This window comes from Rhodococcus triatomae (assembly GCF_014217785.1).
Taxonomy (GTDB): domain Bacteria; phylum Actinomycetota; class Actinomycetes; order Mycobacteriales; family Mycobacteriaceae; genus Rhodococcus_F; species Rhodococcus_F triatomae.
In genome coordinates this window covers 748,214-805,254 of the sequence record NZ_CP048814.1, presented here as the reverse complement: position 1 = coordinate 805,254, position 57,041 = coordinate 748,214, and the positions used below count along the sequence as shown (strand labels likewise).

Genomic DNA, 57,041 nt, shown 5'->3' with positions numbered 1-57,041 from the left:
CACCAGTAGACCGGCAGCGACTCCGGCGAACCCGGTGGGCATGAACCCGCCGTCACCGAAGAGGTTGGTCGTGCCCACCGGCTCGGTGTCGGGCAGCAGTCCGAACACGAGCAGGACGCCGAGGACGAGGAAGCCGACGATGACCGCGACCTTGACTGCGGCGAACCAGAATTCGAACTCGCCGAAGTTGCTCACCTTGGCCAGGTTGACGGCCGCGAAGAAGACCACGAACACCAGCGCGACCACCCACTGCGGCACGTCCGGCAGCCAACGGCTGACGATGGCCGCCGAGCCGGTGATCTCGGCGCCGAGCACCATCACGAGCATGAACCAATAGAGCCAGCCCAGGACGAACCCGGCCCACTCGCCGATCCCGACCCGCGCGTAGTGCGCGAACGAGCCGCTGGTGGGCATCGCCGCGCCCATCTCGCCGAGCATCCGCATCACGAACACGACGACGATGCCGGCGAGCAGGTACGAGATCAGCACCGCCGGCCCCGCGGTCGCGATACCGACGCCCGTTCCGAGGAACAGGCCGGCACCGATCGCGGAGCCGAGGCCCATCATCGTCAGGTGACGGACCTTCAGCCCGTGACCCAGGTCGTCGGATTCGCCCGTGGGTACCGCGGGGTCGGTCGAGTTGCTCACGGGTCGATCAGTCGCAGTCGGGTCAGTCGTTCGCGTGCAGAGCGGCGTTCAGTTCGACACCGGTGCCCTTCCACGGCACGACCTCGACCGCGCCGGACACCGAATTGCGGCGCAGCAGCATGTTCGACCGGCCGTTGAGGTCCTTCGCCTTGACGACGGTGCCGTCCGGTCCGGTGACCTTGGTGCCCGCCGTGACGTACACGCCGGCTTCCACGACACAGTCGTCGCCGAGCGAGATCCCGATACCCGAGTTCGCGCCGAGCAGGCAGCGCTCGCCGATGGAGATGGTTTCCTTGCCGCCGCCGGAGAGCGTGCCCATGATCGAGGCACCGCCGCCGACGTCCGAGCCGTCACCGACCACGACACCTGCGGAGATGCGGCCCTCGACCATCGAGTTGCCGAGCGTGCCGGCATTGAAGTTCACGAATCCCTCGTGCATCACGGTGGTGCCGTTCGCGAGATGGGCGCCCAGGCGAACCCGGTCCGCGTCGGCGATCCGGACGCCGGACGGGACGACGTAGTCCACCATGCGCGGGAACTTGTCCACGCCGAAGACGGTGACCGTGCCCTTTACTCGCAGGCGCGAGCGCACCTTCTCGAAACCCTCGACCGCACACGGGCCGTAGTTCGTCCACACCACGTTGGCGAGCAGGCCGAACTGGCCGTCGAGGTTGACCTGATGGGGCTGCACCAGACGATGGGAGAGGAGGTGCAGGCGCAGGTAGACGTCGTGGGTGTCGACGGGGGGTGCGGTCAGGTCGGCGATCGAGGTGCGCACCACCACGAGATCGACGTCGCGGGCCTCGTCCGGCCCGGCGAGCAGGGCCAGCTCGGTGGGGACGTCTCCTCCTTCGAGGACCGTCGTTCCGGTGTCCTCGGGTGTGCCCAGCGCAGGCGCCGGGTACCAGGTGTCCAGGACGGTACCGCTCACGGTGACGTTGGCGAGGCCGACTGCAGTTGCTCCCTGTGTACTCACGGGTATCCAGCCTACCGGTGCGGTGCCCGGCAGATGTGCCCGGCGCCTACCCTGGACGTCGTGACCGCACTCGACCTGCATGCCGATCCGATCGATCTCACCGCCGCGCTCGTGGACGTTCCGAGTGTCTCGCGGGAGGAGCAGCGCCTGGCGGACCTGGTCGAATCGGCGCTGCGCACCCAGACCGACGGCTTCGAGGTGGTCCGCAACGGGAATGCCGTGCTGGCCAGGACCGACCGGGGCCTGCCGAGCCGAGTCGTCCTGGCAGGGCACCTGGACACCGTGCCGATTGCCGACAACGTGCCGTCCCGGCGCGAGGGCGACCTGATGTACGGCTGCGGAACGGTCGACATGAAGTCCGGCGATGCGGTCTTCCTGCATCTGGCGGCCACGATCGCCGAGCCCGCGCACGACCTGACCCTCGTGTTCTACGACTGCGAGGAGATCGCGGCCGTGCACAACGGCCTCGGCCGCATCGAGCGGGAACTTCCGGAGTGGCTGCGCGGCGACGTCGCGATTCTCGGGGAGCCGACGGGCGGGCTGATCGAGGCCGGCTGTCAGGGCACGCTGCGGGTGCGTCTCGCCACCTCCGGTACCCGAGCACACTCTGCGCGATCATGGTTGGGAGACAACGCGATCCACAAGTTCGGTCCCGTACTGGACCGGCTGTCCGGATATCGTGCGCGTTCGGTGGACATCGACGGCTGCGTGTATCGGGAGGGGCTGTCCGCGGTGCGGATGTCGGGCGGAGTCGCGGGCAATGTGGTGCCGGACGAGGCCGAGATCGACGTCAACTTCCGGTTCGCGCCGGATCGCAGCACCGAACAGGCCGTCGATCACGTGCGGGAGGTCTTCGACGGCCTCGACCTGGGGTTCGAGGTCACCGATCTGTCGCCGGGAGCGCTGCCCGGTCTCGCGCATCCCGCGGCGGCCGCACTCGTCGACGCCGCGGGTGGGCAGTTCCGCGCCAAGTACGGATGGACGGACGTCTCGCGCTTCTCGGCACTGGGAATCCCGGCCGTCAACTACGGGCCGGGCGACCCGAACCTGGCGCACAAGCGCGACGAGCACGTGCCCGTCGCGCAGATCACCGCCGTCGCCGACGTCCTGCGGAGTTTTCTCACGGCCTGAGTGCGAGGCCGGCGGATAGCCTGGTGTCATGGCACCCGAGAAGAACAGACCCGTGGGCGGCCGGAAGGCGGGCGCCGTGCGGCACCGCGGGCCGGTCCAGCTACGAGGATCGCGGCGAGACGGCTCCACCACCGACGAGCGGTTGCTCGACGAACGCGGGTCGAGCGACTGGGTGCACACCGACCCGTGGCGGGTACTGCGGATCCAGAGCGAGTTCGTCGAGGGGTTCGGTGCCCTGGCCGAGGTGCCGCGTGCGGTGAGTGTGTTCGGCTCGGCCCGGACGCCGGAGGGACATGCCGAGTACGACACCGCCCGGGCGCTCGGCAGTGCACTGGCCCGCGCCGGATTCGCCGTCATCACCGGGGGCGGCCCGGGGGTCATGGAGGCCGCCAACCGCGGTGCGTGCGAGGCGCAGGGCTACTCCATCGGCCTCGGTATCGAGTTGCCCTTCGAACAGGGACTCAACGAGTGGGTGGATCTCGGGATCAACTTCCGGTACTTCTTCGCCAGGAAGACGATGTTCGTCAAGTACTCCCAGGCATTCATCTGCCTGCCGGGTGGGTTCGGCACTCTCGACGAGTTGTTCGAGGCACTGACCCTCGTCCAGACCCGGAAGGTCACCCGATTTCCCATCGTCCTCCTCGGGACCGAGTACTGGTCGGGCCTGGTCGAGTGGCTGCGGAATTCGCTTCTCGGCAGCGGCAAGATTTCGGCGGGGGACATCGAACTCATCCATGTCACCGACGATGTCGACGAGGCCGTGCGCATCGTCGTCGAATCGCAGCGCGGCGTCGACGAGGCCGCGCTCACCGGAACGGAGGACGCCTGGTGACCTCGGTGTGTGTGTACTGCGCGTCCGGGCCCGTCGGGTCCGACTACCTGCGTCTCGCGGCCGATCTGGGCACCGAGATCGGTGCGCGCGGGTGGCAACTCGTCTCCGGCGGCGGCAACGTCTCGATGATGGGTGCGGTGGCGACCGCCACTCGTGGTGCCGGCGGGAACACGGTGGGGGTGATCCCGAAAGCGTTGGTGCACAGAGAGATGGCAGATGTCGACGCCGACGAGTTGATCGTCACCGACACGATGCGCGAGCGCAAGAAGGTGATGGAGGACCGGGCCGATGCATTCGTCACCCTGCCCGGTGGCATCGGCACCCTCGAGGAGATGTTCGAGGCGTGGACGGCCGGATACCTGGGGATGCACGCGAAGCCGGTGGTGCTGCTCGATCCGGTGGGGCACTACTACGGATTGCTCGAGTGGCTGGACGGACTGCGTGCCGGCGGATTCGTCGCGAACGGGGCCCTCGACCGGTTGATCGTGGTGACCACTGTGCAGGAGGCGCTGGACGCCTGTGTGACTCCACTCGAGGTCCCACCGGCCTCGTGACGGGCGTTGCTACCGTGCAGTAAGGTGACGGCACTCATACTGCCGTTCGCGCGATCCGAGCATTTCCAGGGGAGAAGACACATGGGTTCTGATGCACGTTCCACTGTCGGCGTGGCCGATGTCGTCCGCGGTCTGCCGAGCATGGCACGGGATCTGCCCAGCCTCGGGCGGGGAGTCCTGGGCCTGCTGCGCAAGCCGACCGCGCAGGAGTCGATCGGGCACATCTTCCAGCGGGTGGCGGCGCAGCAACCGACCCGCGCATTCCTGCGTTTCGAAGGCGAGTCACTGAGCTACGCCGACGCCAACGCGAAGGTCAACCGGTATGCGCACGTCCTCGAGGGCGCCGGGGTCCGTCGCGGTGGCGTGGTCGGCATCCTCGGCAAGAACGCCCCGGAGACGTTGCTGCTCGCCCTGGCCGCGGTCAAGCTCGGTGCCGCAGCGGGCATGCTCAACCACAACCAGCGTGGGTCGGTCCTCGGGCACAGCATCGGCCTGCTCGACGCCGCCGTGCTCGTGGTGGCCGAGGACTGCTCCGAGGCGCTCGACTCACTCGACGAGCCGCCGACGGGGACCACCGTCCTGCCCCTGGGTGATCTGGAGAAGCTGGCTCTCGACGCGAGTGACGCGGACCCGCAGGTGACCGCGCAGATCCAGGCGAAGGAGAACGCCTTCTACATCTTCACCTCCGGAACCACCGGGCTTCCGAAGGCGAGCCTGATGAGCCACTTCCGCTGGCTCAAGTCGATGTCCGGACTCGGCGCGCTCGGCGTGCGCCTCCGCCGCGACGACGTCCTGTACGTCTGCCTGCCGCTGTACCACAACAACGCACTCACGGTCTCCCTGTCCTCGGTGCTGTCCTCGGGCGCGACGTTCGCGCTGGGCCGCCAGTTCTCCGCATCCAAGTTCTGGGACGACGCGGCCCGCAACCAGGCCACCGCGTTCACCTACATCGGCGAGTTGTGCCGCTACCTGCTCAACCAGCCCGAACGGCCCACCGACGCGGACAACTCGATCCGCCTCATGGTCGGCAACGGCCTGCGGCCGGAGCTGTGGACGGAGTTCACCGAGCGGTTCGGGATCGATCGGGTCGCGGAGTTCTACGGCGCCAGCGAGTGCAACATCGCCTTCATCAACGCCCTCGACGTGGAGAAGACGGCGGGTATCTGTCCGCTGCCGCACGCCGTCGTCGAGTACGACGAGGACACGGGAGCCCCGAAGCGTCGCGCGGACGGCCGGTTGCGCAAGGTCGGAAAGGGCGACGTCGGCCTGCTGCTGTCGAAGATCACCGACCGGGCCCCGTTCGACGGGTACACCGACGAGAAGGCCACCGACAAGAAGCTGGTACGCGACGCGTTCGCCGACGGCGACTGCTGGTTCGACACCGGTGACCTGGTGCGCAAGCAGGGGTTCATGCACGTCGCCTTCGTGGACCGGCTCGGTGACACCTTCCGGTGGAAGGGCGAGAACGTCGCGACGACCGAGGTGGAAGGGGCCCTGGGTGCGCACCCGGCGGTCGAGAACGTCGTCGTCTACGGCGTATCGGTTCCGGGCACGGACGGGCGCGCCGGGATGGCGGCGGTGAAGCTGCGCGAGGGTCACGACTTCGACGGCGCCGGCGTCGCCGAGTTCCTCTACGGGCGGCTCCCGTCCTACGCGGTCCCGCTGTTCGTCCGGATCGTCGATTCGCTCGAGCAGACGTCGACATTCAAGAGCCGCAAGGTCGAACTGCGCAACGAGGGCTTCGACGTCTCCGAGCCGGGCCGGCTGCACGTCCTCGCCGGCCGTGAGGGCGGGTACCGGGAGTCGTACGACGGATACGTCGACGAGGTCGCCGGGGGAGCGGTGCCGCGCGGCTGAACCGTTGCCCGGCCGACACTGTCGCACGGCCGCGAGGGCATAGCCGGGCGGTCATCGGTACGGACCATCCGCGCACGCCTTCCGGATCCGCTCGGCGAGTCGGGCCCGATTCGCCGAGCGGATCCGGAAATGCCGAGCAGCTCTCCCGGTCGGTTCCGCCGGAGCTGGTCCGGAGGGGTTTTCCGCGTGCGTGCCACTATGGGTCCCATGGCTACCCCCGGTGAAGGCCCGTCGGCGACGCTCTGCGGGCGTCCGGTCGCGGTCGACCGTGCCCTCGTCATGGCGATCGTCAACCGCACCCCGGATTCGTTCTACGACCGGGGCGCCACGTTCTCCGACGACGCGGCGATGGAAGCCGTCGACCGTGCCGTGCGCGAAGGTGCCGATCTGGTCGACATCGGCGGGGTCAAGGCCGGGCCGGGCGCCGAGGTCGACGCGGCGGAGGAGATCCGCCGGGTGGTGCCGTTCGTGGCCGCCATCCGGGCGCGCTATCCCGATCTGCTGATCAGTGTGGACACCTGGCGCGGTGAGGTCGCCGGCAAGGCGTGTGCGGAGGGCGCGGATCTCGTGAACGACACGTGGGCCGGAGCGGACCCCGAACTCGTGTCGGTGGCGGCCGAGGCCGGAGCCGGCATCGTCTGTTCCCACACCGGAGGAGCCGTTCCGCGGACGCGGCCGTTTCGGGTGCGCTACACCGACGTGGTGGCCGACGTCGTCGGCGAGGTCGTCTCGGCGGCCGAGAATGCCGTGCGGGCAGGTGTGGCGGCCGACTCGATTCTGGTCGATCCGACCCACGATTTCGGCAAGAACACCTTCCACGGGCTCGAGTTGTTGCGGCGAGTGGACGATCTTGTAAACACCGGATGGCCAGTCCTGATGGCACTGAGCAACAAGGATTTTATCGGGGAAACTCTGGGTGTGGGTCTCGACGAGCGCTTGGAGGGAACATTGGCAGCGACAGCATTGGCCGCAGCTCGGGGCGCCCGAGTCTTCCGCGTCCACGAAGTGGCATCGACGCGTCGGGTGGTCGACATGGTGGCCGCCATCGAAGGAACGCGCGCGCCCACCCGAACGGTGAGGGGTTTGGCATGACCATCGCAGGAAGCCCCGCAGTGGGTACCCGGAACGTCCCGTCCGGAGCGGCGACCACGTCGTCGTGGGCGGAGGCGAACAGCTGGGATCAGCCGTCGTGGAGTATCGACGAACTCGAGCGGGCCAAGAACGGCCGGACGGTCTCGGTCGTCCTGCCCGCCCTCGACGAGGAGGACACGGTGGGAGCGGTGGTCGACACCATCCGCCCCCTGCTCGGTGGTCTCGTCGACGAACTGATCGTGCTCGACTCCGGCTCGACGGATCGCACCGCCGAGCGGGCCCGGGCAGCCGGCGCGACGGTGGTCAGCCGGGAGCAGGCGGTGCCCTCGATCTCGCCGGTGGCGGGCAAGGGGGAGGTGCTGTGGCGCGCGGTGGCCGCCAGCACCGGGGACCTCATCGCCTTCGTGGACTCGGACCTGGTGGAACCGGATCCGGCGTTCGTGCCCAAGTTGCTGGGCCCGCTGCTCCTGGCCGACGGGATCCACCTCGTGAAGGGCTACTATCGCCGTCCGCTGCGGCTCAGCGGTGCCGAGGAGGCGCACGGTGGCGGCCGGGTCACCGAACTCGTCGCCCGGCCTCTGCTCGCGGCGCTCCGGCCCGAACTGACCAACGTCGTCCAGCCGCTGGGCGGCGAGTACGCCGGAACCCGTGAACTGTTGTCGGCGGTCCCGTTCGCGCCCGGCTACGGAGTGGAGATCGGTCTGCTCCTCGACACCTACGACCGTCTCGGTCTCGGTGCCATCGGCCAGGTGAATCTGGGTGTGCGCAAGCATCGGAACCGCCCGTTGTCCGAGCTCGGGGTGATGAGCCGGCAGATCATCGGCACCATGCTGCGCCGTTGCGGAATCCCCGACACCGGCGACGGGCTGACCCAGTTCGTCGTCGACGGAGAATCGTTCCGCCCGGTCAGTAGCGAGGTCGAACTCACCGACCGTCCCCCGATGAACACCGTCCGCGCCTGAACGGCCACCCCTAACCCACCCCATCCCCACCCGCCCCCTGCCCCTACCCGGGTGAAGGTGGCCTTCGCCTCGTCAGACCGGCCGAAGGCCACCTTCACCCCGTCGGGAGGGCGTGACAGGATCGGGTCATGTTCACTGCCCTGATCTATCTCGTCGTCATGGTCCTGGTGGGTGCGATGCTGTTCTTCGCCGCCAGCGCGGTGTTCGGCAGGTCGGAGGAGTTGGCGCCGTTGCCGCCGGGCACCACTCCCACCCAGTTGCCGGTGCGTGAGGTGACGGGGGCGGACGTGCAGGCGCTGCGATTCCAGCAGACGCTGCGGGGCTACAAGCAGAGCGAGGTGGACTGGGCACTCGAACGCCTCGGTGCCGAGATCGACTCGCTGCGCGAGCAGTTGGAACGTGAGCGCTCACGCAGTGACGCCGGTGGTGAGCGATGACGGCGGTCGCCGAGCCCGTGCGCTGTGCGTGGGCCGTGGACACCGCCGGATCGACGATCTACCGCGACTATCACGACAACGAGTGGGGCCGGCCGGTGCACGGGACGGCCGCCCTGTACGAGCGGCTCGTACTCGAAGCATTCCAGTCCGGACTGGCGTGGATCACGATCCTGCGCAAGCGGGAGGCGTTCCGGAAGGCGTTCGCCGGGTTCGTCCCCGAGACGGTGGCCGAGTTCGGTTCCGCCGACGTCGAGCGGCTCCTCCAGGACGCGTCCATCGTCCGCAACCGGGCGAAGATCGAGGCCGCGGTGTCCAACGCGCGGGCAGTGCTCGACCTGTCCGACACCGACCTGGACTCACTGCTGTGGTCGTTCGCGCCACCGGCGCGCCCGGCCCGCCCGGCCCTGATGGACGACGTCCCCGCAGTGACCCCGGAGTCCACCGCGATGGCGAAGGAGCTCAAGCGTCGTGGCTTCAGATTCGTCGGCCCCACCACGGCATATGCGCTCATGCAGGCCACCGGGATGGTGGACGATCACCTCGCCGGATGCTGGGTGCCCCGAGCACGCTGAGGGGCCACCCGAAACCACGCCGAGCAGCGGCGAAGCCGAGTCAGGTTCCCGGTTTCGGCTCCGATAGGGAAGAATGGAGCGGTGAGCCTCGCCGACCCTCGGTGAGGATACCGATTGTCGAGGCGCGAGCACGCAGCGCAGATTTGGAGGGAGCAGAGGATGGCGGCCATGAAGCCCCGGACCGGAGACGGTCCCCTCGAAGCAACCAAAGAGGGGCGAGGAATCGTCATGCGGGTACCGCTCGAGGGTGGTGGACGGCTGGTCGTCGAACTCACCCCCGACGAAGCCGCTGCGCTGGGAGAGGAACTGAAGGCCGTCACCAGCTCGTGATGCCCGAACAGATCTCGTCGACCCGGGCCCCGCTCGCCGTCACCGGCGCGGGGCCCGGGTCGTCTCCTGTCGGGGGAGTCCGGTTCCGGGACTCCCGTGCGGGGGTGCCGTGCTCGCCGAGGTGATCGATCTGCTGGCCTGCCCGCAGTGCGCGGCCCCGGTCGACCTCGAGGACGGCACGGTCGTGTGCGAGCGCGGGCACACCTTCGACGTCGCGCGGCAGGGGTACGTCACACTCCTCACCGGCGCCGCGACCAAGTTCGAGGGAGACAGCGCCGAGATGATCTCGTGCCGTGCGAATTTCCTGTCGGCAGGACATTTCGACGGCATCGTCGCGGAACTGTCGGAAGCCGTGGGCGGCATGGACGATCCCGCACCCCGCCTCCTCGAGATCGGCGCGGGGACCGGCCACTACCTGGCCGGTGTCCTGGACGCGACGACGTCCGCCCGCGGCATCGGGCTCGACGTGTCGAAGTTCGCCGCCCGACGGCTCGCGAAGTCGCATCCGCGTGCCGGGGCCGTCGTCGCCGACGCCTGGCGCGCCCTCCCGGTGCGGGACGGTGCGCTCAGCCACGTGCTGTGTGTGTTCGCCCCCCGCAACGCGGCCGAGACCCACCGGGTTCTGGATCCGGGCGGCGAGCTGATCGTGGTCGGCCCCACCGAACGGCACCTCGCGGAACTGGTGGGCGCGCTCGCGATGGTGCAGGTGGACGATCGGAAGGTCGAGCGCCTCGATGCGACGACGGCCGGGCGGTTCACCGCCGTCGACCGCAGGACCGTCGAGTACACCATGCGGCTCGGCCACGACGACATCGTGAACCTGGTGGGCATGGGTCCCTCCGCACGGCATCTCACCCCGGCCGGACTCGCCGAATCCGTTGCGCGGCTCCCCGAACCGTTGCCGGTCACCGCGTCGGTGACGATCTCGCGCTACCGACGTGTCGCCGCCGGCGGATAGGTCACGCCCTCCCGTCGGACATTTTTTTCGGGCTCCGAAACCGGACGACTTCGCCGTGGACCATTTACCGGTACCGGCGTTCCCGCTAAATTGGCATCGAGGACGAACCTACTCAGCGAGGAGTCAGCGATGTCAGTGCCCGCATCATCGGTGCCAGCACCGTCACGTTCCACGATCATCACGCAGGACTATCGCGACATCCTGCAGACGCTGTCGGAAGGATCGGTGCACCGCAGCTTCGATCCCTATGTCGACATCGAATGGGATTCGCCCGCGATGGCGCTCGACCCACAGGATCCGCGGTGGGTGCTGTCGCCCGAGGTCGATCCCCTGGGCGCGACCCGGTGGTATCAGGATCTGCCGCTGGAGCGCCGCATCGAGATCGGCAGGCGACGCACGCTCAACTCGATCAAGGTCGGCGCCGCGTTCGAGAGCATCCTGATCCGGGGAATGATGCAGTACGTCATGAAGCTGCCCAACGGGTCGCCCGAGTTCCGGTACTGCCTGCACGAGATGACCGAAGAGTGCAACCACATCCAGATGTTCCAGGAGCTGGTGAATCGGTCCGGCGAGGACGTGCCGGGGATGCGGCCGTTCTTCCGGGCGGCCTCGCCCCTGATCGGGGTGCTGGGCGGCTACGCCCACGCCGTTCTGTTCATCGGCATACTCGGCGGCGAGGAACCGATCGATCACTTCCAGAAGGCGCTGATCCGCGAGGGCGCGAACATCCCGCCCGCCGTGTTCCAGGTCATGGTGATCCACATCGCCGAGGAAGCGCGTCACATCTCCTTCGCGCACGAGTACCTGAAGGCGCATGTCGGGGCGATGGGCAAGTTCTCCCGCGGAGTGTGTGCAGTGGCATTCCCGCTGGCCATGCGGTGGCTGGCCGGCGAGATCATGGCCCCGTCCCGAGCCTTTGCGGCCGACATGGGGATTCCGCGGGAGGTGATGCGGGAAGCGTTCTGGCGCAGCCCGCATTCGCGCGCGATCCTCGCCGAGTACTTCACCGAGATGCGGGCGCTGGCGGACGAACTCGGGTTGATGAACCGAGCCACCCGGCGACTGTGGAAAATGCTGCACATCGACGGGCGCCACGCCCGCTACCGCGGCGAGCCGCAACGCACCGCACGCGTGGCCGCCTGACGGCGGGAGCCGAGTTACTACTCGGACGACTTCGCCACGCTCTGCAACACCGCGGTGAACTCCTCGTCGGGATCGGCCACCACGCCCACCGAGCGAGCCGCGCCGTCCAGGATGTACACCGTCAGGTCGGTGAGATCCGAGACGATACGGCTGCGCGGCCGCTCGGGGGCGTCCTGCCTGATCCAGGTCGACATGGTGGCCTCGACCATGGTGACCACGGCGTACGGGACGGGTTCGAACGCTTGGGGATCGACGTCGAGGGCGTCCGCGATCGACGCGAGGATGGCCTCGGACCTGCGCGCCATCCGTAGTTTCAGTTCACTCACCGCATCCAGCGACTCGTCGCCGTCGAAAGTCGGTCCGCCGCGGAGGAACTCGTCCCACCGAGGATGTTCGATCATCCAGTCCGCGAGTACCTGCACGGTGCGCGAGATGATGCTGCGGACGGATCCGGTGCTCAGGTCCAGCTTCGAGGTCAGCAAGGCGCCCAGCTCGTCGACGATGTGTGACCGCATGCGGCGCTCGAGCTCGTCCTTGCCGCCGAACTGCCGGTACAGGACGGACTTCGCCACCCCGGCTCGCTCGGCGACGGCGCGCACCGACAGTTCGGTTCCCGCGGGGCTCTCCTCGAGCAACTCGACGGCTGCCTGCACGATCGCGGTCCGTCGTTCGACGTTGTGTGTCGCCCATCGGGCCGCGTAACCGGTCACACTTCCCGACTTCCCGACGCACACGACATGGCGGCGAGTTTACCGGGCAGCAGTGTGGCGCCAGGCCGTCACAGCCCGACCGGCCGGGAACGAGCCCTCACGTGTAGCGGGCCAGCGCATCGGTGTATACGGACAACGTCTGGCGGGCGATCTGTGCCCACGAGAACTCCGCGACCGCGCGGATCCGCCCGGCCCGGCCCATCCCGTCGGCCGTCGCCGTATCGGCAGCCAGTTCGTTCACCGCGTCCGCCAGTGCGTGCTCGAAGGCCTCGGACCGATAGGAGTCGTAGTGCACCAGCCGGCCGGTGACGCCGTCGTCGACGACCTCGGGGATGCCGCCCACGTCGGAGGCCACGACCGCGGTCTCGCACGCCATGGCTTCGAGATTCACGATCCCCAACGGCTCGTACACCGACGGGCAGACGAAGATCGTCGCTGCCGAGAGAATTTCGCGGACCTGTTCGGCCGGAAGCATGTCCCGCACCCAGTGGACACCCGTGCGCTCCCGCGACAGCTCGGCGACGGCCCGTTCGGTCTCGGTGGCGATCTCCGGAGTGTCGGGGGCTCCGGCGCACAGCACCAGTTGGATCCCGGGATCGAAGCGGTGGGCGGCGGCGAGGAGATGCCCGACGCCCTTCTGGCGGGTGATCCTCCCGACGAACGCCACGATCGGCCGGTCCGGGTCGACGCCCAGCTCCCGGAGCACGGACCCGGCATCGTCCGCAGGTGGGCCCGGGTGCCACGTCGTGGTGTCTATTCCGTTGCGTACGACGTGCACCCGCGCCGGATCGACGCCGGGGTAGGCGTCCAGCACGTCCAGCCGCATTCCGGCACTGACCGCGATGACGGCGTCGGCGTGCTCGATCGCATTACGTTCGGACCAGGACGAGATGCGGTACCCGCCGCCCAGTTGTTCGGCTTTCCACGGCCGTCGGGGCTCGAGCGAGTGCGCCGTGAGGATGTGTGGCACGTCGTACAGCGCGGCCGAGAGATGGCCGGCGAGGCCGGTGTACCAGGTGTGCGAATGCACCACGTCGGCTGCCGAGGCCGCATCCGTCATGCGGAGCTCGGCGGACAGGGTGGACAAGGCCGGATTCGCTCCCGCGAGGGCGGGATCGGGCTGGTGCACGATCGCCCCGGGACGGGGTGCGCCCATGCAGTGCACGTCGACCTCGCACAGGCGGGTGAGCTGGGCGACGAGCTCGGTGACGTGTACGCCGGCACCGCCGTACACCTCGGGCGGGTACTCCCGGGTCATCATCGCCACGCGCACGCGCTCAACATAACCGCCACCACGGAACGGGGCCACCGATCGGGGGAGTTCGGGTCGTCGGTACAGACGGCGAGACTCGCCCGGTAGCGCCGATCGAGGGCTTCTGTGGCGGGGGTGCGGGCCGCCGGATAGGTTTACACGTGTGAGGAGCCAGCCCCATGTGCTTGGAATCGTGCTCGCCGGCGGCGAGGGCAAACGTCTGTATCCGCTGACGGCGGATCGGGCCAAGCCGGCAGTACCGTTCGGAGGGGCCTACCGACTGATCGACTTCGTCCTGAGCAACCTGGTCAACGCCGGCTATCTCCGGATCTGTGTACTCACCCAGTACAAGTCGCACTCGCTCGACCGGCACATCTCCCAGACGTGGCGTCTGTCCGGATTCGCGGGCGAGTACATCACGCCGGTCCCGGCGCAGCAGCGGCTCGGCCCGCGCTGGTACACCGGAAGCGCGGACGCGATCCTGCAGTCGCTCAACCTGGTCTACGACGAGGACCCCGAGTACATCGTCGTGTTCGGCGCCGATCACGTGTACCGGATGGACCCCGAGCAGATGGTGCAGAGCCACATCGAGTCCGGAGCGGGCGTCACCGTCGCCGGGATCCGGGTGCCGAGGAGCGAGGCGTTCGCGTTCGGTTGCATCGACAGTGACGAGTCCGGTCGCATCACCCAGTTCCTCGAGAAGCCGGCCCACCCTCCCGGCACCCCGGACGATCCCAACGCCACGTTCGCGTCCATGGGCAACTACGTGTTCACCACCAAGGTGCTCGTCGACGCCATCCGCGCCGACTCGGAGAACTCCGACTCCGACCACGACATGGGCGGCGACATCATCCCGATGCTCGTCGAGGCCGGTGACGCGCACGTCTACGACTTCAAGGACAACGTCGTCCCCGGCGCCACCGACCGCGACCGCGGCTACTGGCGGGACGTGGGAACGATCGACGCCTTCTACGACGCCCACATGGATCTGGTGTCGGTGCATCCGGTGTTCAACCTCTACAACCGCCGCTGGCCCATCCGTGGCGAGACCGAGAACCTGCCGCCCGCCAAGTTCGTCAAGGGTGGGCTGGCGCAGGAATCGGTGGTCGGTGCCGGCTCGATCCTCTCCGCCGCCACCGTGCGCAACTCGGTGCTCAGTTCGAACGTCATGGTCGAGGACGGGGCGACCGTCGAGGGCAGCGTCCTGATGCCCGGAGTGCGTATCGGCAAGGGCGCCGTCGTGCGACGGGCGATCCTCGACAAGAACGTGGTCGTCGGGGACGGCGAGATCATCGGAGTGGACGTCGAACGGGACCGCCAGCGGTTCGCCGTGAGCAACGGTGGCGTCGTCGCCATCGGGAAGGGCGTCTGGATCTGACCGACCCGGGACGCGCCTCAGCTGCCCCGACGGTCCGGAGTTCGGCAGCGCCTCAGAGTTTGGCAGCGCACAGCAAGCCCTCTCCGAGCGGGACGAAAACCCGGATCAGCTCGGTGTCGTCGGACAGCGCCTTGGCGGCCTCGCGTACGGCGAGGGACGCGGCGTCGCGCTGGCTGGTATCGGCGGCCAGGCCGCCGTTGAGGGCGTTGTGCAGGACGATGGTGCCGCCCGGCCGCAGCAGCCGGACCCCTTCGCGTACGTATTCGGGGTGATCCACCGGCGAGCTGTCGACGAAGACCAGGTCGTAGGACTCCTCGGCGAGCCGGGGGAGCACGTCCTGCGCCCAGCCGTTGATCAGCCGGGTGCGGGCGGGGGCGACCTCGGCGTGGCGGAACGACTGCTTCGCCGCCCGCTGGTGCTCGGGCTCGCTGTCGATGGTGGTGAGTACGCCGTCCTCACGCATGCCACGCAGGAGCCACAGGCTGCTGACCCCGGCGCCGGTACCGATCTCGACGACGGTTCGGGCGTCGGACATCCGGGCGAACATCGCGAGCAACGCGCCGACGGCGGGGGAGACGGGAGAGGCGCCCAGGTCGAGAGCTTTTTCGCGCGCGGCACCGATGGCCTCGTCCTCCCGGACGGCGCCCTCGGCGTGAGTGAGGATCCGCTCGGCGTTTGTGTGCACGATGACGAGGCTATCGTCGTGGGCCGTTCGCCGCTGACAGGCGCGGCCGGAATTCTCAGGTTGGGCTCAGGTAACTCATATCGGCACCACACCGCAGTGCGGGAGAGTGAACCCTGTCAGACGATCCCACGACCGCCCGGCGGCCACCCCGACGGACAGGCGAGGACGACGACTTCGACCTTCTCGGCGCACACGGGAACAAAAGCTCGGTCCCGGGAGTTGAGAACGAAGACGTCTTCCGGGCCACCGCGGTCCCGAGTAGGAGGATCCACTTATTTCGATGGTCGACGATACGCGCACACTCACGCCGGAGACGGGTGACGCCGATCCCGCAGGTCTGACCGGAACCGCCAGGTTCGATGCCACCGGGGACAAAGCGGTGATGCCGTCCTGGGAAGAGTTGGTGCGCGAACACGGTGACCGCGTCTACCGCCTGGCCTACCGGCTGTCCGGCGACGCGCAGGACGCCGAGGACCTCACCCAGGAGACGTTCATCCGGGTGTTCCGCTCGCTGTCCGACTACCAGCCGGGCACGTTCGAGGGCTGGTTGCACCGCATCACGACCAACCTGTTCCTGGACATGGTGCGTCGGCGCAACCGCATCCGGATGGAAGCACTGCCCGAGGACTACGACCGGGTGCCGTCCGACGGACCCAATCCGGAGGAGATCTACCACGATGCCCGGCTCGACGCCGATCTTCAGGCGGCGTTGGACTCGCTCGCTCCCGAATTCCGTGCCGCGGTCGTACTGTGTGACATCGAGGGCCTGTCCTACGAGGAGATCGGTGCCACACTGGGTGTGAAGCTCGGAACGGTGCGGAGCCGGATCCACCGGGGCCGACAGGCTCTGCGCGAGCAGCTGGCGGCACGAGGAAAGGTCGATTCCGATCAGGTCGGGATCGGATAGGTTCTGACAGGAGGACGTATGACGCAGGGGCACGCACCTCGCGAGTTCGGCTCCACGGAGCACCTGGCGAGCGAGGCGATAGCCGCTTACGTCGACGGCGAACTCCGGATGAGCGCCTATCTGCGCGCGGCCAGTCATCTCGCGGCCTGCCCGGAGTGCGCCGCGGAGGTGGACGCCCAGCAGCAGGCTCGCCGGGCACTGCGGTGCAGTGGCGAGATGTCGATGCCGTCCGCACTGCTCGGGCTCCTGTCCCAGATCCCGTCCTGCCAGGTCGACGAGTCCCCCGCCCGGAGCGCAGCCGTCACGCCGCTCGCGCCGGAGTCGCGGCGCTGGCCGCGGCTGCGACGCCGGTGAACACCGGACGAACGGCGGCGCCGCGGTATCGGTGATACTGGGCGCGTGAGCGACGGACATGAGGGGGACACACCAGACGTGACGGCCGAAACGAAGGGTGACGCCCCGTCCACATGGGCGGGCGGCGCCGACGACGCCGGAAAGACGGCGATCACGCGTCCCGAGGACGCGCCCAGGCTCGAGCCCCGCCCCGTGTACCGCCCGCCGGTGGACGACGCCGCGGCGCGCGTGTTCGGCAGGCCCGACGACGTCGCCGGATCGTTCGCGCCCGAGGCGGCCCGCCGCAGTACTCCCGAGGTGCGGACCGCCGCTCCCGACGCCGTGCTCGCCGAGGCGTACGGCAGACCGCCCGGAGCCGTCGACACCCTGCAGCGCGATCCCGATGCCTCCTCCGACGCGGAATCCGAGGAACCACAGGCACCCGCGGATCCGTGGCGCGACCCGGAAGCGGGAGTCGTGCTCGGCGCACCGGCCGCCACCGCCGCGATCCCGGAGCAGGCTCCGGCACCGCAGCTCTCCGCCCGCGAAGTCCTCTTCGGCGGCAAGGTCGCGCCGCGAGCCCTCGCCGTTCTCGGTGGCGTCGCCCTCCTCATCGGGGTCCTCGGGGGCCTGGTCGCCGCGGCGATCACCGCCGACCGTAGTTCCCTGACGAGCCAGCGGGTCACCCTCGCGCAGACCGGCGACGATCAGATGGGCTCGTCCAACGTCGCCCAGGTCGCCGACGCCGTGCTCCCGGCCGTGGTGTCCATCCAGGTGGCCTCGGGGGATCAGGGCAGTACCGGATCGGGCGTCGTCGTCGACGGGGACGGCTACATCGTCACCAACAACCACGTGATCTCGTCGGCGGCCACCGCTCCGGACGGCGCCACCATCTCGGTGATCTTCTCGGACGGCACCAAGACCCAGGCCGAGATCGTCGGCAGGGACACGAAGATGGACCTCGCAGTGCTCAAGGTGGCGGCCGACAATCTCACCGTCGCCGAGTTGGGCCGTTCGGGCGACGTGCGGGTGGGCGACGACGTGGTCGCCGTCGGCTCGCCGTTGGGGCTGAGCAAGACCGTCACGGCGGGCATCGTCAGTGCCCTCAATCGGCCGATGCGGCTGTCCGGCCAGGGCACCGACACCAACGCCGTGATCGACGCCGTGCAGACCGATGCGTCGATCAACCACGGCAACTCCGGAGGCGCGCTGGTCGACTCGGAGGGCCGGGTGATCGGTATCAACACGGCGATGCTCAGCGAGACCGGCGGGTCCGTGGGCCTGGGCTTCGCGATCCCGATCGACGACGTCGCGGCGATCAGCCAGGCACTCATCCGGGACGGGGTGATGCACCACCCGGACATCGGAGTCAATGCCCGCACCGTCGTCAACGACGCCACCAGTGGCGCCGAGGTGGCGAACGTCCGGGAGGGCAGCCCGGCCGCGAACGCGGGGATCGTCGAACGGGACGTGATCGTGCGCGTGGGCGACCGGCAGGTCACCAGCGCCGACGAGCTGGCCGTCGCGATCAACCTCCAGCAGATCGGTGAGCCGACCACGGTGCAGCTGGTGCGCGAGGGACGCAACGTCGAGGTTCAGGTCACCCCGGTCTCGGACTGAGCATGCACGTTCCTGCGAGCAGGCTGTGAAACGGTCGTTCCGCCTGGGCACGCACGGCGTCGGCACAGTAGTCTGACCGAGTGTTCGGCAACGTCGGTTGGGGCGAGTTCATGGTGCTCCTCATCGCAGCTCTGGTCATTCTGGGACCGGAGCGGCTTCCTGGGGCCATCAGTTGGGTGTCGAAGTCGCTGCGTCAGGTGCGTGATTACGCCACCGGCGCGACGCAGCAGCTCAAGGACGAACTGGGTCCCGAGTTCGACGATCTGCGCAAGCCCCTGTCCGAGCTCAATCAGCTCCGGGGGATGAGTCCACGGGCCGCGATCACCAAGCATCTGCTCGACGGTGACGATTCGATCTTCACGGGCAACTTCGACAAGACCGCGCCGTCGAACGGCGCGGCGTCCCAGGACACCAACGGCACCCCGCCCGCGTCCGCGGCGCCGGACGTGCCCGCGGCGAACGCCCGGCCGCCGATCGATCCCGACGCCACCTGAGCCGCACTCGCCCGAGTACGGCTCGGGCGCCCGCTACAGGTGCCGGGTGGTGTCGATACCGAGGGACATTCCGGCCAGGCCGCGCTTGCGCACCGCGAGCTTCTCGGCCACTTCGCGTAGGGCGACGGCGGCCGGGGACTCGGGCTGACCGAGCACGATCGGGAGTCCGGAGTCGCCTCCCTCTCGCACCGCCTGCTCGAGGGGGATCTGACCGAGGAGCGGAACCTGGGCACCGACGGCGCGGGTGAGCCGCTCCGCGACGGCCTGCCCGCCACCGGAACCGAACACGTCCATCCGGCTGCCGTCCGGCATCTCCATCCAGGACATGTTCTCGACCACGCCGACGATCCGCTGACGCGTCTGCAGTGCGATGGCTCCCGCGCGCTCGGCCACCTCGGCCGCCGCCTGCTGGGGCGTGGTGACGACGAGGATCTCCGCGTTGGGGATCAACTGGGCCACCGAGATGGCCACGTCGCCGGTGCCGGGCGGCAGATCGAGCAGCAGGACGTCGAGATCGCCCCAGAAGACGTCGGCGAGGAACTGCTGCAACGCGCGGTGCAGCATCGGTCCGCGCCAGACGACCGGGGTGTTTCCCTGGGTGAACTGTGCGATCGAGATCATCTTCACGTCGTGGGCGATCGGCGGCATGATCATTCGCTCGACCTGTGTCGGCTTGGCATCGGTGCCGAGCATCCGCGGCACCGAGTGGCCGTAGATGTCGGCGTCGAGGACACCGACGGACAACCCGCGGGCCGCGAGGGCCGCGGCGAGATTCACCGTCACGGACGACTTGCCGACCCCGCCCTTGCCGGAGGCGACGGCGTAGACGCGCGTGAGCGAACCGGGCTGGGCGAACGGGATGACGGGCTCGGCGGAGTCGCCGCGGAGCGAGCGACGCAGTTCGGTGCGCTGCTCGTCGTTCATGACATCCAGTTCGACGCGGATGGCGCCGACACCCGAGACGTCCGCGACGGCCTTGGTGACCCGCTCGGTGATCTCGGTGCGCATCGGGCATCCGGCAGTCGTGAGGTAGATGCCGATGTCGACGCTGCCGTCGTCGGAGATGTCGACGTTCCGCACCATCCCGAGATCGGTGATGGGTTTCCGGATCTCCGGGTCCTCCACGCGTGCCAGGGCGCCGCGGACATCGGACTCGCTCAGTACTGCCATGACACCATCGTAGGGACGCGCGCGCAGGGCCGGTGACTCCGGGGGAGCCGCTCAGTGAATCCGGGGGAGTTCGGCGGAGGTCGGGACGATGCCGGTGGAATAGCCGGTGGACCAGGCGAGGACGTTCGCGACGTATGCCGCCGAGTTGTTGTAGCGGTGGACGGCCTTCGCGACGTGGATCGGATCGTGCATGTTCAGCCCGCCGTCGCAGAGGTACTTGCCGGTGGTCAGCGCCGAGTCGTACACGTTCTGGGGGTCGGCCACACCGTCACCGTTGCCGTCACCGGCGTAACGATTCCAGGTCTCCGGGAGGAACTGGGTGGGCCCCACCGCGCGATCGAACACCGGATCGCCGTCCAGGGCGCCGCCGTCGGTGTCGCGGATGGTGGCGTTGCCCGCGAGGCTGCCGTCGAGCCGGGGCCCGAGGACGGGCTCGAGCATCGTGCCCCGCTCGTCGACCTTGCCGTCGTAGGCGTGGGTGGATTCGACCCGGCCCACTCCCGCGATGAGCGTCCAGTACATGTTGCAGCCGGGCTGTTCCACCCGAAGGATCCGCTCGGCGTTCTGGTACGCGTCGACGAGGACGCCGGGGATGCCGAGTGCCCCCTCGGCGATGCTGGCGGGCAGCGGCGGCGTCGGCTGCACGGGCGTCGGCTCCGGCGTCGGCTCGGGCATCGCCTGCGCGGCGGCGTCGATGTTCGCGGTCACGTCCGCGGCGGCCAGTGCGGCGGCGGGACGGATGGCGCCGGGGCCGGCGGCCTCGGGTGCCGCGGCGGCATCTGGTTCGGCCTGGAAGAACGGGAGGTCGGTGTCGGCCCCGGCATTGCTCGCGGCGGTGACCAGCCCGGCGGGCACCAGGCCCGCCAGTGCGATCACCGAATTGCGGCGCAGACGTGATTCCGATTTCTTACTGTGCCGACCCACTCGAATCCTCCTGCGGCCCCACTGGCGGGACGAGTTGCGGCCTCGACACCGGGGCAGGCGAACTCGAGTTGCGGAGTTCGGATGCGGTTCCGAGGCGCTTTCGTGACATTGCCTCGGTGACGCTACATGATTCGAGATGGTTCCGTTACATATCCGTGACCTGTTTGGTCGGGAAAGTCCTGTTTTCGTGACTTCTCGGAATCAGCCCTCGGGTGGTGCCGGGGCGGGCTGCGGCGGTGCCGACGCGCGCTCCGTCGGCGGGCAGAACAGGCACGACAGATCCGGCAGCGGTGGTAACCCGGGGAATGCCGGCGCGGGTTCCGTCAGTGTGGGGTCGATCACATCCGGGACGGGCGTGGCGTCCGGGAGCACCTCGTCGGGATCGGGTGGCGCGGCCGGGGCCGCGGGTGTGGCGGCGAGATCCGCCGCGGGGCTGGGAGTGGGGCTCGGCGCCGTGCCCCCAGGGGTGTCGCTCCCGTTCGGCGTGGTGCCGCGCGCGTAGGCCTCGGACCAGGTGAGGACATTGGCCGCGTACACCGACGAGTTGTTGTAGCGGAGCACCGCGCGTTGCAGCTGGCTCGCGTCCCGCAGGTCGAGATCGCCCGAGCAGAGGTACCGGCCCGCCGCCAGCGCGGCATCGAACACATTGTGCGGGTCGGCGACGCCGTCCGCGTTGCCGTCCGACGCGTACCGCGCCCACGTGGACGGGATGAACTGCATCGGTCCGACGGCTCGGTCGTGGAGCGGATCGCCGTCGACGAGACCGCCGTCGGTGTCGCGGATGATCTCGTTGCCGGCGAGATGGCCGTCGAGCGTCGGACCCAGGATCGGAGTGAGCGTGGTGCCGACGGCGTCGGTGCGACCGCCGCCCGCGTGGCCGGACTCGATGCGGCCGATCCCGGCGAGCAGGTGCCACGGTAGGCCGCATCCCGGCTTCTCGATCATCATCTCGAGCTCGGCCGCCCGGTAGGCGTTGAGGATGATCTCCGGGATGCCCAGTGCGCTGAGGACGATGGGAGCCGCGATCAACCCGGACATCGCCGGAACCTCCGGGCTCTGCATGGCGGGTGCAGGCGGCGGGGGCACGGTGCGCTGGGACCGGGGGACGCGCGGCGTCGGAGGGACGAATCCGGCCGGTGGCTGTGCTCCCAGCTCCGTGTCCGGGCCCGACAGAGGTGGCTCGGCGACGACAGCGAGCGGCTCGGCGCCCGTCGTCGCGACGACGCCCGTCGACGACACTGCTGTCGCGGAGGCGCCGGCGATCAGCACCGCGGCGGTCAGCAACCCTCGAATCCGCACTCGTTCACCCCCAGCGGCGCTGTTCGTCGTACACACCGCGTACATCCACTCGGTCGTGACACACGTTACATATGTGTGACGAACGGGGATGCGTATTCGCTCAGACGACGGCGGAACCGTCGTTCACTTCGGCCGTGATCCGGTATCGGTGGGACCGGAGTCCTCCTCGCGGGGATCGGCGGCCTGCATCTCGGCGAGCATCGTCTTGATCTCGTCGAGTTCGCGTCGCACGTAGTCGCGGGTGGCGACCTCGCCGACCGCGATACGCAGCGCGGCGAGCTCCCGGGCCAGGAACTCGGTATCGGCCTTCGTCTGCTCGGCGCGCGAGCGGTCCTCCTCGAGCGAGACCCGGTCGCGGTTCTCCTGCCGATTCTGGGCGAGCAGGATCAGCGGCGCCGCGTACGCCGCCTGGGTCGAGAACGCGAGGTTGAGCAGGATGAACGGGTAGGGGTCCCACTGGAGCCTGATCGCGAACAGGTTGAGCGCTATCCAGACGATCACGATTCCCGTCTGGATGGCCAGATATCGTCCGGTGCCGAGGAAGCGGGCGATGCTCTCGCTGACCCGCCCGACCGCCTCGACGTCGTAGTTGAACCGGAACCCGCGTGATCCCCGGGGTGTCTCGAGGCGCTGCCGGTCGGACAGGTTGCGGGTGCTCTTGTCACTCATCGGCAGGGTCCTCCTCGCGCCAGTCCTCGGGCAGCAGGTGGTCGAGGACGTCGTCGACGGTCACCGCTCCGAGAAGATGGTTCTCGTCGTCCACCACCGGGCCACACACCAGGTTGTAGGTGGCGAAGTAGCGGGTGACCGCGGTCAGGGAATCGTCCGGCGCCAGGGTGGGCAGGTCTGTGTCGAGGATGCCACCGACGAGGCTCGCGGGCGGCTCCCGCAGCAACTTCTGTAGGTGGACACAGCCGAGATACCGTCCGGTCGGAGTGGCGGTCGGTGGCCGGACGACACACACGATGCTCGCCAGGGCCGGCGTGAGATCGGGATTGCGCACGCGGGCGAGCGCCTCGGCGACGGTGGCACCGGCGGTGAGCACGACCGGCTCGGGGGTCATCAGGCCACCGGCGGTGTCCGGGAGATGTTCGAGCAGCCTGCGCACGGGTTCGGAGTCCTCGGGATCCATCAGCCGGAGCAGGGACTCCGCCTCGGTCTCGGGGAGCACGCCGAGAACGTCGGCGGCGTCGTCCGGGTCCATCGCTTCGAGGACGTCGGCCGCGCGCTCCACCTCGAGGTGCATGAGGAGATCGGTCTGGTCGTCTGCGGGGAGTTCCTGGACGACGTCCGCGAGCCGTTCGTCGTCGAGGGCGAGGGCCAGCTCGTGCCGCCGTTTCTCGGGCAGATCCCGCATCGCGTTCGCCACGTCCGCGGGCCGCATCCCCTCGTACTGACTCAGGAGGGCGGACACGCCCTGCCCGGGCAGCGACAGATCGGTGTGGGTGAGCCCCTGTACGTGCTGCCAGTCGACCACACGGATCGCGGCGCGGCGTCCGAGTCGTCCCCGCGCGGCGCGCACCGCGACCTTGGACACCACCCAGTCCCGCGTACGGGTCTGCTCGATACCGAGATCCACGACCACGACGTCGATGCCGTGCAACTCCTCGTGTTCGGGGTCGTCCACGCGCACACGGGAGTCCAACACCTGCCCGAGCGCGAGCACCTCGGCGGGGCGCTGATGGAAACGACGCAGACTGACGTTGCCGGTGGTGAGCGTGACCGAACCCGGTTCGATCGTGGTCACCCGCAGGATCGGGACGAAGATCCGCTTCCGCGTGAACATCTCGACGACGAGCCCCAGCACGCGCGGCTGTTGCCTCCCCACTCTGGCGGTGATGACCATGTCCCGGACCCGGCCGATCGATTCGCCGTCCGGGCCGAGTACCACCAGGCCCGCCAGCCTGGCGGCGAAGACCTTGCTCGCTGCTGCCATGATGAGAAGGCTAGAGCCTCGGCGCGGCCGGAACCGCACCGAACCCGACGGTGTCCGGGTCGTCCACGGCCCGCCGGCGTGCCGGGCAGGACGAGAGGGATGAGGTCGGTCGTGCAGAATGCTCCAGCCGGACGGCAGTTCCGTCCCCGTCGTTCGGTACTCGCCGTTCCTGGCAGCAGCCGCAAGATGATCGACAAGGCGAAGGGGCTCCCCGCCGACGAGATCTTCCTCGACCTCGAGGATGCGGTCGCGCCGATCGCCAAGCAGCAGGCCCGGATCGAGGTGGCCGAGGCGCTGGCGGAGGACGGGTGGTCCGGACAGATCCGGGTGGTGCGCGTCAACGACTGGACCACGGAGTGGACGTGGTCCGACGTGGTGGAGGTGGTCGGCCGGGCCGGGGCGCATCTCGACGCCGTCCTGCTGCCCAAGGTGCCCGACGCCTCGCACGTCCAGGCACTCGATCTCCTACTCACCCAGGTCGAGAAGGCTCACGGTCTGGAGGTCGGGCGCATCGGCATCGAACCGCAGATCGAGAATGCCGTGGGCCTGACCAACATCGATGCCATCGCGAGTGCGAGCCCCCGGGTGCAGACCCTGGTGTTCGGCCCGGCGGACTTCATGGCGAGTATCGCGATGCGGACTCTCGTGGTCGGCGAGCAGCCCGACGGATACGACCGGGGCGATGCCTATCACCACATTCTCATGACGATCCTGATCGCCGCCCGCACGCACGGTGTGCAGGCGATCGACGGCCCGTACCTGCAGATCCGCGACCTCGATGCGTTCCGTCGTTCCGCGGAACGCACCGCGGCGCTGGGCTTCGACGGCAAATGGGTGTTGCATCCGACGCAGATCGAGATCGCGAACGAGGTCTTCAGCCCCCGCCAGGAGGACTTCGACCGGGCCGAGCTGATCCTGGACGCCTACGATTTCCACACCTCGGCCGCAGGTGGCGCACGCGGTGCGGTCATGCTCGGCGACGAGATGATCGACGAGGCCAGCCGCAAGATGGCCCTGGTCGTCTCGGCGAAAGGCCGGGCCGCAGGGATGGCGCGGACGTCGAGTGTCACGCCACCGGAGGATGCCGGGTCGTGATGCCGGTCGGACGAACCGGGCACAATGGAGCCGGCAGGACAGGGAAGCCGGAACGGGCGCCGGCGACGGCGGAGTACGAGGAGAACAGTTGACCATGGCGAATCCACTCGGACAGGCGAATGCGCGTCGTGGCGCATTGCCGGAGCCGCCCACCGGGTGGCCCATCGGGTCGTACCCCACCTACGCCGAGGCGCAGCGCGCCGTCGACCATCTCTCCGATCAGCAGTTCCCGGTCGAGGACGTCACCATCGTCGGCGTCAACCTGATGCAGGTCGAGCGGGTGCTCGGTCGACTGACCTGGCCCAAAGTCATTGGTGGAGGTATCGTTTCGGGAGCCTGGCTGGGCGTGTTCTTCGGTCTGCTGCTCGGGATCGTGACGGGGCAGGTGTTCGGCGCGCTGGCTCTCGGCATCATCGGTGGCGTGGTGTTCGGTCTGATCTCCACGTCCATCCCGTACGCGGCCACGCGGGGCACCCGGGACTTCGCGTCCACCTCGCAGTTGGTCGCCGGTCGCTACGACGTGTTGTGCGCGCCGAAGACCGCGGAGCAGGCTCGCGACATGCTGGCCCGGCTCGCCATCTGAGGCCGTCCCCGTTCGTCCCGGCGGGGTACGCCCTAGTTCTCGGCGGAGCGCCCGCAGGTCAGTGCCGGCGAACTCGCGCGGGATTCGGCGGTGGCGCCGCGAGGCGGCCGAGCGTGCGCGTGGTCGTCCACGGGATCGGCCGACCGTCCGGGTGCCTCGGAAGGCCCCTTCGAGGGCGCTGAGGCCCCGGTGCTCGACGACCACACCGGGATCACTCCCTGGCGGCCTCGCGCCGGCCGGTTGCCGAGTGCGACGAGGAGCCCGGCCAGTGCCGTCGTGACGGCTCCGAAGGCGAAGGCCACGACGAACGCGGTCTCGGACGGCACATCGGTGCCGGTCACCGTGATTGCGGCGAGGAGGGTGGCGAGCAGTGCGCTCGATATCGAACTGCCGACCGATCGACCGATCGAGTTGATGCTGTTCGCGACGCCGGTGTCCTGCGGCGGAACTTCCGCGACGATGAGGGAGGGCAGGCACGCGAAGGCGAGGCTGACGAACGTGTTGACGAGGACGATCGCGAGGATCACCTGCCAGGTGTGGTCGTGGGCGAGTGCGAAGAGAACGAATCCGGCCACCCCGACGGCGCTCGCCGCGGTCAGTACCCGGCGCGCGGTGAACCGCCCGACCAGCCGTCCGCTGACCGCGGAGGCCAGCACCCCGAACACGGCACCGGGCAGCAGGTAGACGAGAGCCGCCTCGAGGACGGTGGCGCCGAATCCGTAGCCGGCCGCCGCGCGCGGAGCCTGCACGAAGAAGGAGGCGCCGAGGAACATGGCGAACATCGCCATGCCGATGAGTACGGCTGCCAGGTGGGTGGGCAACACCGCCCGCGCAGCCACCAGGCGGGGTGCGACGACGGGATGCTCGGCCCGGCGTTCCCACAGGTACCACCCGATCAGCACGAGGATGCCGCCGGCCGCGCACCCGATCGTCGCGGGCGACCCCCAGCCCCAGCGAACACCTTCGGCGAGTGCGAGCAGGACCAGCACCAGCCCGGTGGACAGGCCCACGACGCCGATCCAGTCGATGGTTCCGGAACCGGTGGGTGGACGGGACGGGATGACCAGAGCCGCACCGGCGAGTGCGCACAGTGTGACAGCGGCGGAGAGCCAGAACACCCGGTGGAAGTCCGACCCGTCGGAGACCAGCACCCCGGCGAGCACGATGCCGAAGCAGCCACCGAATCCCATCGTGCCGGACAGCAGGCCCATCGCGCCGGTCAGCTTTCCCGGCGCGAGCTCGTCCCGGAGCACCGCGATGCCGATGGGGAACAACCCGTACGAGAAGCCTTGGAGCACACGGGCGGCCACGAGCAGCGGCAACGAACTGGCCAGCGCTGCGAGCAGCGATCCCACCAGCACCACGAGGAGGATGCCCAACAGCACCCGCCGCTTGCCGTACAGGTCCGCGACCCGCGCGAGCACCGGGGTGGACGTCGCCGCGGCGAGAAGGTTCGCGGTGATCAGCCAGGACACGGCCGTCGTGCCGACCCCGAGTTGGTCACCGATCGTTCCTATGATGGGCACGACGAGGGTCTGCAGGACGGCGACGAGCATCACCACCAGGCACATCACCGGCAGGAGCAGTCGGGAGAAGCGTTCTCGTTCCACGGCGGCCCCCTTTCGGCGAATGATCCCGGGTACGTGATCCAGAACGCTACCCAAGCTAAGTAACTGCAGGGAAGGCGGTATCCGTGCGACCGATCTCGCAGCGCGCGCTCGGCCGGGCGACGCTGGCGCGACAGCATCTGCTCGCCCGCAGCACCGACGGCGTGCTCGACGTGGTCGAGCATCTGTGCGGACTGCAGGCGCAGGCCCCGGATCCGCCCTACTACGCGCTCTGGGCGCGGGTACGTGGCTTCCGGCCGGAACGACTGGCCGATCTGATCGAGCACCGCGAGGTCGTCCGCATCGTCTCGATGCGGGGGACCGTGCATGCGATGTCCGCGCGGGACGCGCTCGCCTTCCGGCCATTGGTCCAGCCGCTGCTCGATCTCGACGTGCGTACCAATCCGCAGTATCGGGACCATCTGGCAGAGGTGGATCTCGCCGCACTCGCCGCGGCAGGGCGGGAGCTGCTGGCGGAACGGCCACGGACCGCGGCGCAGTTGCGTCCGCTCCTCACGGAACGATTTCCCGGCGTGGACGCGCGGTCCCTCACCCACGGGGTGCGGGGCCTGCTCGCACTCGTGCAGGTGCCCCCGCGCGGGATCTGGGGGCGGTCCGGAGCGCCGGCGTGGGCGCCCCTCGACCAATGGGTCGGGCAGGCTCCCGCAGCAGCCCCCGTCGAGGAGCTGGTGCGGCGCTATCTCGCCGCGTACGGCCCGGCCGGCCCGAAGGACGCCCAGGCCTGGTCCGGCCTCGGCCGGCTGACCGAGGTGTTCGATCGCCTGCGGCCCGAACTCGAGGTGTTCACGACGGAATCCGGCACCGAGGTGTTCGATCTTCCCGGCGCGCCGCGGCCGGACCAGGACACTCCCGCCCCGGTACGCATCCTGGCCCCGTTCGACAGCGCGATCCTCGCGCACGCGGACCGCACCAGGATCCTGGACGACGACGTGCGGCGGCAGTTGTTCACCGTCAACGGCATCGTCGAATCCGCGGTTCTGGTCGACGGGCGGGGCGTGGGTTTCGTGCGGATCGAGACCGATCGTGCGGGCGCACGGCTCGACGTCCGTCTCCTGCGCCCGGTGACCGCGCGCAGAAGGACGTCGATCGAGGCGGAGGGGCGTCGGTTGCTGCGCTTCGCCCGGCCCGATGTCACGGATGCGCAGGTGCGCTTCGTCGAGCCCACCTGACTCCACCGGGCACTCGATGGTTGGATGTACCCCGTGTCCGAGAGTGTCGTGTCCGCCGTCCGCCACCACCTGCAGAAACGGATCGGTGGAGGTGAGCCCAGCGCCGCCTCCGTGACGTTGCTCGGTGTCGAACCGGTGGACGTGCTGCGGTTCGGCCCGGACGAGTCCGGGATCGTCCGCTACGCCACCCTGGGGTGCTCGCGGCACCCGATGGGAGACCCCGGTGAGCTGGTGGCGGATCCGCTGCGCGGACCCCGCGCGGAGCTCGTCCTCGAGATCGACGGCGGGCTGGGGCCGGGGGCTGGGGTGCAGACGACACTCGCGATTCTGGCGGCCACCCCCGCGGTCGAGGGCCTCGTGCTCGTTCCCGACGCCCTGATCGACCTCGGGCAACCGCTGTGGGCGGGGGCACCTTTCACCGCGGTGCTCCTCGGCTCCAGCGGGATCGAGGACCTGCCGCTCGACGAGCCGAGGGACCCGGTCCGATTCCTCTCGGTGACGCCGTTGACCGGAACGGAGGCCGCGTGGATCCGGTTGCGCGGCGCGGAAGCCCTCCGCGACGCCTGGGGAGAGGCCGGCATCGACGTCCGGGACCCGAGCCGGGGCGCCGCGAGTCTGTAGCGGTGTCGCTCGGATCGCACCGGTGTGAGATTGTCCCGGGCGGCGGGGGAGCGGGCGGGTAACTGACAGACTGTTCGCATGCGCATCGACCTGCACACCCACTCGACGGCGTCGGACGGCACGGACTCGCCGGCCGAGCTGGTGCGTGCCGCCGCGTCGGCAGGCCTGGACGTCGTGGCACTGACCGATCACGACACGACGTCCGGGTGGGCGGAAGCGGTCGACGCCCTACCGGCCGGATTGCGTCTGGTGCGCGGCATGGAGATGTCGTGCCAGGGCGATGGTGAGGACGGCTATCCCGTCCCGGTGCACCTGCTGGCGTACCTGTTCGACCCGGCGCACGAGGCGTTCGCGGCCGAACGGGAGCGATTGCGGGACGAACGAATCGCGCGGCTCCGGGCGATGGCGTGGAAGATGGCCGACGCCGGCCTGGGCGTCGATCCCGAGCAGATCCTCGCCGACGCCGGCCCCTCGGTGGGACGGCCGCACCTGGCCCGCGCTCTGATCGCCGCCGGAGTGGTCGATTCGGTCGATGCCGCGTTCGCGGGTCCGCTGTCGGCGCGCAGCGAGTTCTACGTCGACAAGGTCGACACCCCACTCGACGATGCGGTGGGACTGGTGGCCGCGGCGGGCGGCGTCGCCGTGATCGCGCACCCGCGTGCTCGCTCGCGGGGGCGGCTGCTCTCCCTCGATCACGTTCGCGCACTGGCCGGTCGGGGCCTGTCCGGCCTCGAGGTGTATCACCGGGACCACTCGCCGGCAGACGTCGAAGTGCTCGAGGACCTCGCTCGTGAACTGGATCTGCCGGTCACCGGGTCGTCCGACTACCACGGCACGAACAAGAGCGTGCGGCTCGGCGACTTCACCACTGCGCCCGATCAATTCGAGATCCTCGAGTCGAAGGCCTCCGGCGTTCGAGTGGTGTCGGGGTAGCCGTGGACGTCACCCTGTACCTCACGGTCCTGGTCACGCTCTTCGTCATCATGGATCCGCCGGGCGCGATCCCGGTGTTCCTCAGCCTCGTCGGCCGCAAGAGCAAGGAGGCCCGCAACCGGGCCGCCTGGCAGGCGCCGGCGGTGTCCCTCGCGGTCATCACCGTGTTCGCCGTGGGTGGCCAGGCCATCCTGTCCTACCTGCACATCGGGATTCCCGCCTTGCAGGGCGCCGGCGGCTTACTGTTGTTGCTCATCGCCCTCGAATTGCTCACCGGGCGCAGCGCGAACCAGCCGCAGGGAGCCGAGGACGTCAACGTGGCGCTCGTTCCCCTGGGAACGCCGCTGATGGCGGGGCCCGGCGCCATCGCGGCGGTGATCGTCTTCGTGGCCCAGTCGGACGGCGTCGGCGATCACGTGGCGATCGCCCTGGCGATCCTCAGCATGCACCTGATCCTGTTCCTGGTGCTGCGATTCTCGACGCTGCTCATCCGGATACTCGGCGAGAGCGGGATCACCCTGCTCGCCCGCATCGCGGGCCTGCTGCTCGCCGCGATCGCCGTCCAACTCGTCGCGGACTCGGTCCGTGGATTCATCGCAGGAGGCTGATCGTGACCTATTCGGATTCCTACCCGGATTCGTACCCCGGTTCGTACTCGGCGCCCGGTCCCGGCGCCGGGCACTACCCGTACTCGTCCGGTCCGGGTGCCCACGCCCCGGCGCCGGAACGTCGCCCGCGCAGGGACTCCGTCGTCGTACGTGCCGCTCGAGCGCTCGGCGGGTCGCTGGCAGCGGGCGTGCTCGTGCTCACCGCGGTGGTGGTGGGTTCGGCGATCCTCGGCCGGGACCGTGGGTTTCCGGGGCCGGGCACCGAGTCGGTGGTGGCACACGTGCTCGCCTCGATCGTCGTTCTCGGTGCCGCCCTGTTCGCGGACCGCAGGACGGGTGGGCGGGCGTTCCTGGCGAGCCTGCTGGTCCCGGTCGTCGTCGGAATTCTGTTCTGGACGCAGTGGTGGGGCTGACCGACGCCGGACCCCGGTCGTCGTCGCCGTTGCCGTGAACGGCACGTAACGCGGTTCGCACAGGTCGGAGTAGGTGGCGGAGAGACTCCTGACGCGACGACCAACTTGATTGTGCAGCCGCGACGGTGGCAGACTTGACGTACTCCAGCGGCGGTGCCACAGCCCTTCGGTGGAGGGTTGAACGGCAGTAGCCAGGGCACACCAGTCCGAGCCGTATTGCTTCGACGTGTTGCGCAGCCAGTGCCATCGAGCTTCACCCAGCTCGGTGATCGCGCGCACCGGAAGCCCTTCCCCTGAAGTATCCAGTGCGGAGAGAGCCGTGCCGATCGACGCTGATCGGCGGGGCTACTCCCGAGTAACCGAGCCCCGGTTCAGCGGCGGCTCAGCAGGAGTGTCAAGGTGTCCATTGTGTCTGAACCCATCACACCGCAGAAGGTCGAACTGACGGACGAGGAAATCTTCGCCGGTCACGTCGGCGGCAAGCTGTCCGTGGAGCTCACTGCGCCGCTGGAGACGCAGAAGGATCTCTCGATCGCCTACACCCCCGGAGTCGCGCAGGTCAGCCGCGCCATCGCCTCCGACGAGACCCTCGCCGACCGGTACACGTGGACGAACCGCCTCGTCGTGGTCGTCTCCGACGGTTCGGCGGTGCTGGGCCTCGGCGACATCGGCGCCCGCGCTTCCCTGCCCGTGATGGAGGGCAAGTCGGCTCTGTTCAAGAAGTTCGCCGGGCTCAACTCGATTCCGCTGGTGCTCGACACCAAGGATCCGGACGAGATCGTGGAGACGCTGGTGCGGCTGCGTCCGAGCTTCGGCGCGGTCAACCTCGAAGACATCTCCGCCCCGCGCTGCTTCGAGATCGAGAAGCGAGTCGTCGAGGCGCTCGACTGCCCGGTCATGCACGACGACCAGCACGGCACCGCGATCGTCGTCCTCGCGGCGCTCAAGGGCGCTGCCAAGGTCCAGGGACGCGACATCGGATCGTTGCGCGTGGTGATCTCCGGAGCCGGCGCCGCGGGTGTGGCCTGCGCCAACATCCTGCTCGCCGCGGGTGTCCTCGACGTGACGGTGCTCGACTCCAAGGGCATCGTGTCCAAGGATCGCACCGACCTCAACGACATCAAGGTCGACCTGGCCGCGCGCACCAACTCGTCCGGTCTGTCCGGCGGGATCGCCGAGGCGCTCGCGGGAGCCGACGTGTTCCTGGGTGTGTCCGCGGGCACCGTCCCGGAGGAGTTCATCGCGACCATGGCGGAGGGCGCGATCGTGTTCGCGCTGTCGAACCCGGACCCGGAGATCCATCCGGACGTCGCCCGCAAGTACGCGGCCATCGTCGCGACCGGCCGTAGCGATTTCGCCAACCAGATCAACAACGTCCTCGCGTTCCCCGGTGTGTTCCGCGGCGCGCTCGATGCCGGCGCCCGCCGCATCACCGAGGGCATGAAGCTCGCCGCCGCCGAGGCCATCCTCTCGGTCGTCGGTGACGAGCTGGCTGTGGACAAGATCGTCCCCAGCCCGCTCGATCCTCGCGTCGCCCCCGCTGTTGCCGAGGCCGTCGCAGCTGCCGCACGCGCAGAAGGCGTGACTGGCTAGCGGAACACCCCGAATACCCCGGCACGAGCCCGCATCCAAGGCGTCGACCGGGGTATTCGCCTATCCGGACACCGGTCGTCGTACGTGCAGTCGTCCGGTGCCGGGGGTCGACACCCACACGGCAAGGGCGAGTAGCCCGTCCACGATCAGGGCGAGGGCGGCCACCAGTATCGCTCCCACCAGGACCCGGTCGTACTGGTAGAGGGCCAGCCCGTCGAAGATGTAGCGACCGAGCCCGCCGAGATTGACGTAGGCGGCCACGGTGGCCGTGGCGATGATCTGCAGCGTGGCGTTCCGCAGTCCGCCGAGCACGAGCGGCATCGCGTTCGGAGTCTCCACCCGCGTCAGGACCTGCCATTCGTTCATCCCCATCGCGCGGGCCGCGTCCACCACCTTCGGATCCACGTTCGCCACCCCGGCGTAGGTTCCCGCCAGCAGGGGCGGGATGCCGAGCAGAACCAGCGCGAGGATCGGTGGCATCAGCCCCAGGCCCAGCAGCAGCACCAGGAAGGTGAGCAGGCCGAGAGTCGGAATCGAGCGCAGCGCATTCACCACACCGACGAGGACTGCCTCGCCCCGCCGGACGTGGCCGACCCACAGACCCAGCGGAACCGCCACGACTGCGGCGAGTGCCACCGCGAGCACGCTGTACCAGAGGTGCTGGGCGATGCGCGCGGCGATACCGCCCTCCCCGGACCAGTGGGCCGGGTCGACGAGGAATTCCCACGCGGATCCGAAGATGCTCATCGCGGTACCTCCGCCGCCACCGTGGCCCGCCGACGCTCACGGCGACGGGTCGGCCGATCGGCCCGGGTCCACGGCGTCAGTGCCCGGCCGAGCAGGTACAGCAGCAGATCCAGCGCCAGGGCCAGGACGACGATCGCGATGATGCCGGCGAGGATCTGGTCCGGGTAGTCCCGTTGATATCCCTGCGTGAAGAGAACGCCGAGCCCGCCGATGCCGATGAGGGAGCCGACCGAGACGAGGGACATGTTGGTCACCGCGACCACGCGGACCCCGGCCGCGAGCACCGGGACCGCCAGGGGCAGTTCGACCGTCAGTGCTCGCCGGATCTGGGTGAAACCCATTGCCGTGGAGGCATCCACCACGTCCGCCGGAACAGCGTCCAGCGCCTCGGGTACCGCGCGGACCAGGAGCGCCGTCGAATAGACGGTGAGCGCGATGACGACGTTGAGCGGGTCGAGGATCTGCAGACCGAACAGCGACGGGATCGTCACGAACAGGGCGAGCGACGGAATGGTGAACGCGACCCCCGCGAGGACGAGCGTGCCGCGCCGTAGCCACGACACGCTCCGCACGGCGATACCGACCGGCACCGCGACGAGTAGCCCGATCGCCAACGGCACCAGCGCCAGATACAGGTGGGTCCGGGAAAGGTCCACGACGGTTCCGAAGTTGTCGATCAGCCAGCGCACGGCGTCACTGCTTCTCGAAATAGGATGCGCCCCGCGCCCGATCCTCGGCCCGGCGTTGTTCCGCGAGCGCGGTGAGAACCTCCGACCCGCGGATTCCGCCGCGGACGGCACCGTCCTCGTCGACGGCGACACCGACACCCGAGGGGGACGAGATGGCTGCGTCCAGTGCCTGTCTCAGATCCGCACCGGGCGTGAACAGTGAACCCCCGGCGGCGGTGGAGTCGGCGACGGAGGCCCCGGCGCGGACACCTTCCACCCCGGTGACATCGAGCCAGCCCCGCGGCCGTCGCTCGGTGTCCACGACGAGCACCCACTCGCCCTGCTCCAGCCGTAGCGCGGGGATCTCGTCGGCGACGACGGTCCGGATCTCGTGCAGCACCACGCCGTCGGCGTGCCGGAAGGAGAGCCCGCGATATCCGCGGTCCCGTCCGACGAAATCGGCGACGAAGTCCGTCGCCGGTGCCGAGAGGACGGTCTCGGGTGTGTCGTACTGTTGCAGCCGTCCGCCACCTCCGAACACGGCCACCCGGTCACCGAGCTTGACGGCCTCGTCGATGTCGTGGGTGACGAACACGATCGTCTTGCGCAATTCTGCTTGCAGGCGCCGCATCTCGGCCTGCAACTCCTCGCGTACGACCGGGTCCACGGCACTGAACGGCTCGTCCATCAACAGGATCGGCGGATCGGCGGCGAGCGCTCTCGCCACCCCCACACGCTGCTGCTGTCCGCCGGACAGCTGTGCCGGGTAGCGTGTCGCCAGTGCCGGGTCCAGTCCCACGCGTTCCAGGACGCCGAGAGCGTGGGACCGCGCCTGCCGCCGGGACTGCCCCTGCAGGACCGGCACCGTCGCCACATTGTCGACGACGGTGCGATGCGGCAGGAGGCCACCGCTCTGGATCACGTAGCCGATTCCCAGGCGCAACGTGACCGCGTCGGTGGCGGCCACATCGCGCCCGTCGACGCTGACGGTGCCGGATGTCGGGGTCACCATGCGGTTGATCATCCGCATCGCGGTCGTCTTGCCGCCTCCGGAAGGGCCGACGAAGACGGTGAACGAGCCGTCCTCGATCTCGAGGTCGAGAGTGTCGACGGCGACCGTCCCGCCGGGAAACTGTTTGGTGACGGCGTCGAACCTGATCACGTCGGCGACCTAGGAGATCGGCTCGTCGAGGCCCTGCGCTGCCACCCACTGCTGCGCGGCGGCAGCGGGTTCGACCTTCGCGTCGCCGGACACCTCGGTGTTGAGTGCGATCAATTCCTCGGTGGTGAGCTTCGCGGAGGCGGCGTCGAGGACCGAGGTCAGCTTGTCGGAGGATTTCGCGGCGCGGATCACCGGGACCACGTGCTGCGCGGGGAAGTTGTTCTCCGGATCCTCGAGCACGACGAAGTCGTTGGCGACGATCGAGGGAGATGTCGTGAAGATGTTCGCGGCGGTCACCCTTCCGGACGCGAGCGCCTCGACGGTGGCCGGTCCGCCACCGTCGCCGATCGGCACGAAGTTGCCGGGGGAGACCTCGAGGGCGTAGCGAGCACGCAGGCCGGGCAGGCCCACCGGCCGTTCCTGGAACTCGGCGGGCGCGCCGAACGTGACCTCGGCCGAGTACGGAGCGAGATCGCCGATGGTGGTGAGGTTCCACCGGTCCGCGGTCTCGCGGGTGACGACCACCGCGTCCTTGTCCTCGGCGGGAGCCGGTGCGGCGAGGACCAAGTCGTCGCCCAGGGCAGCAGGGAGGGCGGCATCCACGTCGTCCGAGCTGGTGGCGACCGCGTCGGAGTCCAGGTACTGCAGGAGATTCCCGGTGTAGTCCGGAATCACGTCGATGGACCCGTCGCGCACTGCCGGGATGTAGGCCTCGCGGCTGCCGATGTTGAACCGGGTCTCGACGTCGAAGCCGTTGACGCGCAGGACCTCGGCGTAGATGTTGGCGACGGTCTCGGACTCGGGGAAGTTCGCCGAACCGATGATCACCGCGTTCGGATCGTCCCCGGAACCCTCACCGGACGCCGACAGTGGGTCGGATCCTCCGCCGCACGCAGCGAGTGCGAGGGCGCAGGTCGCCGCGACCGCGACGACGAACCCGGTCCGGAGCTGTGGAACGCGCATGTGCATCCTTCCGCCTCGGCGGTGCGGCCCGGGCTGTGCGCCCGCGGGAGCCGTTATCGCCTGTGACCTGGTGACCCGGTGACCCGGTGGCCCGGTGGGCCGCTGCCCCGTGCGTCAGTGTAACGATAGGAGCGGCTCGGACCAGGATTCGACTCGAGATGGTTTCGGCAGTGTGCGGGAAGGAGCGGCATGGCCCGGCAGAACTCGGTGACGAGGCGACGGATCCTCGGCGCGGCGGCGAGTGTCGTCGCCGCGGCCGTGATGCTCACGGGGTGTTCCGGCTCCGATTCGGTGTTGGATTCGGCTGACCGGGCGTCGGACACCGAACTGGTCGTGGGTGCGGGAGTCGGTACCGCGGGGGAGGTGCTGGGGGAGATCTATGCCGGCGCCTTGCGCAGGGCCGGCGCCCAGGTCGAGGTCCGCGGTGGATTCACCGGCCGCGGCGATCACCTCGCGGCCCTCGACGCCGGGCTCGTCGACCTGGTTCCCGAATTCAGCGGGGCACTGCTGAACCACCTGCAGCCCGGGGCCACGGTCACCTCTCCGGACGAGGTGTTCGAGGAATTGAGTCGCTCTCTTCCCCAGGGGATTTCGGTCTCGGACTTCGCCGGGGCCGAGGACAGGGCCGTGCTGGCCCTCCCGCGGGACGCGCTGGGGGACGAGCTCTCGCTGGCGGACTTCGCGCCGAGATGCGCGGGGAGCGCGCTCGTCCACTCTCGGGGGTGGGATGCGGCCGCGACACCGGCCGGCGCGCTCGAGGACGTCGGTTGCAGTTTCGCGGTGGTCGCGGAGGCCGAGTCCGGCGTGGTGCCGCCGGCGGCGTCCGTACCCGTAGGGCTCGTGCCCGTCGTCGGACTCACCACCGCGGATCCGGACGCATCCGCCGACGACCTGGCAGTGCTCGCCGACCCGGATCGGGTGTTCACCGCTCAGAACGTCCTGCCCGTGTTCCGCTCCGACGCGATCTCCGACCGGCACCGCGACGCACTGGCTTTCGTCGCGGGGGAGCTGACGACGACGGACCTGGCCGACATGGTCGGCCAGGTCCGTACGGGGCAGTCCGATTCAGCCGACGTCGCGCGCGACTGGCTCGACGCGCATGTGTGAACGCAGGTGGGAACCGAGTTCGGTGACCGCGTCCGCGGCTTCCCGGAGGATGGACGCCTGGAGATGGGCGACGTGCCACAGCTTCTCGTACTCGGTGGTGTGGACGGCGACTCCCGCTGCGTCGAGGCGCCGGGACAGTTCCATCACCTGGGGATACAGCACCTCGTCGACCCCGATGTGAATGATGGTGGGCGGCAGGTCCCGGAGGTTCCCGTGTAGGGGCGCATAGCCCTCGTCGTTCGGGTCGCCGGCACCGAGGTACTTCTCCGCGGCGTCGAAGGACCACCGGGTGTTGATCACCAGGTCACGATCCTTCTCGGTCTCGCGTGACGCCGGGTCCACCCACGGCGCGATCAGGCCCAGTGCCGCGGGAGTCACGCCGTGCCGATCGATCAGCCTGCGTGCGGTGGCCAGGGCCAGTCCGCCGCCCGCGGAATCACCCGCGACGGCGATCGACTCCGGTGCGAACCCGTGTTCCGTCACCAGCTCGAGGTACGCGGCGACGGCGTCCTCGAGCCCCGCGGGAAACGGGTGCTCCGGCGCGAGACGGTAGTCGAGTGTGTAGACGACACTGGAGGATTCGCGTGCCAGGTGCGCCGCGAGCGACCGGTGGGTGGCCAGAGAGCCGATCGTGTACGCACCGCCGTGGAGATACAGCACGGCGGTGCGCCTCTCGGTGGCGCCCACCGTGATGCGTTCCGCGGGCCGACCCGCGAGGGTGGTGGATCGCACCACCGCCCCCGCGGGCAGTTGCTGCAACGGTGCCGCCAGATCCAGTAACGACCGCTGCACCCCGTACGGCAGACGTGCGTTGAGGGACAGCCGGTAGAACGGCTTCAGCGCGGCCGCGACGACCGGCAGCGGCAGGGCAGGGAGTCTCATACCCGTGACGACCTCAGGACTTCGGGGACTTGGGCATGAATTGGGCGGCGACCTTGGCGACGAACCACTGGTAGCGCGGGCCGATGATGCGGACCCAGGCGTCGAGAAGCTTGGCGTCCGCGCCGATCAGCACGCGTGCCTTGTTCTTCCGCACACCCTTCACGATCACCGCGGCAGCATCCTCCGCGGTGGTGCGTGCCAGTTTCTGGTCGAAGAACTGCGCGAAGGTGTCCAGATCCTCGCCCGGCCCCGCGGTGGCGTTGCGGGCGATCGCGGTCTTGATGCCACCCGGGTGCACGCAGGTGACCTGCACCGGATGCTTGGCGATGAGCATCTCCTGGCGCAGTGCCTCGGTGAAGCCGCGGACCGCGAACTTCGCCGCGTTGTACGCGGTCTGCCCGGGCATGCCGAGGAGGCCGAAGAGGCTCGAGACGTTGATCAGGTGCCCGTCGCCGGAGGCGATCAAGTGGGGGAGAAATGCCTTGGTGCCGTTGACAACTCCCCAGAAGTCGACGTCGACGACCCGCTCGAGGTCCTTGAACTCGGCCTTCTCGAACTCGCCGTGGTAGGCGATGCCTGCGTTGTTGTAGACCTGGTTGACCGCGCCGAAGTGCTCGGCCACGGCATCGGCATATGCGAGGACGGCCTCGCGCTGGGTGACGTCCAGCGTGTCCGACTTGACCTCGGCGCCGAGCGCCTTCGCCCGGCGCACCGTCTCCTCGAGCCCGACGCTGTCCATGTCGGACAGTGCCAGCTTGGCGCCCTCGGACGCCAGGTTCAGTGCCAGTGCGCGACCGATACCGGAACCCGCTCCGGTGATGACGACGACCTTGCCGCGGAACTCACTCACTTTGCTGCCACCTTCTTCTTGTCGGCGACCGCTGACGGTGCCGGGGAGGGGAGATCGCTCGTCGCGACACTGTTGTACGCCACCAGGTCGAAACGGCGGGTCTGATTGCGGAATTCGAAGGTGAACCCGGGCCACAGCGTCGTGTTGTTGCCGTGCTTGTCGAGGTACCAGCTGGCGCATCCGCCGTTGTTCCAGACGCTGTGCGAGAGCTTCTCCTGCAGTTCGCGGTTGTACCGGTCCTGCACGTCCTGCCGCACCTCGACGGTGCCGAGGTCGTAGCGCTCGATGGTCTTCAGTGCATCGACGACGTAGTTGAGCTGCGACTCGATCATGAACACCATCGACGAGTGGCCGAGGCCGGTGTTCGGGCCGACGAGGAAGAACATGTTGGGGAAGTTGGCGATCGAGGATCCCTTGTAGCCCTGCTGGCCCTGCGCGTCGAAGACCTGTGCGGCGGTGCGTCCGTCCTTGCCGATGATTCCGGCGAACATCGGTGAGTCGGTGACGTGGAAGCCGGTGGCCACCACGATGGCGTCGACCTCGCGGCGGGTGCCGTCCTTGCTGACGATCGCGTCCGCGGTCACCTCGTCGATGCCGTCGGTGACGACGTCCACGTGGGACTGGGACAGCGCCGGGAAGTAGTTGTTCGAGATCAGCATGCGCTTGCAGCCGATCTGGTAGTTCGGCCGGACCTTCTTGCGCAGGTCCTTGTCCCGGATCTGGCGACGCAGGTGGATCTCCGCGGCGGCCTGGAGCGGCTTCATGAAGACGGGCGCCTTGGCGAGGCCGACGACCTGGGTCTCGCGGGTGACGTACTGCAGCGTGCGCGAGAGGCGCTGGAATCCGGGTACGTACTTGAACGCGAACTTCTCCGCCTTCGTGTACTCGCGATCCGAGCGCGGCAGGATCCACGGCGCGGTGCGCTGGTACACGTCGAGGTGGGAGACGTTCTTTGCCAGCTGTGGGACGATCTGGATGGCGGAGGCGCCGGTGCCGATCACGGCGACCCGCTTGCCGGTGAGATCGGCGTCGTGATTCCACTGGGCGGAGTGGAAGATCTCGCCCTGGAAGTCGCCGATGCCCTTGATGTCGGGCAGCGACGGCTCACACAGGGCGCCGACGGCGGTGATCACGACCTTGGCGGTGTAGTCGCCCTTCGTGGTGTGCACCCGCCACTGGTTGCGGTCGTTGTCCCACTGGGCCGAGAGGACGTCGCAGCCGAAGACGTGCCGGTCGCGGACCTTGTACTTGTCGGCGACCGACTGGATGTACCGCTGGATCTCCGGCTGTGGCGAGAACGAGCGGGTCCAGCCCGGGTTGAGCGCGAACGAGTAGGAGTACAGGTTGGACGGGACGTCGCAGGCCGCGCCCGGGTAGGTGTTGTCTCGCCAGGTTCCGCCCACGTCGTTGCCGCGCTCGAGAACCAGGAAGTCGCGCTTGCCGGCCTGGGTGAGCTTGATGGCGGCGCCGAGACCTGCGAATCCGCTGCCGATGACCAGGGTGTCCACGTGGCGCGTGGTGCCCGTGGTGGAGGAAGTGTCTGTAACTGGGAGACTCATGTAATAGACCATACGGGCGACGCTGTGACGCAGTCAATAGCTTATTGAACTTCATTCAGTAGGATTGTGCCATGGATGTGGCCAAGCGGACGCGACTGAGCCCCGAACAGCGCAAGGAACAGTTCATCGAGCTGGGCGCGCAGATGCTGACCGAGCGGAATCTCGAGTCGATCTCCGTCGAGGACATCGCCGACCAGGCCGGGGTGTCGCGCGGCCTCCTGTACAACTACTTCGCGTCGAAACACGACTTCCACATCGCGATCGTCCAGCGGACCAGTGACGAGTTGCTGTCCCAGACCGACCCCGGTGTGGTCGCCCGCGGCGTGGAGGAGCCGTTCGGTCTCCTACACGCGGTGCTCGAGTCCTACGTGGACTACGTCACCGACAACAGCAACGGCTACATCTCGTTGCTCCGAGGCACGGCCAGTGGTGACGCGGATATGCGGGCCGTGTTCGAGCGCACCAGGACCGAGATGTCCGCGCGCATCCTCGATCATCTGCCGCTTCTCGGGATCGAGCGGTCCGCGCACGTCGAGCTCGCGGTGCGCGGATGGATCGCGTTCGTGGAGGAGGCCACCATCACCTGGTTGCGAGCCCCCTCCATCGAGAGGGAGCAGCTCATCCGCATGCACGTGCAGGCTCTGCCTGCGTTGGCCGTGGCGTCGTCGCCGGAACTGGCCGCCACCCTCGCGGCCTGGAGCGCGTAGTCGGAGCGGACCGCGTGCCGGTCACAGATGACGCAGGAACCGCTCCGGCGCATCCAGGAACGAGCGCCAGCCGCGGACCAGGGCGGTGTCCGCCCACTCCGGGTACTCGATGCCGCCGTCGGTGAGCTCCCAGATCCGTGCTCCGGGCACGGCGGCGAGGAGAGGCGAGTGGGTTGCCAGGATGACCTGCGAGCCCTCGGCCGCGAGGTCACCCAGCACGCCGATCAGGGCCAGGCAGGACTGGAAGGACAGAGCGGCTTCCGGCTCGTCGAGTATCCACAGACCCACTCCGACGGGGCGGTCGGCCACGTAGCGGAGGAAGGACTGGCCGTGGGAGAGCTCGTTGAATGCCTGGTCACTCGCCCGTGGCCGCTGTTCGTCCGCGGCACCGAACAGTGCGTGCATCGACTCGGCGCGAAGGAAGCACCCGCCGAAGGGCTGCGGCCTCGCGCCGGTGTACGTCAGGTGCCGACCGAGGTCGGCGTCCTCCGCGCTGGGCGCGGAGGACCACATCCGGTCCTGCGCGTCCCGGAAACCGACCTGCCAGGACGCCGCGATCGCCTCGACCAGGGTCGACTTCCCGACTCCGTTCTCGCCGATCAGTACCGTGATCGGGTCGGTGAACTCGAGACCGCTGCGCTGTAGCTGCGCGATCGGGGCGAGGTCCAGATACCACGAAGCCGGGTCGAACCCACTCCGTGGAGTGAGTTCGACCCGGCTCAGTGGCAGCATCGTCCAGACGTACCCGGTCTCGGCCGGGACGCCTCAGCCGAAGGCCTCGTTGATGATCTCCTGCTGTTCGACGGCGTGCACCTTGCTCGACCCCGAGGACGGCGCGGACATCGAGCGACGCGACACCCGGCGGATGCCCTGGAGCTTGTCGGGCAGCAGTTCCGGCAGGGCCAGGCCGAAGAACGGCCACGCGCCCTGGTTGGCCGGCTCCTCCTGCACCCACAGGAACTCGGAAGCGTTCGGGTACCGGTCCAGCGTCTCGCGCAGGCGCCGGCTCGGCACCGGATACAGCTGCTCGACCCGGACGATGGCGACGTCGTCGCGTTCGTCCTTCTGCTTCTTCGCGAGCAATTCCCAGTACAGCTTGCCGCTGACCAGGAGAACGCGGGTGACCTTGTCGCGGTTGCCCTCGCCCGTCTCGTACGCCGGCTCCTCGAACACCGAGCGGAACTTGCCGGTCGTGAAGTCCTCGATGTTGCTCACCGCTGCCTTGTTGCGCAGCATCGACTTCGGGGTGAACACGACCAGGGGCCGACGGATGCCGTCGAGATGATGGCGGCGCAGCAGATGGAAGTAGCTCGCGGGAGTGGACGGCACGGCGACCGTCATCGAACCCTCGGCGCACAGCTGCAGGAACCGTTCGATCCGTCCGGAGGTGTGGTCCGGACCCTGCCCCTCGTGACCGTGCGGCAGCAGCAGCACGACGTCGGAGAGCTGACCCCACTTGGCTTCACCCGACGAGATGAACTCGTCGATGATCGGCTGCGCACCGTTGACGAAGTCGCCGAACTGCGCCTCCCACAGCACCAGGGCGTCCGGGTTGCCGACCGAATATCCGTACTCGAAGCCGAGCCCGGCGAACTCGGTGAGCGCCGAGTCGTAGACCATGAACTTGCCGCCGTTGCCGGCGTCGGTGGCCACCGTCTGCAACGGTGTGTACTCGTCGCCGGTCTTGCGGTCGATGAGCACCGAGTGGCGCTGGGTGAAGGTACCGCGCCGTGAGTCCTGCCCGGCGAGGCGGACGAGCGCGCCCTGCTCGACGAGCGAACCGAAGGCCAGCAGTTCCGCGAATGCCCAGTCGACGTGGCCTTCCCGGGACATCTCGCGACGCTTCTCGATCACCGGCTTGACGCGCGGATGGACCGTGAACCCGTCCGGGACGTCGACGAACGCGTTGCCGATCCGCTCGAGAACCGACTTGTCCACGGCCGTGGTGAGGCGCGGGGCAGGCGTCTGGTCGAGTTCGACGGACTCCGAGGGCTCGGGCTGGTACTTCTCCAGTTCGCGAACCTCGTTGAAGACCCGCTCGAGCTGGCCCTGGTAGTCGCGCAGCGCGTCCTCGGCCTCCTTGAGCGAGATGTCGCCGCGACCGATGAGGGATTCGGTGTAGCTCTTGCGGACGCTGCGCATGGTGTCGATCACGTCGTACATCGCCGGCTGCGTCATCGACGGGTCGTCGCCCTCGTTGTGACCGCGGCGGCGGTAGCAGATCATGTCGATGACGACGTCCTTGTGGAACTTCTCCCGGAAGTCGACCGCGAGCTGGGCGACCCAGACGCAGGCCTCCGGATCGTCGCCGTTGACGTGGAAGATCGGCGCACCGATCATCTTCGCCACGTCGGTCGAGTACTCGGACGAGCGGGAGTGCTCCGGCGCGGTGGTGAAGCCGACCTGGTTGTTGACCACGATGTGCACGGTGCCGCCGGTGCGGTACCCGCGCAGCAGTGCCAGGTTCAGGGTCTCGGCCACGACACCCTGGCCGGCGAAGGCGGCGTCACCGTGGAGCATCAGCGGCAGGACGGTGAACCCGTCCTCGCCCTTGTCCAGGATGTCCTGCTTCGCGCGGACGAGGCCCTCGAGCACGGGATCGACGGCTTCGAGGTGCGACGGGTTCGCGGTCAGCGACACCTTGATGTCGTTGTCGCCGAACATCTGGATGTATGTGCCCTCGGCACCGAGGTGGTACTTGACGTCGCCGGAGCCGTGGGCGGCCGCCGGGTTCATGTTGCCCTCGAACTCGGTGAAGATCTTCGAGTACGGCTTACCGACGATGTTGGCGAGGACGTTGAGCCGGCCTCGGTGCGGCATCGCGATGACGACCTCGTCGAGAGCGTGATCCGCGGATCGATCGATCACCGAGTCCATCATCGGGATCACCGACTCCGCACCCTCGAGCGAGAATCGCTTCTGGCCGACGTACTTGGTCTGCAGGAAGGTCTCGAAAGCCTCGGCGGCGTTGAGCTTGCTGAGGATGTACTTCTGCTCCGCCACGGTCGGCTTGACGTGATGGGCCTCGACCCGCTCCTGGATCCACTGCTGCTGATCCGGTTCGAGGATGTGGGTGTACTCGACCCCGACGTGGCGGCAGTACGCATCGCGCAGCACCGCGAGGACGTCGCGCAGCCTCATCTTGTCCTGGCCGTGGAAGCCGCCGACCTTGAACTCGCGGTCCAGATCCCACAGCGTCAGGTCGTGGGTGGTGACGTCCAGATCCGGGTGGCTCTTGAACTTGTCCTTGATGAACTGCAGCGGGTCCGTGTCCGCCATCAGATGGCCGCGGTTGCGGTATGCCGCGATCAGCTCGAGCACGCGCGTGCTCTTGTCGATCACGCCTTCCGGGACGTCCTTGCGCCACCGCACCGGCTCGTACGGAATCTGCAACGAGTGGAAGATCTCGTCGTAGAACTCGTCGCTGATCAGCAGGTTGTGGATGGTCCGGAGGAAGTCGCCGGATTCCGCGCCCTGGATGATGCGGTGATCGTAGGTGGAGGTGAGCGTCATCAGCTTGCCGACGCCCATCTCCGCGATCTTCTCGTCGCTGGAACCCTGGAACTCGGCCGGGTACTCCATCGCGCCGGCGCCGATGATCGCGCCCTGCCCCTTCATCAGGCGAGGCACGGAGTGGACCGTCCCGATGCCGCCGGGGTTGGTCAGCGAGATCGTCACACCGGAGAAGTCCTCGGCGCCGAGCTTGCCCTCACGGGCGCGTCGGACGATGTCCTCGTAGGCCGCGTAGAACTGGGTGAAGTTCTGCGTGTCGGTGTTCTTGATCGCCGCGACGACCAGCGAACGGTTGCCGTCCTTGCCCGCGAGGTCGATCGCGAGGCCCAGGTTGGTGTGCGGGGGCGTGACGACGTTGGGCTTGCCGTCGATCTCGGCGAAGTGCCGGTTCATGTTCGGGAAGACCTTGACGGCCTGCACGATGGCGTACCCGAGCAGGTGCGTGAACGAGATCTTCCCGCCGCGGGTGCGGGCGAGATGGTTGTTGATGACGATGCGGTTGTCGGCCATCAGCTTCGCGGGGATCGCCCGCACGCTGGTGGCCGTCGGGATCGTCAGCGACGCGTTCATGTTCTTCGCGACGGCAGCAGCCGCGCCGCGGAGCACCCTGGATTCCTCGGTGGCCGGCGGAGTGGCCGGTGCCGAGGCCTTGGTCTCGGTGGCCTTGGTCGCCGGGGTCTCGGTGGCCTTGGTCGCCGGGGTCTCGGTGGCCTTGGTCGCCGGGGTCTCGGTGGCCTTGGCCTCCGGCTTCGCGGCTGGAGAGGGCTTCGCGGGGGTCTTGGCCGCCGGCTTCGCTGCAGCCGTGGCCCTGGCGGACTCGGGTGCGGGCTTCGTCGTCCGCGCGTCGCCGCCGGACGTGGCTGCGGCGGTCCCGTTCGAGGACTTGGCAGCCGTGCCGTTGGAGGACTTCGCGGCCGTGCCGTTGGAGGTCCCGGAAGCCGGGGGCGGGGATGCGGTGCCGCGGGATCCGGAGGCGCCGCCGTCGGAGGAATGGCCGTTCCCGCCGGGTGCAGCGGCTCCAGCCTCGGGTGAATAATCTGTCAAGAACTCGTGCCAACTGGCGTCCACGGATGATGGATCGTCTTGGAAACGCTGGTACATTTCGTCGACCAGCCACTGGTTCTGTCCGAACTGGGATGTAGAGCTGCTGCTCACGGCAGGTGTTCGCCTCATTTCCTTTTTGGTACCCGATCAGAGCGCCTGTACATGAGAGTAGCCCGCGCGTGTGACGGGCTTATTCCGCGCCGCCCATCTGTGAGATGGGTCACGGTCAGGTGATGGGGTTTCCATCGACGACGGTTCTCGACCCGAGATTATTCCCCTCCTCCTCTCGCGCCGCATCCCACAGGTCCGCATAGGGGCCGCCGGAGGCCGTGAGAAACTCATGTGTTCCGACTTCCACGATACGGCCCTTGTCGACCACCACCACCAGGTCCGCACTCGCGGCGGTCGCCAACCGGTGGGCGACGATCACCGACGTGCGGTGACGGGTGACGGCGCGCCCGGCGTCGAGGACCTTCCTCTCCGTGGCCGGATCCAGGGTCGCGGTGGCCTCGTCGAGCAGCAGCAGATCGGGGTCCACCAGTTCGGCTCGCGCCAGCGCGATCAACTGGCGCTGGCCGGCCGACAATCCCTGGCCGCGCTCGCCGATCGGCTGGTACATCCCCCCGCGCAGGGCCGCGATCGTGCCCAGGGCACCCACCGATCGCGCCGCCTCCTCGATCTCGGCGCGGGTCGCATCCGGTCTGCCGAAGGCGATGTTGCTCGCGACGGTCCCCGTGAACAGATGTGCTTCCTGTGGAACGACACCGAGCCGGTGGCGGTAGCGGGACAGCGGATAGCGGCGCAGATCCACGTCGTCGACGCGTACCGAGCCCGCGGTCGGATCGTAGAACCGAGCCAGGAGTTTGACGACGGTGGATTTTCCCGCGCCGGTGCGGCCCACGAGCGCGACGGTCGTTCCGGCGGGTACGGCGAGGGTGACGTCGTGCAGGGCGTCCGCCGCTGCACCCTGATAGCGGAAGGTGACGTCCTCGAGAGTGACGTCGCCACGCAGATGCCCGTCCAGGGGCACCACGTCCGACGAAGTCGCCGTCTCGATCGAACTGCGGGTCGCGAGCAGGTCGGCGATTCGGCGCAGGCCGACCCGTGCCTGCTGGTAGCCGTCGAACACCTGCGACAACTGCTGGATCGGCCCGAACACCAGACCCAGGTAGAGAACGAAGGCGACGAGGACACCGGCGGACGTCGCTCCCGAGGCGACCTGGTGCGCGCCGACGAACACCACCGCGGCCAGAGCGAGGTCGGAGAGGAACGCGATGAACGGGAAGTACACCGAGATCGCCTGCTGGGACCGCATCCGGCTGCGCCGGTAGCTGTCCGCGCGCTCGGCGAAGTGACGGGCCGCGTACTCCTCCCTCCGGTACGCCTGCGCGGCACGCAGCCCGGCGATGTTCTCCTGGAACTCGGCGTTGACCAGGGAGATTCGCTCTCGGGAGACCGCGTAGGCGGTTCCCGACACCTTCCGGAAGATCAGTGTCGCCACGAGGAGGGGCGGTATCGCGGCCAGGGTGACCGCGGCCAGCGTGAGATCGGTGAGCAACAGCGCAGCGGAGATGCCGGCGACGGTCAGGACACTCACGACTGCCGTGGACATACCGGTCTGGATGAACGACGAGAGTGCATCGACGTCGGTGGTCATCCGCGTCATGATGCGGCCGGACAGTTCGCGCTCGTAGTAGTCCACGCCCAGGCGCTGCAGGTGGGCGAAGCTGCGCACGCGCAGACCGAACAGCACGCGTTCGCCCGCCCGCGCGGTGATCACCGTCATCACCGCGACGACGACCCAGTCCAGAACGACGATCGCGAGGCCGAGCGCGGTCGCCCCCCACAGGACCGTGTAGTCGCCGGGAACGACGCCACGGTCGAGGGCCAGTCGGACGATCGACGGGAACGAGATGTTGGCGAGCGAGTCCAACGCGAGGCACACGACGACGGCGGCGAGGAGCCAGCGCACCGGGCGCAGGATGCTCGGCAGCCGGAAACGCGGGTTCTCGCGGCGCAGTGGCCCGGTGTCCGTTCCCGGGGACTCGTCCGCGGGCGGCAGCGCCTCGACCGCAGCTTGTAGCTCGGGCGTCGCGGCGACGGCGCCCAGCGCGCCGGACACCCCGCCGCCTCCACCGCCGCTTCCACCTCTGGTGCGTGGTGGAGTCGCGGCCTGGGTCGGTGCGTCGGCCGTCGGCGCATCGGCCGGCCACAGGTCTGCCTCCGTCGGCGTCGTGATGCTCGGCTCCGTGGCGTCGATCGATGCGGTCCGTTCCCGGGACGCCGTGGCGAAGAGGTCGCGGAAGACCGCGGAGCGCGCCTGCAACTCGGGCACGGTGCCGATGTCGACGATTCTGCCGCCGTCGAGTACGGCGACCCGGTCCGCGAGGGTGAGGGTCGAGTGCCGGTGGGCGAGGATCAGTGCGGTGCGCCCGCTCCCGGACCGCAGCGCGCGGTAGATCTGTGCTTCGGTGGCGGCGTCGACGGCCGACGTCGCGTCGTCGAGGACGAGAACTCGAGGGTCCACGAGCAGGGCCCGTGCCAGCGCGATCCGCTGCCGCTGGCCGCCGGACAGGGTCAGCCCGCGTTCCCCGACGAGTGTGTCGTAGCCGTCCGGCAGCGCTTCGACGAACTCGTCGGCAGCCGCCATCCGGGCGGCGTCGCGAATCTGCTCCGCCGTGGCGTCCGGCCGGCCGAGGGCGATGTTCGCGGCGATGGTGTCGGAGAAGAGGAACGGTTCGTCGAAGACCAGGCCGACCGCGGCGCGGATCTGCTCGGCGCGCAGCGTCCTCACGTCGAAGGACTCGTTTCCCGAGGTGAGCGCGACGGTGCCCGTCTCGGCGCCGTAGAAGCGGGGCAGCAGCAGGGACAGTGCGGTCTTGCCGGAGCCGGCCGCACCGACGACGGCGACCGATTCGCCGGGGGCGACGCGCAGATCGAGGCCGTCCAGGACCGTGCGTCCCTCCTCGAACCCGAACGTGACGTCGTGGAAGTCGATGCCCAGCGGCCCGTCCGGCAGGGTGTGGGGACGGTCCGGATCATCGACCTCGGGTTCGCTGTCGACGACCTCGTAGACGCGTTCCACCGCGGCCCGGGACAGGTTGGCCATGATCACCACCTGCGACAGCGTCCGGGTGACGGCTGTCATCGTCGCGACGTAGGTGGCGAAGTCGAGGAACGTCCCGATGGTGATGCTGCCGTGCACGGCGAGATAGCCGCCGACGGCGATCACGCCGACGAGGCCCAGTTGCGGGAGCGCCGCCATCGTCGGAGTGAAGCGTGCGTTGATCCGCGCCGACCGCATCCGCTCCGCGTACAGCCGGCGGCTGTGTTCCTCGAGCAGGTCGACGGCGCGGCGCTCCTGCCCGAATCCCTTGACCACCCGCACCCCGGTCACCGACTCCTCGACGTGCTGGGCCAGGTCCGCGGCACGTTGCTGGGCGGACCAGGTGGCGGCGAACAGTGTCGGACGGACGAACCAGACGACGGCGACGACGGCCGGGACGATGACCAGCGCCACCACGGTGAGCAGCGGGGACAGCCAGGCCATGATGCCGAGCGCCAGTACGAATTGCAGGAGAGCGCCCGCCGAGAGCGGCACCATTGCGAGCAGCCCCTGCACCAACTGCAGATCGGTGATGGACCGCGACACCACCTGCCCGGTCCGGATCTGGTCCTGGCCGCGACCGTCGAGTCGTTGGAGGGCGCCGAGGAGACCGAGCCGCAGATCGTGCTGGACGTCGAGCGACAGCCGCCCGGCCAGCAGTCGCCGGCCGTACTGGCAGGCGAAGCGCACGCACGCCAGCGCCGCGATGGCGACGGCGACCACCCCGATCACGTGGCCCGGGTCCCCGGCGGCCGCGGCGTCGAGGGCGTACTTCGTCAGCAGCGGGAAGGAGATGTCGATGAGGGCGGCGACGACCGTGACGGACAGGGCGCCCAGCATGGTGCTCCGGTGCCGCCAGCACTCGGCCGTGAGCCTGCGGATCCACCCGGCGTCACGGTCCGACCCTCGTGCGGTGCGCGAGCGGATCGGTTCTGCGGTTGTGCCGGCCATCGGGTCCACCGTAGACCCGGGCTGTGACAGCCGTTCCCGGTGGTCAGGTGACGTCGCGGGTCCGCACCGTGAACCACCCGGCAGCGACCAGTGCGAGCGCCCAGAACAGCAGGGTGAGCGGGGCGCCGGGCCACAGCGGAAGCTCCTCGACGCCGTTGGACGAGGCGCCGTTGACGACGGTGCCGACGGTCGCGGACATCGGCAGCATCGCGCCGACCGCGCCGCCGCCCAGGCCGGACAGGATGCCGCGGACGACGAGCTCGCCGATCGTGAACCACACGACGAGGGTGACGGTGGCGCCGACGGTCGATCGCGTCACCAGTCCCAGGCCGGCGCCGATCAGAGTCCAGGCGAGGGCGACGACCAGGCCACTGCCCAGCAGTCCCGGCCAGGTGGAGGTGAGGTCGGCGTCGCTGCTGAACGTCAGCAGCAGCGCGGAGCTGACCAGGACCACGACGAGGCAGTAGCCGAGCCCGAACAGAGACGTCACGGCGAGCTTGGCGGCCAGGACTCCGTCGCGGCTGCGCGTCGTGGTGAAGGTGGGGGTGACGGTGCCGTAACGGAACTCGGTACCGACGTTCACCGCGGCGAACACGGCGCCGAAGAGGACCACGAAGAAGAGGGCCACGACGACACCGAAGACGGTGGCCACCGAGTTGGCCACCGTGCCGTCGCCGCCGAGGCCCTCGGCGACCGCCCGCACGAGCGGCAGTGTCACGGCGCCGGAGAATGCGCCCACGACGAGGGGGACGAGGCCGAGGATCCACCAGAATCGCAGGGACACGACCTTGCGGAACTCGGAGTTCAGCAGCCCGATCATCGTGGGCCTCCGGGTCCGGTGGGAGGTTGCTGCGGATACCCCGGAGGCGGGTACCCCTGGTGTGGGGGAAAGCCCTGCCGCGGGGGGTAGCCCTGCTGCGGGGGGTAGCCCGGCGGGGGATAGCCGTGCTGTGGCGGATAGCCGGGCGGCGGATACCCCGGCGGCGGGTATCCCGGGGTCCCGGGATACCCCGGCGGGTAGGGCGGCGGCACGGGCGGACCGTAGCCACCGGGGGCGCCGGGCGTGGCACCGGCGACGTACTGGGCGGCGGTCATCGACAGGAACAGCTGCTCGAGATCGATCTGTTCGACGGCGATGCCGAACACCGTCACGCCCGCCTCGGCGGCGACCTGCTCGACGATCGTCGCATCCGCGCCGACGACGGCCAGGCGTCCGTCCGTCAGGGAACGGGAGTCGACGACGCCGTGGGCAGCCAGCGCGGTCGCGAGGTCCGGCGGGCTCGAGGACGCGACCAGCAGGCGGCTGTGCTGCGACCTGCGCAGGTCGTCGATGCGTCCCTGGTAGACGAGCGAACCACGGCTGAGGATCAACAGGTGATCGACCATCTGCTCGACCTCGCGCAGGATGTGGCTCGAGACGAGCACGGTCCGGCCGGACGCGGCGAAGCCCTCCAGGAAGTGGCGCAGCCAGGCGATGCCCTCGGGGTCGAGGCCGTTCGCGGGCTCGTCCAGCACGAGGATGTGCGGGTCGCCGAGCAGCGCCGTCGCGAGGGCCAGTCGCTGCCGCATGCCCAGCGAGAACTCGCCCACCCGGCGCCGGCGCGCTGCGCCGAGGCCGACCAGTTCGAGGACCTCCTCGGCGCGGTGGTCGGGCACGCCGACGGCGGGTGCGTACACGCGCAGGTGGTCGATCGCGGTCCGCTTCGGATGGAGCGTCCCGGCGTCCAGCACGGCGCCGACCGTCCGTCCGGGATGTGGCAGGGACGCGAACGGCACACCCTCGATCGTCGCGACGCCCGAGGTCGGTGCGGCCAGTCCCAGGATCATCCGCAACGTCGTGGTCTTGCCGGAGCCGTTGGGGCCGAGGAATCCGGTGACGGAGCCGCGCGGCACGGTGAAGGAGACGTCGGTGACGGCGGGCACCGTCTTGTAGACCTTGGTCAACTCACGTACCTCGATCGGCGCGGCGGCACCGGGTGCCGAGTTGCCGGCGGGAACGGTGATGCTCACTGCGTCCTCCCCTGATCGCGCCCGGGCGCTGCCGAGCGGTGTACCGATGGTCGGCCGACGGCCGTTCGGAGCGTCACGGCCGTTCAGAGCGTACTGGGAGGTGTACCGGGAGCGGAGCCACCACCCGGTCCCGGCAGGGCCCGCGGCGAGTGCGGCCACGCCGAGGGCGCGGGCCCGAACGCGGTGCGGGCGTTGTCGATCACCCGCCGTCCGATCGCCCGGTTGCCGACGCCGCCGATCGCCGCCCCGATTCCCGCGGGAATCAGCTTGCCGAGGACGAGTGCGCTGCGCTTGGCGGCGTACTTCGCGATCCACTTGCGGACGAGGGTGTTGTTCATCGACCGCATCACCGGAGCCGGGACCTTGCCGTTCAGAGCGTTCACCCAGTGGGGGCCGCGTACCCCGGTCGCTCGTCGCACGATCTCCATGCCCGCGTCGCCGAGCGCGACGGACAGAACCAGGGCGCGGCGTTGCTGGTGGTCGGTGACCGGAACCCCGTGCACGGAGGCCACGGCCAAGGTCAGCAGCGCCGAGGCTTCCAGGAAGAAGACCGATTCGGCGCCGACGGCGGCAATGGCGGCGACCGTGCCGATGCCGGGGACCGCGGCCGTCGCGCCGACGGCGCCGCCGCTGCCGGTGACGGTGGTGAGGAACATCTTCTCCATCCGCGTCACGATCTGGGCGGGCGATTCGTCGGGGTGCGCGCGGCGAAGCCACGCGACGTACCGCTCCACGGCGGGGCCCTGCAGTCGGGCCCCGTTGTCCAGCACGGACACCAGCGTGCGTTCGACCCGGCCGCCGTCCTCCGAGTCGGCCCCGGTCGCCACCGTTGTTCCCATCCTGTGTCCTTCGTCCGTCCTGACGTTCGTTCTTCTCGACTCGAGAGTATGGGAACCGTGGCTCGGCGCGCCTACGCTGGCAGTGTGAGCGCCGGAACCGTCGAGGCCGCGTCTGGTGAGCGGCCGGAGGGACGTACCGAGGGTGCGGTGCGCCGGCCGTCCGCACCGCTGCGGCCGTATCTGGGCGCGTACCAGGGCTACCGACTCCGTGGTTACCCGGCGGGCGAACATCTCGGCATGCCCGCGCCCAGCCTGACCGTGATCCTCGCCCTCGACCCTCCGTTGGACATCGCCCGGGCGGCACGGCCCGATCAGAAGCCCGACACGTACGCCTCGGTGGCCAGCGGCATCACGACCACGTCGGTCGTCATCCGGCACGACGGCAACCAGCACGGGATCCAGCTCGAACTGACTCCACTCGGTGCGCGTGCACTGCTGGGCGTTCCCGCGGCGGCGCTCGGCCAGTGGCTCGTCGGGCTCGACGACGTCATCGGTGCCGATGCCGAGGAGCTGACGGGGCGGCTGCTCTCCGAGCCGTCCTGGGACGGCCGGTTCGACATCCTCGACGAGGTCCTCACGCGACGGGTACGTGAGGTGGCCGCCGACCGGGCGATGATGCAGGCGTGGCGGCGGTTGCTCGCCGACGGCACCGCACGGGTCGGGGACGTCGCCGACGAGCTCGGCTGGAGCCGGCGGCACCTCACCGGCAGATTCTCCGCGGAGTACGGAATCACGCCGAAGGACGCGGTGCGGCTCGGCCGCTTCCACCGCTCTCTCCGGGTGCTCCGCCGTCCCGGCCCTCCGCCCCTGTCGGAGGTCGCGCACGCCTGCGGCTACTACGACCAGGCGCACATGACGCGGGACTGGACGGACCTCGGCGGAACGACACCCACCCGGTGGCTGCGGGACGAGGTGTTCCCATTCGTCCAAGACGACGAGGGTCTCTCCGGAGGAGAGTGATCGGTATGACTACCACGACGAACACCACCACCATCTGGCCGTGCCTGACCTACCGGGATGCGCGTGCCGCCATCAGGTTCCTCGTCGACGCGTTCGGGTTCACCGAACGCGCCGTGTACGGCGAGGGCGACCGCGTCGATCACGCCGAGCTGGGCTGGCCGAGCGGCGGGGGCATCATGCTCGGTTCCCGCCGCGACGATTCCCCACTCGCCGGACTCCCACCGGGAACGGGCTCGATCTACGTCGTCACCGACGATCCCGACGGGCTGTTCGCCCGGGCCCAGGCTGCCGGCGCCACCGTCGTGCGCGGTCTGGTCGACGAGGACTACGGCTCGCGGGGATTCACCTGCCGTGACCCCGAGGGAGTTTTCTGGAGCTTCGGGACCTACGGCGGGGAGTAGCCCCTGTTTTCCCGATCTGCGCAAGGTTTCGGGATCCGCGGGGCGCCTGGGGCCCTATCGCGTGAGCGGATCCCGAAACGGCATGCGGCTGGGTACACGTCGGTCGGGCTCGGCTCGTCAGTCGGCGCCGTGGCCGGGCGGGACGAGTTCGCCCGGCTGCGGCGGGGGCGGGGGCGTGCCGTCGCCGAAGGGACGCCCGCCGAGCTCTTCGCGTCCGTGCGGGGTGAGCCAGTTCGACAGCTCGGGGCCTTTGGGCACGATCCGGGTCGGATTCACGTCGGAGTGGACGATGTAATAGTGCTGTTTGATCTGCACGAAATCCACGGTGTCGCCGAATCCGGGGGTCTGGAACAGGTCTCGGGCGTACGCCCACAGCACCGGAATCTCGCTGAGCTTGCTGCGATTGCACTTGAAGTGCCCGTGATACACGGGGTCGAACCGGGTGAGCGTGGTGAACAGCCGGACGTCGGCCTCGGTGATCGTGTCGCCCACCAGGTAGCGCTGCCGGCTCAATCGTTCGGTGAGCCAGTCGATCCGGGAGAACAGCCGGTCGTAGGCCTTGTCGTACGCCTCCTGGGAACCGGCGAACCCACACCGGTAGACGCCGTTGTTGACGTCCCGGAACACCAGATCGGCCACCTCGTCGATCTCCCCGCGCCGGGCTTCGGGGTACAGGTCGGGAGCGCCGTCCCGGTGAAACTGCCGCCACTCGGTGGAGAAGTCGAGCGTGATCTGGTTGAAATCGTTGGTGACCACCTCGCCGGTGGGGACGTCCACGATCGCCGGGACGGTGATGCCGCGAGGGTAGTCCGGGAACCGTGCGAAGTAGGCGTCCTGCAGACGCGGAATCCGCAGCACCGGATCGACACCGCCCGGGTCGAGGTCGAAGGTCCAGCTGCGCTTGTCGTGGACCGGTCCGCACAGTCCCAGGGAGAGAACGCTTTCCAGGCCGAGGAGCCGGCGCACGATGAGCGTGCGATTGGCCCAGGGGCAGGCGCGGGCCGCGATCAGCCGGTAGCGTCCAGGTTCCACGGGGTACCCGTCACGCCCGTCCGCGGTGATTCGCGTGGTGATGTACCGGGTATCTCGGGTGAACTCGCCGCCCGGCTCCACATAGGAGCCGGAATCCTGATCGCCCGTCGGCGCAACCTGATTCATGTGACCACTACCTCCATCTCGAAACCCAGATCTTCGTAGCCGACGTGCCGCGCGACCGACTGCGCGGCCTTGTTGTCCTCGTGCCGACGCCACTGGGCGATCAGTCCGTGGTCGAGTGCGTCGTCCGTGGCGATGGACAACACGGTGGATCCTATCCCGGCCAGTCGTTGCGCCGGATCGGTGAGGACGGCGATGTCGGCGAGGAAGCCGGAGAACTCGCGGTAGGCGGCTCCACCGAGTGGGCGGTGGCCGTCGTCGAGGACGGTGAACCAGCGGTCGCGGCCGGACAGTGCGGCCTCGGCGACGTCGTCGGGCGGACACAGGGATTCGAGTTCGGTGACCCGGGCGAGATCGTGGGACACGAGTGGCAGGTCCTTCCCGTCGTCGCCCTCACCGACCCGGCCTTCTCCGACGGGGAGCGCGTACTCGGTGGCGAATCCGAGCACACGTGGACCGGACGTGCGTCCCGAGTGATCCTGCGTCAGCCCGCGCACCAGGTCCGGCAACTCCTCGACCGGCCGATCGGCGGCCCGCTCGAGGAACCAGGAGGGGCCGAGTACCGCGGCGGAGTCGCCGAGAGCGACGATCCGGATGCGTGTCGTCGACTCGTCGGCGACCCGCAGGTCCCGGCCGTCGGCGAGCGCGCTGTCCTCCAGCCCCAACGCCCGGGACCAGGCCAGCCGCACGATGTCGAGATGGTGTGTGTCCACGGGTCCACGGTAGCGACGGGGCGGTAGCGAGCGGGTTGTGACTGGATTTCCCAGGGCGTATATTCCACATGGACTATTCGATACGGGCTGATGTGTGTCGGCCGCCCCGAGCAGTGGGTGAGGAGTGGAGTCGTGCCGTTGACCGGACTGGCGGTGACCGTTCTCGGCCTCCTCGTCGAGCGGCCGATGCACCCCTACGAGATGGTGCAACTGGCATCGTCCCGTCGCGGGCGCCTGGTGAAGATCCGGCCCGGTTCCCTCTACCACTCCGTCACTCGTCTCGAGGCCGACGGCCTGGTTCGGGCGCGGGGCACAGACCGTGCCGGAAAGCGGCCCGAGCGGACGGTGTACGAGGTCACCGAGAAGGGGCGCGAGGCATTCCGCACTCGGGTGGCCGAGCTGCTCGGGAGCCCCCCGCAGGAGTACCTGCAGTTTCCGCTCGCGATCGCCGAGGCGCACAACCTCGACGTCGAGACGGTGGCGCGGCTGCTCACCGAGCGAATCGCGGCCCGCGAACAGGAGATCGCCCGTCTCGACGACACCGTCGGGGCGGCCGAGTCCGGCGGCGTACCGGAGCTGTTCTCGCTCGGGACGCGGTATCTCGCGACGCTCGCTCGTGCCGAGGTCGACTGGCTGCGCGCCGTGGTCGCGCGGATCGAGAGCGGGGATCTGCCCTGGCTCACCTCCGACGAGGTGGTGCGACAACTCGAACGACTCGCGCGGAACGCGCCCTCCGGCACACACCCCGCCGGAACGAACTGAGGACGGAAATGGACTCCACCCGAAATCCGTGGCCGGCGCTGTGGGCCCTGGTCCTGGGATTCTTCATGATCCTCGTCGACAGCACGATCGTCGCGGTCG

The 57,041-nt window shown here is 69.1% G+C and carries 56 protein-coding genes (2 of these 56 running past the window's edge); 30 read left to right on the top strand and 26 right to left on the bottom strand.

What is annotated here, in order from left to right; genetic code table 11:
* Both G4H71_RS03760 and dapD read right to left on the bottom strand, forming a co-directional pair.
* On the bottom strand, nt 1-567 hold the beginning of the coding sequence (locus G4H71_RS03760) for an amino acid permease (RefSeq protein ID WP_139183132.1). The gene continues 753 nt to the left of window position 1, outside the view; 567 of the gene's 1,320 nt are visible here — the first part of the coding sequence; it begins with the start codon at nt 565-567; the stop codon falls past the left edge of the window.
* Between the two features lie 103 nt (nt 568-670).
* Nucleotides 671-1,624: a 2,3,4,5-tetrahydropyridine-2,6-dicarboxylate N-succinyltransferase gene (gene dapD / locus G4H71_RS03755; RefSeq protein ID WP_072736955.1), complete on the bottom strand. Its 954-nt coding sequence runs from the start codon at nt 1,622-1,624 to the stop codon at nt 671-673.
* Between the two features lie 33 nt (nt 1,625-1,657).
* Between dapD and dapE the strand changes: the two genes are divergently transcribed.
* From dapE to G4H71_RS03700, 11 genes are all read left to right on the top strand, one after another.
* Entirely contained in the window at nt 1,658-2,755 is a 1,098-nt protein-coding gene (dapE, locus tag G4H71_RS03750; RefSeq protein ID WP_371842138.1) for a succinyl-diaminopimelate desuccinylase, read from the top strand.
* A gap of 28 nt (nt 2,756-2,783) precedes the next feature.
* Nucleotides 2,784-3,587: an LOG family protein gene (locus tag G4H71_RS03745; protein WP_072736737.1), complete on the top strand. Its 804-nt coding sequence runs from the start codon at nt 2,784-2,786 to the stop codon at nt 3,585-3,587.
* On the top strand, nt 3,581-4,141 hold the full coding sequence (locus G4H71_RS03740; RefSeq protein WP_072736956.1) for an LOG family protein: 561 nt from the start codon (nt 3,581-3,583) through the stop codon (nt 4,139-4,141). The genes G4H71_RS03745 and G4H71_RS03740 overlap by 7 nt, the downstream gene beginning before the upstream one ends.
* Before the next feature lie 81 nt (nt 4,142-4,222).
* Nucleotides 4,223-5,998 (top strand): long-chain-acyl-CoA synthetase, encoded by a 1,776-nt coding sequence (locus tag G4H71_RS03735; protein WP_072736738.1) that lies wholly within the window; start codon nt 4,223-4,225, stop codon nt 5,996-5,998.
* A gap of 207 nt (nt 5,999-6,205) precedes the next feature.
* The gene (gene folP, locus G4H71_RS03730) at nt 6,206-7,090 is read left to right on the top strand and encodes a dihydropteroate synthase (protein WP_371842139.1); all 885 of its coding nucleotides are present in this window, start codon (nt 6,206-6,208) and stop codon (nt 7,088-7,090) included.
* Nucleotides 7,087-8,052: a glucosyl-3-phosphoglycerate synthase gene (locus tag G4H71_RS03725; protein ID WP_072736740.1), complete on the top strand. Its 966-nt coding sequence runs from the start codon at nt 7,087-7,089 to the stop codon at nt 8,050-8,052. Before folP ends, G4H71_RS03725 begins: the two co-directional genes overlap by 4 nt.
* A gap of 128 nt (nt 8,053-8,180) precedes the next feature.
* A complete protein-coding gene (locus G4H71_RS03720) occupies nt 8,181-8,489 on the top strand; it encodes a DivIVA domain-containing protein (protein ID WP_072736741.1) in 309 nt (102 codons plus the stop codon).
* The gene (locus tag G4H71_RS03715) at nt 8,486-9,061 is read left to right on the top strand and encodes a DNA-3-methyladenine glycosylase I (RefSeq protein ID WP_072736742.1); all 576 of its coding nucleotides are present in this window, start codon (nt 8,486-8,488) and stop codon (nt 9,059-9,061) included. Before G4H71_RS03720 ends, G4H71_RS03715 begins: the two co-directional genes overlap by 4 nt.
* Before the next feature lie 159 nt (nt 9,062-9,220).
* Nucleotides 9,221-9,391, top strand: coding sequence for a DUF3117 domain-containing protein (locus tag G4H71_RS03710; protein ID WP_072736743.1), 171 nt, complete (start codon nt 9,221-9,223; stop codon nt 9,389-9,391).
* A gap of 109 nt (nt 9,392-9,500) precedes the next feature.
* Nucleotides 9,501-10,349, top strand: coding sequence for a putative RNA methyltransferase (locus tag G4H71_RS03705; protein ID WP_072736744.1), 849 nt, complete (start codon nt 9,501-9,503; stop codon nt 10,347-10,349).
* A gap of 135 nt (nt 10,350-10,484) precedes the next feature.
* The gene (locus tag G4H71_RS03700; protein WP_072736745.1) at nt 10,485-11,492 is read left to right on the top strand and encodes an AurF N-oxygenase family protein; all 1,008 of its coding nucleotides are present in this window, start codon (nt 10,485-10,487) and stop codon (nt 11,490-11,492) included.
* Between the two features lie 17 nt (nt 11,493-11,509).
* Here G4H71_RS03700 and G4H71_RS03695 read toward each other — a convergent pair whose 3' ends face one another.
* Both G4H71_RS03695 and glgA read right to left on the bottom strand, forming a co-directional pair.
* Entirely contained in the window at nt 11,510-12,202 is a 693-nt protein-coding gene (locus tag G4H71_RS03695) for a TetR/AcrR family transcriptional regulator (protein ID WP_083342759.1), read from the bottom strand.
* Between the two features lie 97 nt (nt 12,203-12,299).
* Nucleotides 12,300-13,475 carry a glycogen synthase gene (glgA, locus tag G4H71_RS03690; RefSeq protein ID WP_072736747.1) on the bottom strand — a complete coding sequence of 392 codons (1,176 nt, stop codon included), beginning with the start codon at nt 13,473-13,475 and terminating at the stop codon, nt 12,300-12,302.
* A gap of 142 nt (nt 13,476-13,617) precedes the next feature.
* Here glgA and glgC point away from each other — a divergent pair, with 142 nt between their 5' ends.
* Complete coding sequence (gene glgC / locus G4H71_RS03685; RefSeq protein ID WP_072736748.1) at nt 13,618-14,832, top strand: glucose-1-phosphate adenylyltransferase; 1,215 nt, start codon at nt 13,618-13,620, stop codon at nt 14,830-14,832.
* A 52-nt stretch (nt 14,833-14,884) separates the two neighbouring features.
* Here the strand turns inward: glgC and G4H71_RS03680 are convergent, their stop codons facing one another.
* Nucleotides 14,885-15,517: an O-methyltransferase gene (locus G4H71_RS03680; protein WP_072736749.1), complete on the bottom strand. Its 633-nt coding sequence runs from the start codon at nt 15,515-15,517 to the stop codon at nt 14,885-14,887.
* A gap of 280 nt (nt 15,518-15,797) precedes the next feature.
* Here G4H71_RS03680 and sigE point away from each other — a divergent pair, with 280 nt between their 5' ends.
* The 4 genes from sigE (at nt 15,798) to tatB (ending at nt 18,871) form a co-directional block, all read left to right on the top strand.
* Nucleotides 15,798-16,424, top strand: coding sequence for an RNA polymerase sigma factor SigE (gene sigE, locus G4H71_RS03675; RefSeq protein WP_072736750.1), 627 nt, complete (start codon nt 15,798-15,800; stop codon nt 16,422-16,424).
* 18 nt (nt 16,425-16,442) lie between these two features.
* A complete protein-coding gene (locus G4H71_RS03670; RefSeq protein WP_072736751.1) occupies nt 16,443-16,778 on the top strand; it encodes an anti-sigma factor family protein in 336 nt (111 codons plus the stop codon).
* Between the two features lie 150 nt (nt 16,779-16,928).
* Nucleotides 16,929-18,377, top strand: a complete 1,449-nt coding sequence (locus G4H71_RS03665) for a S1C family serine protease (protein ID WP_083342832.1) — start codon at nt 16,929-16,931, stop codon at nt 18,375-18,377.
* A gap of 80 nt (nt 18,378-18,457) precedes the next feature.
* The gene (gene tatB, locus G4H71_RS03660) at nt 18,458-18,871 is read left to right on the top strand and encodes a Sec-independent protein translocase protein TatB (RefSeq protein ID WP_072736753.1); all 414 of its coding nucleotides are present in this window, start codon (nt 18,458-18,460) and stop codon (nt 18,869-18,871) included.
* A 33-nt stretch (nt 18,872-18,904) separates the two neighbouring features.
* On the opposite strand, the gene G4H71_RS03655 is transcribed toward tatB, so the two are convergent.
* The 5 genes from G4H71_RS03655 to G4H71_RS03635 all read right to left on the bottom strand — a co-directional run bounded on the left by G4H71_RS03655 (nt 18,905) and on the right by G4H71_RS03635 (nt 24,200).
* Complete coding sequence (locus G4H71_RS03655; protein ID WP_072736754.1) at nt 18,905-20,041, bottom strand: Mrp/NBP35 family ATP-binding protein; 1,137 nt, start codon at nt 20,039-20,041, stop codon at nt 18,905-18,907.
* A gap of 51 nt (nt 20,042-20,092) precedes the next feature.
* Entirely contained in the window at nt 20,093-20,965 is an 873-nt protein-coding gene (locus G4H71_RS03650) for a lytic transglycosylase domain-containing protein (protein WP_072736755.1), read from the bottom strand.
* 201 nt (nt 20,966-21,166) lie between these two features.
* Nucleotides 21,167-22,264 carry a lytic transglycosylase domain-containing protein gene (locus G4H71_RS03645; protein WP_072736756.1) on the bottom strand — a complete coding sequence of 366 codons (1,098 nt, stop codon included), beginning with the start codon at nt 22,262-22,264 and terminating at the stop codon, nt 21,167-21,169.
* 123 nt (nt 22,265-22,387) lie between these two features.
* The gene (locus tag G4H71_RS03640; RefSeq protein WP_072736757.1) at nt 22,388-22,933 is read right to left on the bottom strand and encodes a DUF1003 domain-containing protein; all 546 of its coding nucleotides are present in this window, start codon (nt 22,931-22,933) and stop codon (nt 22,388-22,390) included.
* Nucleotides 22,926-24,200, bottom strand: a complete 1,275-nt coding sequence (locus G4H71_RS03635; protein ID WP_072736758.1) for a magnesium transporter MgtE N-terminal domain-containing protein — start codon at nt 24,198-24,200, stop codon at nt 22,926-22,928. Before G4H71_RS03635 ends, G4H71_RS03640 begins: the two co-directional genes overlap by 8 nt.
* Before the next feature lie 99 nt (nt 24,201-24,299).
* Here G4H71_RS03635 and G4H71_RS03630 point away from each other — a divergent pair, with 99 nt between their 5' ends.
* Nucleotides 24,300-25,295, top strand: coding sequence for an HpcH/HpaI aldolase/citrate lyase family protein (locus G4H71_RS03630; RefSeq protein ID WP_072736759.1), 996 nt, complete (start codon nt 24,300-24,302; stop codon nt 25,293-25,295).
* Between the two features lie 94 nt (nt 25,296-25,389).
* Complete coding sequence (locus G4H71_RS03625) at nt 25,390-25,878, top strand: YflT domain-containing protein (RefSeq protein WP_072736760.1); 489 nt, start codon at nt 25,390-25,392, stop codon at nt 25,876-25,878.
* 32 nt (nt 25,879-25,910) lie between these two features.
* On the opposite strand, the gene G4H71_RS03620 is transcribed toward G4H71_RS03625, so the two are convergent.
* Nucleotides 25,911-27,449, bottom strand: a complete 1,539-nt coding sequence (locus tag G4H71_RS03620) for an MFS transporter (protein WP_083342831.1) — start codon at nt 27,447-27,449, stop codon at nt 25,911-25,913.
* A 131-nt stretch (nt 27,450-27,580) separates the two neighbouring features.
* On the opposite strand from G4H71_RS03620, the gene G4H71_RS03615 reads away from it, so the two are divergent.
* From G4H71_RS03615 to G4H71_RS03590, 6 genes are all read left to right on the top strand, one after another.
* Nucleotides 27,581-28,675 carry a winged helix DNA-binding domain-containing protein gene (locus G4H71_RS03615; RefSeq protein ID WP_072736957.1) on the top strand — a complete coding sequence of 365 codons (1,095 nt, stop codon included), beginning with the start codon at nt 27,581-27,583 and terminating at the stop codon, nt 28,673-28,675.
* 33 nt (nt 28,676-28,708) lie between these two features.
* Nucleotides 28,709-29,296, top strand: a complete 588-nt coding sequence (locus tag G4H71_RS03610) for a suppressor of fused domain protein (protein WP_169847117.1) — start codon at nt 28,709-28,711, stop codon at nt 29,294-29,296.
* Between the two features lie 78 nt (nt 29,297-29,374).
* On the top strand, nt 29,375-30,229 hold the full coding sequence (locus tag G4H71_RS03605; RefSeq protein ID WP_072736762.1) for a PHP domain-containing protein: 855 nt from the start codon (nt 29,375-29,377) through the stop codon (nt 30,227-30,229).
* Nucleotides 30,178-30,837, top strand: coding sequence for a MarC family protein (locus G4H71_RS03600; RefSeq protein WP_255314907.1), 660 nt, complete (start codon nt 30,178-30,180; stop codon nt 30,835-30,837). The genes G4H71_RS03605 and G4H71_RS03600 overlap by 52 nt, the downstream gene beginning before the upstream one ends.
* A 2-nt stretch (nt 30,838-30,839) precedes the next feature.
* Nucleotides 30,840-31,250 (top strand): hypothetical protein, encoded by a 411-nt coding sequence (locus G4H71_RS22515; RefSeq protein ID WP_246442584.1) that lies wholly within the window; start codon nt 30,840-30,842, stop codon nt 31,248-31,250.
* A gap of 399 nt (nt 31,251-31,649) precedes the next feature.
* Nucleotides 31,650-32,843: an NAD(P)-dependent malic enzyme gene (locus G4H71_RS03590; protein WP_072736764.1), complete on the top strand. Its 1,194-nt coding sequence runs from the start codon at nt 31,650-31,652 to the stop codon at nt 32,841-32,843.
* Between the two features lie 60 nt (nt 32,844-32,903).
* Here the strand turns inward: G4H71_RS03590 and G4H71_RS03585 are convergent, their stop codons facing one another.
* Genes G4H71_RS03585 through G4H71_RS03570 form a run of 4 tightly spaced genes read right to left on the bottom strand, consistent with a single transcriptional unit; the run spans nt 32,904 to nt 36,383 of the window.
* Nucleotides 32,904-33,590 carry an ABC transporter permease gene (locus G4H71_RS03585; protein ID WP_072736765.1) on the bottom strand — a complete coding sequence of 229 codons (687 nt, stop codon included), beginning with the start codon at nt 33,588-33,590 and terminating at the stop codon, nt 32,904-32,906.
* Complete coding sequence (locus G4H71_RS03580; protein ID WP_072736766.1) at nt 33,587-34,279, bottom strand: ABC transporter permease; 693 nt, start codon at nt 34,277-34,279, stop codon at nt 33,587-33,589. The genes G4H71_RS03585 and G4H71_RS03580 overlap by 4 nt, the downstream gene beginning before the upstream one ends.
* 4 nt (nt 34,280-34,283) lie before the next feature.
* A complete protein-coding gene (locus tag G4H71_RS03575) occupies nt 34,284-35,420 on the bottom strand; it encodes an ABC transporter ATP-binding protein (protein WP_072736767.1) in 1,137 nt (378 codons plus the stop codon).
* A gap of 9 nt (nt 35,421-35,429) precedes the next feature.
* Nucleotides 35,430-36,383, bottom strand: a complete 954-nt coding sequence (locus G4H71_RS03570) for an ABC transporter substrate-binding protein (protein WP_072736960.1) — start codon at nt 36,381-36,383, stop codon at nt 35,430-35,432.
* A gap of 189 nt (nt 36,384-36,572) precedes the next feature.
* On the opposite strand from G4H71_RS03570, the gene G4H71_RS03565 reads away from it, so the two are divergent.
* Nucleotides 36,573-37,490, top strand: a complete 918-nt coding sequence (locus tag G4H71_RS03565; protein ID WP_072736768.1) for a glycine betaine ABC transporter substrate-binding protein — start codon at nt 36,573-36,575, stop codon at nt 37,488-37,490.
* Here G4H71_RS03565 and G4H71_RS03560 read toward each other — a convergent pair.
* The 3 genes from G4H71_RS03560 to G4H71_RS03550 are packed head-to-tail and all read right to left on the bottom strand — an operon-like array spanning nt 37,449 to nt 40,781.
* Nucleotides 37,449-38,372 carry an alpha/beta hydrolase gene (locus G4H71_RS03560; RefSeq protein WP_072736769.1) on the bottom strand — a complete coding sequence of 308 codons (924 nt, stop codon included), beginning with the start codon at nt 38,370-38,372 and terminating at the stop codon, nt 37,449-37,451. The genes G4H71_RS03565 and G4H71_RS03560 overlap by 42 nt on opposite strands.
* A gap of 13 nt (nt 38,373-38,385) precedes the next feature.
* Nucleotides 38,386-39,222 (bottom strand): SDR family NAD(P)-dependent oxidoreductase, encoded by an 837-nt coding sequence (locus G4H71_RS03555; protein ID WP_072736770.1) that lies wholly within the window; start codon nt 39,220-39,222, stop codon nt 38,386-38,388.
* Nucleotides 39,219-40,781, bottom strand: coding sequence for a flavin-containing monooxygenase (locus G4H71_RS03550; RefSeq protein ID WP_072736771.1), 1,563 nt, complete (start codon nt 40,779-40,781; stop codon nt 39,219-39,221). The genes G4H71_RS03555 and G4H71_RS03550 overlap by 4 nt, the downstream gene beginning before the upstream one ends.
* Nucleotides 40,782-40,852: 71 nt before the next feature.
* Here G4H71_RS03550 and G4H71_RS03545 point away from each other — a divergent pair, with 71 nt between their 5' ends.
* The gene (locus G4H71_RS03545; protein ID WP_072736772.1) at nt 40,853-41,488 is read left to right on the top strand and encodes a TetR/AcrR family transcriptional regulator; all 636 of its coding nucleotides are present in this window, start codon (nt 40,853-40,855) and stop codon (nt 41,486-41,488) included.
* A 21-nt stretch (nt 41,489-41,509) separates the two neighbouring features.
* Here the strand turns inward: G4H71_RS03545 and G4H71_RS03540 are convergent, their stop codons facing one another.
* From G4H71_RS03540 to G4H71_RS03515, 6 genes are all read right to left on the bottom strand, one after another.
* Entirely contained in the window at nt 41,510-42,220 is a 711-nt protein-coding gene (locus G4H71_RS03540) for an AAA family ATPase (RefSeq protein ID WP_072736773.1), read from the bottom strand.
* Nucleotides 42,221-42,253: 33 nt separating this feature from the next.
* Nucleotides 42,254-46,102 carry a multifunctional oxoglutarate decarboxylase/oxoglutarate dehydrogenase thiamine pyrophosphate-binding subunit/dihydrolipoyllysine-residue succinyltransferase subunit gene (locus G4H71_RS03535; protein WP_425503992.1) on the bottom strand — a complete coding sequence of 1,283 codons (3,849 nt, stop codon included), beginning with the start codon at nt 46,100-46,102 and terminating at the stop codon, nt 42,254-42,256.
* Nucleotides 46,103-46,271: 169 nt separating this feature from the next.
* Nucleotides 46,272-50,102 carry an ABC transporter ATP-binding protein gene (locus tag G4H71_RS03530; protein ID WP_083342756.1) on the bottom strand — a complete coding sequence of 1,277 codons (3,831 nt, stop codon included), beginning with the start codon at nt 50,100-50,102 and terminating at the stop codon, nt 46,272-46,274.
* 43 nt (nt 50,103-50,145) lie between these two features.
* Nucleotides 50,146-50,922, bottom strand: coding sequence for a DUF2705 family protein (locus tag G4H71_RS03525; protein ID WP_072736775.1), 777 nt, complete (start codon nt 50,920-50,922; stop codon nt 50,146-50,148).
* Nucleotides 50,919-52,112, bottom strand: coding sequence for an ABC transporter ATP-binding protein (locus tag G4H71_RS03520; protein WP_371842140.1), 1,194 nt, complete (start codon nt 52,110-52,112; stop codon nt 50,919-50,921). Before G4H71_RS03520 ends, G4H71_RS03525 begins: the two co-directional genes overlap by 4 nt.
* Before the next feature lie 83 nt (nt 52,113-52,195).
* Nucleotides 52,196-52,951 (bottom strand): hypothetical protein, encoded by a 756-nt coding sequence (locus tag G4H71_RS03515; protein WP_072736776.1) that lies wholly within the window; start codon nt 52,949-52,951, stop codon nt 52,196-52,198.
* An 84-nt stretch (nt 52,952-53,035) separates the two neighbouring features.
* Between G4H71_RS03515 and G4H71_RS03510 the strand changes: the two genes are divergently transcribed.
* Nucleotides 53,036-53,911, top strand: a complete 876-nt coding sequence (locus tag G4H71_RS03510) for a helix-turn-helix domain-containing protein (protein ID WP_072736963.1) — start codon at nt 53,036-53,038, stop codon at nt 53,909-53,911.
* 5 nt (nt 53,912-53,916) lie between these two features.
* Nucleotides 53,917-54,312, top strand: coding sequence for a VOC family protein (locus G4H71_RS03505; protein ID WP_072736964.1), 396 nt, complete (start codon nt 53,917-53,919; stop codon nt 54,310-54,312).
* 117 nt (nt 54,313-54,429) lie between these two features.
* Here the strand turns inward: G4H71_RS03505 and G4H71_RS03500 are convergent, their stop codons facing one another.
* Together G4H71_RS03500 and G4H71_RS03495 are read right to left on the bottom strand one after the other, a co-directional pair.
* Nucleotides 54,430-55,470, bottom strand: a complete 1,041-nt coding sequence (locus tag G4H71_RS03500; RefSeq protein WP_072736777.1) for a glutathione S-transferase family protein — start codon at nt 55,468-55,470, stop codon at nt 54,430-54,432.
* Entirely contained in the window at nt 55,467-56,180 is a 714-nt protein-coding gene (locus G4H71_RS03495) for a GNAT family N-acetyltransferase (protein ID WP_072736778.1), read from the bottom strand. The genes G4H71_RS03500 and G4H71_RS03495 overlap by 4 nt, the downstream gene beginning before the upstream one ends.
* Nucleotides 56,181-56,312: 132 nt before the next feature.
* On the opposite strand from G4H71_RS03495, the gene G4H71_RS03490 reads away from it, so the two are divergent.
* Nucleotides 56,313-56,942 carry a PadR family transcriptional regulator gene (locus G4H71_RS03490; protein WP_371842141.1) on the top strand — a complete coding sequence of 210 codons (630 nt, stop codon included), beginning with the start codon at nt 56,313-56,315 and terminating at the stop codon, nt 56,940-56,942.
* Between the two features lie 8 nt (nt 56,943-56,950).
* Nucleotides 56,951-57,041: the beginning of a DHA2 family efflux MFS transporter permease subunit gene (locus G4H71_RS03485; protein WP_072736780.1), read on the top strand. 1,361 nt of this gene lie beyond the right edge of the window; 91 of the gene's 1,452 nt are visible here — the first part of the coding sequence; it begins with the start codon at nt 56,951-56,953; the stop codon falls past the right edge of the window.

What these genes read in the sequence shown, in the direction of transcription:
- G4H71_RS03725 (WP_072736740.1), top strand. Translation starts at nt 7,087, where the DNA reads ATGACCATCGCAGGAAGCCCCGCAGTGGGTACCCGGAACGTCCCGTCC.
- G4H71_RS03565 (WP_072736768.1), top strand. Translation starts at nt 36,573, where the DNA reads ATGGCCCGGCAGAACTCGGTGACGAGGCGACGGATCCTCGGCGCGGCG.
- dapE (WP_371842138.1), top strand. Translation starts at nt 1,658, where the DNA reads ATGTGCCCGGCGCCTACCCTGGACGTCGTGACCGCACTCGACCTGCAT.
- G4H71_RS03640 (WP_072736757.1), bottom strand. Translation starts at nt 22,933, where the DNA reads ATGAGTGACAAGAGCACCCGCAACCTGTCCGACCGGCAGCGCCTCGAG.
- G4H71_RS03635 (WP_072736758.1), bottom strand. Translation starts at nt 24,200, where the DNA reads ATGGCAGCAGCGAGCAAGGTCTTCGCCGCCAGGCTGGCGGGCCTGGTG.
- G4H71_RS03715 (WP_072736742.1), top strand. Translation starts at nt 8,486, where the DNA reads ATGACGGCGGTCGCCGAGCCCGTGCGCTGTGCGTGGGCCGTGGACACC.
- G4H71_RS03630 (WP_072736759.1), top strand. Translation starts at nt 24,300, where the DNA reads ATGAGGTCGGTCGTGCAGAATGCTCCAGCCGGACGGCAGTTCCGTCCC.
- G4H71_RS03530 (WP_083342756.1), bottom strand. Translation starts at nt 50,102, where the DNA reads ATGGCCGGCACAACCGCAGAACCGATCCGCTCGCGCACCGCACGAGGG.
- G4H71_RS03570 (WP_072736960.1), bottom strand. Translation starts at nt 36,383, where the DNA reads ATGCGCGTTCCACAGCTCCGGACCGGGTTCGTCGTCGCGGTCGCGGCG.
- G4H71_RS03670 (WP_072736751.1), top strand. Translation starts at nt 16,443, where the DNA reads ATGACGCAGGGGCACGCACCTCGCGAGTTCGGCTCCACGGAGCACCTG.
- G4H71_RS03540 (WP_072736773.1), bottom strand. Translation starts at nt 42,220, where the DNA reads ATGCTGCCACTGAGCCGGGTCGAACTCACTCCACGGAGTGGGTTCGAC.
- G4H71_RS03625 (WP_072736760.1), top strand. Translation starts at nt 25,390, where the DNA reads ATGGCGAATCCACTCGGACAGGCGAATGCGCGTCGTGGCGCATTGCCG.
- G4H71_RS03745 (WP_072736737.1), top strand. Translation starts at nt 2,784, where the DNA reads ATGGCACCCGAGAAGAACAGACCCGTGGGCGGCCGGAAGGCGGGCGCC.
- G4H71_RS03550 (WP_072736771.1), bottom strand. Translation starts at nt 40,781, where the DNA reads ATGAGTCTCCCAGTTACAGACACTTCCTCCACCACGGGCACCACGCGC.
- G4H71_RS03505 (WP_072736964.1), top strand. Translation starts at nt 53,917, where the DNA reads ATGACTACCACGACGAACACCACCACCATCTGGCCGTGCCTGACCTAC.
- G4H71_RS03545 (WP_072736772.1), top strand. Translation starts at nt 40,853, where the DNA reads ATGGATGTGGCCAAGCGGACGCGACTGAGCCCCGAACAGCGCAAGGAA.
- G4H71_RS03560 (WP_072736769.1), bottom strand. Translation starts at nt 38,372, where the DNA reads ATGAGACTCCCTGCCCTGCCGCTGCCGGTCGTCGCGGCCGCGCTGAAG.
- folP (WP_371842139.1), top strand. Translation starts at nt 6,206, where the DNA reads ATGGCTACCCCCGGTGAAGGCCCGTCGGCGACGCTCTGCGGGCGTCCG.
- G4H71_RS03655 (WP_072736754.1), bottom strand. Translation starts at nt 20,041, where the DNA reads ATGGCAGTACTGAGCGAGTCCGATGTCCGCGGCGCCCTGGCACGCGTG.
- G4H71_RS03525 (WP_072736775.1), bottom strand. Translation starts at nt 50,922, where the DNA reads ATGATCGGGCTGCTGAACTCCGAGTTCCGCAAGGTCGTGTCCCTGCGA.
- G4H71_RS03605 (WP_072736762.1), top strand. Translation starts at nt 29,375, where the DNA reads ATGCGCATCGACCTGCACACCCACTCGACGGCGTCGGACGGCACGGAC.
- sigE (WP_072736750.1), top strand. Translation starts at nt 15,798, where the DNA reads ATGGTCGACGATACGCGCACACTCACGCCGGAGACGGGTGACGCCGAT.
- G4H71_RS03710 (WP_072736743.1), top strand. Translation starts at nt 9,221, where the DNA reads ATGGCGGCCATGAAGCCCCGGACCGGAGACGGTCCCCTCGAAGCAACC.
- G4H71_RS03585 (WP_072736765.1), bottom strand. Translation starts at nt 33,590, where the DNA reads ATGAGCATCTTCGGATCCGCGTGGGAATTCCTCGTCGACCCGGCCCAC.
- G4H71_RS03515 (WP_072736776.1), bottom strand. Translation starts at nt 52,951, where the DNA reads ATGGGAACAACGGTGGCGACCGGGGCCGACTCGGAGGACGGCGGCCGG.
- G4H71_RS03720 (WP_072736741.1), top strand. Translation starts at nt 8,181, where the DNA reads ATGTTCACTGCCCTGATCTATCTCGTCGTCATGGTCCTGGTGGGTGCG.
- G4H71_RS03620 (WP_083342831.1), bottom strand. Translation starts at nt 27,449, where the DNA reads ATGTGCCTGGTGGTGATGCTCGTCGCCGTCCTGCAGACCCTCGTCGTG.
- G4H71_RS03535 (WP_425503992.1), bottom strand. Translation starts at nt 46,102, where the DNA reads ATGTACCAGCGTTTCCAAGACGATCCATCATCCGTGGACGCCAGTTGG.
- G4H71_RS03735 (WP_072736738.1), top strand. Translation starts at nt 4,223, where the DNA reads ATGGGTTCTGATGCACGTTCCACTGTCGGCGTGGCCGATGTCGTCCGC.
- G4H71_RS03500 (WP_072736777.1), bottom strand. Translation starts at nt 55,470, where the DNA reads ATGAATCAGGTTGCGCCGACGGGCGATCAGGATTCCGGCTCCTATGTG.